Source organism: Marinimicrobium agarilyticum DSM 16975 (assembly GCF_000423345.1).
Lineage (GTDB): Bacteria > Pseudomonadota > Gammaproteobacteria > Pseudomonadales > Cellvibrionaceae > Marinimicrobium > Marinimicrobium agarilyticum.
Genome location: NZ_AUHU01000003.1, coordinates 115,344 through 173,014 on the forward strand (window position 1 = coordinate 115,344; position 57,671 = coordinate 173,014).

Genomic DNA, 57,671 nt, shown 5'->3' on the forward strand with positions numbered 1-57,671 from the left:
TTCTTAAGGTAGACGTGTTTCTCGTTGGGGTTGATATCCACCTGGCCGTGGATGGTTGCGACCAGTGGAATACGCAGTAACAGCGAGAGAATAGAATACGTCAAGGTTGACCCAAGAAGGTGGGCCTGGATCAGCTTTACGTTGTGCTTTCGTAGTAATCGAAACAGGGTCCAATAATAAGGCAGCGATAGAAAGCCGTAGGGCTTCACAATGGTGTAGGGTATCCCCCGTGCCTTTAGCTGGTCTTCGACCCAGCCGGGCCCTTTTATGATGGCGAAGTTGTTAAAACCTTCGACAGTAAGGTGTTGAGCGAGGTCCAGAAAGACCGTTTCAGCACCGCCCGGGCCGGTTGTGTCAATGGCATGTAAAATGGTGGGCGTTTGGTTTATCATCCTGGGTGTCCTGCCAACTTCGCGTCGAGGCTTAATCTACTATAAAAGGTAGTCGGCTACCAGCAACAGGGCGATATTGGCGAGGTTTCGGGTGTCGCCCAAAATACACTGTGTTTTCCAAGGAAAGTGACCAGGTTGTGACAGAATCAGCTCTCGTTTTAGATGCCGCTCAACGAAGCGCTCTGGCGGTAACTCGGTCCTTGGGCCGCGCCGGGCTGCGGGTGACGACGGCTGAGGCCGCCCCTGAGGCCCTGGCCGGTCATTCTCGTTACGCCTCCGCGCATCTTGAAAGCCCTTGCCCCTCAACCGCTCCGAAGGCGTATGTTTCATGGCTGGCGGCGTTGATGTCAGAGCATTCCTTCGACTTTGTGGTGCCGGTCACAGAGGTTACCAGCCAGCTGTTGCTGAACCAACAGGATGCTTTGCCCGGCCTAAGGCTACCGTTTGCCACGTACGATACTGTTATGGCGCTTGCCGATAAAGGTCGGTTGATGGAGCAGGCAGCCAAGCTTGAGATTCCTCACCCCAAAACACGGTGGTTCGCCCATGCAGGCGAGCTGGATTTGGGTACCGTCGAGTACCCCGTGGTATTGAAGCCCTGCCTGTCGAAGATTTTTACCGGCACTGGCTGGATCGCGACCCGGGTTCGGGTGCTCCAGTCTTTTGAGGATTTGAAACAGGAGCTGGACCGGAGTGGCTATCTTCACAGTTACCCGTTTATGCTACAGGCGTTTATCCCCGGTAACGGGGCGGGCATTTTTTGCCTTTATGATCAGGGGCGCTCTGTCACATATTTTGCACACAAGAGGTTGCGGGAGAAGCCGCCAGAGGGCGGCGTCAGCGTACTGAGTGAGAGTGCGCTCCCGGACCCGTCCATGCAGGCTTACGCGACCCGGCTTCTGGATGCCGTCGGTTGGCACGGTGTGGCCATGGTGGAATTTCGGGTGGCACCGGATGGGACCCCCTACCTGATGGAGGTGAACACCCGGTTTTGGGGGTCCCTGCAACTGGCGATAGACGCGGGCGTTGATTTCCCCGGCTTGCTCTGGGAGGTTCATCAAGGGCACGCCCCGAACGGGCCCGATCGGTATCGGGTGGGGCAGCGGCTTCGCTGGCTGTTGGGCGATCTCGATAGCCTCTATCTCTATTTGCGCGGCCCCCGCACAGGGCGAGAGAAGGTGCGGCGGTTGCTGGAGTTTGCGACCCCGCGATTCTCCGGCTTGAAACATGAAGTGAACCGGTGGGGGGATTTGCGCCCCGCCTGGTTCGAGTTGAAGCACTACCTGAAAGACCTGACGGGTCGCTGAGTGAGTATGAGCGCAAAGGCATTGGTAAAGCGAGCTCTCAAACCGCTGTTGATTTCAGTGGCGGGTCGTTTTGGCCCACACCGCAGGGCCGCCTCTGAGCCCCGACTGTGGATTTTGATGTACCACCGAATTCTGCCGGAGTCAGACCCTCGCTACCACCAGGAAGAGCCGGGCATGCGGGTAACGCCCGAGAGTTTCGAGATGCACCTGCGTGAGCTCAAGCGTCATTTTGAGCTGGTTTCGCTGGGTGACTGGGTGAAGGCTCAAGAGTCGGGAGCTGTGCTGCCCCGCCAAGCCTGTGCCGTCACGTTTGATGATGGCTGGCGGGATAACTTTGAGTACGCCTTACCGCTGCTCAAAAAGCACCAGGTTCCGGCCACACTGTTTGCCGTCGCCGAGAAGATTGGTACGGACTTTCAATTCTGGCCCAACGTGGTGGCTGCCCTTATGTTAAGTGGTGCCGGCCCCACGCTGGCGAAGCATCCGGTGCTGGGCGTGGCGGGCATGGTGGCGGTGAAGCCAACGCCGGAGCAAGTGGCTGCCTGCATCAAGCAGCTCAAAGCCTACACGGATCTAGAGCTCTTTCAGGCGCTGGAGGAGCTGAAGTGGCGGGAGCTGCTGTCAGAGCCGATGAAGCCAGCGCTGATGGATTGGCCACAGCTTCGGGAGATGCAGGCCTCCGGCCTGGTTGAGATCGGGTCTCATACCTGTACGCACCAACGCCTGAACAGAGCTCTACCCGAATCTGAACTGGAGCGAGAGATTGTAGAAAGCCGCTCGCGGCTGGAACGGGAACTTGAGCACCCCATCAACTTGTTCTGCTTTCCGAATGGAGACTATAGTGCCGAGGCATTGTCGCTGGTGAAGCGCTACTACAAGGCTGCGGTGACCACCCAAAAGGGTATCAATGATGCCGCTGATTGCTCCCTCCACGAGATGGTCCGCATCGGAATTCACAACGATATTACGAGTACGCCTCAGCGTTTCAACGCTCGCTTGTCGGGGTGGGTGTAGATTATGACGGAGGCGATGAGTCCTTTGTTGCGCAAGGCGATTGAGAGCCGCCGCCTACCTCGTTGGCTCTCATCAGTCGCCGGCCCTTATGCGGCGGTCTTCACGCTTCACCGCCCTCGCCCCGAGGATCGAATGTTCAATGGCGTTTCTGAGGCCTTGCTAAAGCAGTGTCTGGAGTACGCGCGTCAGCGGGGCTATGAGTTCGTTTCTATCGATGAGCTGGTTCGTCGCGCTCTCTCCGGGGTTGAAGCCCGGCATCCAATGCTTTGCCTTACGCTGGATGATGGCTATGCCGATCAGGTTACGCGGTTGGTCCCGATGCTGTTGGAATACGAGGCCAAGCCAACCTTGTTTGTGATTTCAGACTTTGCGGACGACCAGGACTGGCCCTGGGATGCTCAGCTGGCCTATGCCGTCAAAGCCTGCGAGGCGTCATCGGTGACTCTAGCGCTGGGGGAGCGACACCGTGTATTCGACCTGAACGGCAAACCGGACCGCATTTTTTGTCGACGTACCATCGTTCAGTACGCCAAAACGCTCGACTCTGCCCATTTGAGCGACTTTATTCTTCACGTGGCCGCCACTTGCCAGGTAACGATTCCCGAGCGGGCGCCGGAGGGTTATCGGCCTGCTACTTGGTCGATGTTGCGGGAGTGGGAAGATAAGGGCTTGAAGATTGGCTCACACAACCGCTCCCACAACGTGTTGACGGCACTGGACCCCGAACGAGTTGGGGCAGAGCTGAAATACTCCTGGGAGCGTTTGAGCTCTGAGCTGGCGGCACCTTCAAAAACGTTTTGTTACCCCTCTGGAACGGCCAGGGACTTCTCAAAGACCCATGAGTCTCTGGTAAGGTCAGCGGGCTATGAAGCCGGGGTGACTACCCTTTCTCGTATTGCCTACTTTCGGGACATTCGCCGAAACCCGTATCGAATCTCCCGTATTGGGTTCCCTGATACGGTTGCCCAGTTCGCTCGCTACGCCTCCTGGGTTGAGGCACTGCGCAGCAAACTTCCTTTTTAAACCGAGACCCGGCCGAAGGTGAGACCTTGAGTAACCCGAGAATGGACATCAAAGCCTTTCTTAAAGCACCGGAAAAGGAGCTGCTGGCACAGGGGGTGGACCCCGCCAGCGCCGATGCCCTTCCCCTCTTGGAGCTAGCTGCCGAAGTCCAAGCCGCGAGGCGCGAGCTTAAGCAGCAAAAAAACAGCAAAGCCAAAGTCGCCAGGGATTTCAAAGCCGTTGAAAAAGGCTCCAGTGAGCACCAGGCACTGATTGATGAAATGCAGGCCGTCTCCCAGGCGTTCAAGGAGGCTGAGGAGCAACTTAAGAACAGGGAACGAGTGCTGAGGGCTGCGCTAGCGGCGTTGGCCGCGCCCGAGGAGGCCAAAGAGCCACCGCTGTTCCGCATACCCAGCGATCAAGAAACGTCAGAGTCCTTCCAGGTGCGGGAGCTTACGGAGGGCGAGTATCCGGCGTGGTCGGATTACGTGCGTCAGTTACAGAGTGCCCCCAACTACTGCCTGCCGGAATGGGTGGGGATTATTGAGCACGCCTTCTCTCACCCCACCCAGATATGGGCGGCGGTGACCGATGAGGGGAAAATACTAGGGGGCATCCCCCTAACGGTGTTTGATAGCCGCCTGTTCGGTCGCTTCGCGGTTTCCATGCCGTTTTTTAATTACGGTGGTTTGCTGACCGAATATCAGAATGTTGCCAAGGCGCTGATTAAACGCCTCCAGGCGGTACGTGAGCGGGAGGGGTGGCAGCACATCGAAATAAGAACCACCCAAGAGGGCTTGGACCTTCCAGTCACGAGTCGAAAGGTCTCGATGATTCTGCCGTTGCCGAAGAATGAGGTCCAACTGGATGAGCAGCTCGGCGCAAAAGTCCGGGCTCAATGCAAAAAGGCCGAGGCTTTCCGGCCGGCCGTGCGGTTTGGTGGACTGGAATTGTTGGACGACTTCTACCGCGTGTTCGCGATCAATATGCGTGACTTGGGAACGCCGGTTTACAGTAAAACCTGGTTCAAAGCCATTCTCTCCCACCCAAAAGTGGAGGCAAGCCTGGTCGTGGTGTACGTGAACGGCGAGGCCGTTTCCGCAGGGTTCCTGCTGGGGCATAACGGAATGTTGGAGATCCCCTGGGCGTCCACCGTCCGTTCGGCGAATGCGATGGACACCAATATGTGGATGTATCGGCAGATCCTGGATTACGCTGTGCAAGAGGAGTATGAGTTTTTTGACTTTGGCCGCTCAACGGTGGATGCCGGCACGTACCGCTTTAAAAAACAGTGGGGTGCGAAACCCTACCCTCATCACTGGTATTACCTTCTTCCAGAAGGCCAAGAGCTTCCATCTATAAATCCGGACAATCCGAAATACAGAGCAGTGATAGCGGTTTGGAAACGCTTGCCGTTGTGGGTCACACAAATAGTAGGACCGCCTATCGTGAAAAATATCCCTTAAAAAGACACTGGTTTAAGAGCTCCTCAGTCGGTACAAAGCTTTGAGGTGAGGTGACTTGGCTAAAGAAATAGTTTTAAAGAAGCAATGGGCGGTTGCTATTTTTGCTTTGTAATCCGTTGCTTTCCCGCTGCCGGCCATGAAGTCGTAGAAGTCGCTGTCGCGTTCAAAGGCTTGCTCTATCTTGTAGCCAAGGTGCAGTAGTCCAAGAGAAACATCGGAATCAAAAGTGTCATCAAAGCAGGATTGGAGGTTGTAGCATCTTCCGTTGGCTTGAATATCCAGGATAGCCGCCACGGGTTTGTCGTCAACTGATAGTAGCGACATATCAATGCTGCATCCTCGTTCGACTAAGGCCGTTAGAAGCAAGTCGATAAGAACCTTGTTCTTCCCAGCATAGCAGGGCCTTCCCCAGCGTTGTTCGTGTAGGTTGTTGAAGGCGCTATAAAATCGTTCTCTCTCAGGCCAGCAATTTTCTAGGCTCACGGTCCCTTTTTGTTTTAGGCGCTTGCGCCGATTGTAAAGACTAAGTCGGGTCTTTCTCCCCAGTTGAGCCAAATAGTTGTCGAAGGAGCCATTGCGTAAGTCGACGGCGTATGCCGGTTCTCGCTCGGTCAGTCTAAGAGTTAGGTTTTTGCTTTTTGCGAACCCCTGGACTCGTCGCTCGTCCTCCGACGCTTCGAGAATGTCTGGTAATACCAGTTGATCCCACTTTGCTACTAAGGATGCGGATAGCGCATCGTCGGTGAGGCAGGTGTACTCCGCCCGAATGCTTCTTGTGGCTGGAGAGGTAGCGCCGATCAAAGTGGCGGAGCGAACGGGGATTATTCGTTTGAGCCATTGGCGATAGGTGTAGATGCCGGCGTCCGGGTGGAGCTGTATGTTGGGGTGGTCGCCGTAGGCTTTTAGCCAGGCGTCTTGCCAGGCCTCGGAGTAGAAGAGGCTGCGGCGGTGGTGGGGGGGGAAGAATTCTTCTGGGGGGAGGTCGTAGGGCATGGGAGGCATTGTCCAAAAATGTTGGCAGGTGGCGCTTTCGCTTACCTGCCCTACGTATGAAGATGTTTACGGTTGAGGTGCCTGGTTGCCCAGGGGGATGTCGTGCTTTTTGATCAGGTCGTAAAACGTTGGGCGGGTGATGCCCAGCAGTTTGGCGGCGGCTGATATGTTGTTGTCGGTCATGGCGACGGCTCTCAGGATGGCGTGCTTTTCGGCTTCCTGGCGGACCTGGCGCAGGTTCAGGGACAGGTCTTTGCCGTCGGTGACCAGGCCCAGGTCATCCCGGGTGATGTATTTGCCATCGGCCATGATGACGGAGCGTTTGATTTTGTTTTCCATTTCCCGGATGTTGCCGGGCCAGCCGTAACATTCGATGGACTCGACCGCGTCGGGCGTAAAGCCTTTGATTTTCTGGTCGTGCTCTTTGGCGAACTTGAGCATGAAATGGCGGGCGAGCAGGACCTTGTCCCCCTGGCGGCTGCGCAGTGGGGGAATTTCCACGATCATTTCACAGATGCGGTAGTAGAGGTCTTCCCGGAAGGTGCCTTCTTCGACCATTTCCTGCAGGTTTTTGTTGGTCGCGCAGATGACGCGAACATCCACCGGAATTTCCTCTCGCCCACCAACCCGCTCTATGACCCGCTCTTGCAGGAAGCGCAACAGCTTGGATTGCAGGTTGAGCGGCATATCGCCGATCTCGTCCAGGAAGAGGGTGCCGTCGTGGGCGGTTTCTACTTTGCCCAGGGTCTGTTTTCCCGCGCCGGTGAAGGCGCCTTTTTCGTAGCCAAAGAGTTCACTTTCGATCAGATTCTCGGGCACGGCGGCGCAATTGATGGCGATAAAACGTTTGTTGCGGCGCGGGCTCAACTGATGGATGGCTCTCGCCATGATCTCCTTACCGGTGCCACTTTCGCCCAGCAGGGTGCAGGTGACGTTGGTGGGGGAGATTTTCTCCAGCATGCGGCAGATTTTGAGCATCTGCGGGTCATTGGTGACCAGCCCTTCCAGCGGCGTTTGTTGCAGGCGCGCCAGGCGGCGGTTTTCTTCTTCAAGCTCGTAGATGTTGAAGGCGCGCTGGACGATCAAGTCCAGAGTCTGGGGGTCGACGGGCTTTTCGTAGTAGTCGTAGGCACCCATGGCCACGGCGCGAATGGCATTGTCGTGATCGGTCTTACCGGTCATGACAATAATTTTACTGGCGGGCGACATCCGCATGATGTCCTGGATGCATTTGAAGCCTTCGTCCACGCCGTCCTGGTCCGGGGGCAGGCCCAGGTCCTGGATGATGACGGAGGCTTCATGCAGGCGCAGCGCGGCGATGGCGTCCTGGCGGTTTTCCGCGAAGACGGTTTCGAATTCGTCGAAGTGCCAGCGCAGCTGGCTTTGCAGGCCGCGGTCGTCTTCGATAATCAACAGGGTGCGCTTGTTGTTTTTACTCATGGTATCGGTGCCTGACAGTACTTGTCCCGGTATTCATGTCGGATGGCCGCCGGTCATTCGGGGCTGACGGGCATGGTCACCGTCACGGTGGTGCCCTCGCCGACGGCGCTGATCACATTCAATGTGCCGTTCAGTTCGTTAATATACTCGCGTGATAAGTACACGCCAATCCCCATGCCTTTCCCGGACTTGGTGGTTTCAAACGGTTTGAACAGCCGGTTGTGAATAAAGTCCCAGTCCATGCCGCTGCCGTTGTCTTCAATGGTGATGACGGCATCGCGCTGATCACACCGAAGTGTAACATGAACCCGCCCTTCGTCAGGGGTGGCTTCCAGGGCGTTTTTGATGAAGTGGGTGAAGGTCATCACCAGGCGCACTTCATCGGCTTCGATGAAGCGGTGCTCATCACTGACTTCCATGGTCAGCATGGGTTTTTGCCGCCAGCATTCGGCGACGGCTTTTTTTACAACATCGTTGATGGACAATCGGGTGACCAGGTCTTTGCCATCGGTGCGCAGCTTGCGCAAGAGGTTGTTCATACGGTCCACGGAGTTGCTGATGGTTTTAATGGCGTCGTCAATAAACTCCGGGTTGTCTTTGTGTTTTTCCGCGTTGCGCACCACCAGTGCCTGCTGGGCGATCAGGTTGTTGAGGTCATGGATGATGAACGCCACGAGCTTGTTGTAGGTATCGAACTGGCGCCCCTCGGCCAGTTGTTCAGCCTGCTGGTGGCGTTTGAGGTAGCTGGCGAGCTGACGGCCCATGGTTTTGAGCAGGTCCAGGTCCTCCCAGGTCAGGGAGGCGTCGGCCACCGGTTTGGTCAGCGCCATAAAACCCACCAGTTCTTCCCCCACAATAAAAGGAAAGAGCAGCCACAGGTCGGGAATGTTGTGTACCCAAGGCGGCAGGTATTCGTTGTACTGACTCAGGGCCTGGTCATCGCCGCTGTCGGGGAAGAAGACCCATTCGTTTTGCAGGAAGGTCTGGCAGAAGGGGCTGTCCACCGGCTCTTCCTGCAGGTCGATGTAGCTGGGCAGGCCGCTTTGATAGACCGGCTCGTAGTAACCCTGTTTGCGAATCCAGATGGCCCCGCCCGGCGTTTTGGTCACCGAGGCCACCGCAAAAAACGCCCGCTCGTTCGCTTCACTGGTTTCCGCCGGCTGGGCCAGGTAATTGATCAGACGCAGCCATTCGCTGCGATAGTCGTACTTGTGGCGAAAGAGGTGTTTGTTGACCAACACCGACAGGCGCGAGCGGATGGAGGTGGAAATAAACACCGTGGTAATCAGCAATACCGCGCCGATCAGCACCAGGCTGTAAATCACCGTGCCCCAGTTGCCGCCGTACAGGCGCACATAGTAGCCGCCCAGCGCCAGAATGGTGATCAACACCCCGACCGCGATCAGCGAGGTGGTGTAAAAGGCGATGGGCCGGGAGAGGGTGAAGTTCGCCGGGCGGTCGGTGCGCTGGAGCAGCAATAGCCCGCCCATGGCCATAAACAGGCAGGTCGCGATCGAGACGGCGGCACGGGACTGCCACAGCAGCGGGTCGATCTGCTGGAAAATCAGCGCGTGGGTAAACAGGTAGATGTCGAACAGGAACAGCGCCGCCAGGTTCATGCACAGCAGCTTGATCTGCCGGTCGTTGCCCGCCGCGTAGCGGAACAGTTGCTCGACGCTGACCAGGCCGATGACCGCCAGAGACAGCGTGAGCCAGGCCTCGAACGAGAAAATCAGTTCCAGCCCCAGAACGGTGGCAATCAGCGAAAACAGGGTAACGGGCCAGCTGATGATGAACAGGACTTTCAGGCTGCGCGGCAGGCGGTGCTGGGCAGCGCTGGCTTTGAGCGCGAGGTAGACCGACAGGGTCCAGACACTGAAGTGCAGACACTCGAAAAAGAACGCCCATTCGACGGCGAACGTCTGATGGATGGTGGCAACGATAATGAGCAGGTTGAGGGTGTGCACCGCTGCGGCCGGCGCAAAAATGGCGGTCTTCTGCTCTTTGAAAAACTGATAGACGTAGGTCAGCGTGAGTAATCCGGCCACCACGGCCGCGCTGATGTACGCCATCAATGTGACATTGTCGTATTCCATGAACGTTCGGTCCTGCTTGGGGGATCCTGCCTTAGTGTCGTCGCCAGCATAGCATAGCCAGGGCCGTTTTCCGGTGCGGCTCCCCATGACGGATCGGATGATTTAAATGCCATTTTATAGTGGAAGCACACGTCAGATCCAGGGTGGTGCCAGTTTGGTGCGCACCGGCCCAGTGCATGCGCCAAGTTGGTGCGAAGTCGTTAAAGACGACCCTTCTGTAAGCTTCATTTATTCCCTAACTGATTGATAAAAAACAATTTTATGTTGTTGGCCTGCTCTATGCACTGTTGAGGTTCAGGCCGGCAGTTTCAGCTGTTTTTTCAATTCAAATCCATAAAGACGGGGAAAATGCAATGGAAGAAAATATTTTTCATTTGCAGTATGCGATTGATACGTTTTACTTTTTAGTGTGCGGGGCGTTGGTCATGTGGATGGCCGCGGGCTTCTCGATGCTCGAGGCGGGGCTTGTCCGCGCCAAGAACACCACGGAAATCCTGACCAAGAACGTTTCGTTGTTTGCCATTTCCTGCATCATGTATTTGGTGTGTGGTTACGCGATCATGTACGACGGCGGACTGTTCCTGTCCGGTATCCAGAACGTTGATGTGGCTTCCACTCTGGGCGAGTTCGCCGAGCGTGAGGGCGGCTTCGAAGGCGGATCCATCTATTCTGGTGCGTCGGACTTCTTCTTCCAGGTTGTCTTTGTCGCGACGGCCATGTCCATCGTCTCCGGTGCCGTGGCCGAGCGCATGAAGCTGTGGGCCTTCCTGGGCTTTGCGGTGGTCATGACCGGTTTCATCTACCCGATGGAAGGTGCCTGGACCTGGAACGGCGACGACGTTTTCGGCCTGTACAACCTGGGTGAGCTGGGCTTCTCTGACTTTGCCGGTTCCGGCATTGTGCACATGGCCGGCGCGGCCGCCGCTCTGGCGGGTGTGATTCTGCTGGGTGCCCGTAAAGGCAAGTATGGCCCGAACGGTGAAGTTCGCGCGATTCCGGGTGCGAACCTGCCGCTGGCCACCTTGGGCATGTTCATCCTGTGGATGGGTTGGTTCGGCTTCAACGGCGGTTCAGTGCTGAAACTGGGCGATATCGCCAACGCCAACTCCGTTGCCATGGTGTTCCTGAACACCAACGCTGCTGCCGCTGCGGGCCTTGTAGCCGCTCTGATTCTGGGCCGCATTCTGTTCGGCAAGGCTGACCTGACCATGGCGCTTAACGGTGCTCTGGCCGGCCTGGTTGCGATCACAGCTGAGCCTTCCACTCCGAGCGCCCTGGGTGCGAGCATCATCGGCGCCATTGGTGGCATCATCGTGGTGTTCTCCATCGTGGGTCTGGACAAGCTGAAAATCGACGACCCGGTCGGTGCCATCTCCGTTCACGGTGTGGTTGGCCTGTGGGGTCTGTTGGCGGTGCCTTTCACCAACGACGGCGTGAGCTTTGTCGGCCAGATCATTGGCGCGCTGACCATCTTTGTCTGGGTGTTCGTGGCGAGCCTGATCGTGTGGGGCATTCTCAAGGCGGTTATCGGCCTGCGCGTCACCGAGGAAGAGGAATACGAGGGCGTTGATCTGTCCGAATGCGGTATGGAAGCCTATCCGGAATTTGTCGGCGGCAACAAGTAAAGACCGATCGGGGGCCGCGCCCCCGGTATTCAAGCCACTCGCTTGGGAGTGGCGGGAGATGACCAACGCCGCTGTAACGTGTATCTTAGGCCTAACTGTCACTCAATAACCGTCACTCACAAGTTGCGTTAATAAGGAACTCACAATGAAACTGATCACTGCTGTAGTAAAACCATTTAAGTTGGACGACGTGCGCACCGCGCTGTCTGAAGTTGGGGTTCAGGGCATGACGGTCACCGAGGTCAAAGGTTTTGGCCGTCAGAAAGGCCACACTGAACTGTATCGGGGCGCCGAGTATGTCGTGGACTTTCTGCCCAAGGTGAAGGTGGAACTGGCTGTGGACGATTCGCTCGTCGAGCAGGCGGTTGAGGCCATCACCAAGGCGGCCCAGACGGGTAAAATCGGTGACGGTAAGATCTTCATCACGCCGCTGGAGGAGATCATCCGTATCCGTACCGGTGAGACCGGCCCGGACGCTATTTAAGTCCGAACGGCTGTTCAAACCACTCAGAACCGGCGCCCTAGGGCGCCGGTTTTGTTTTGGCCTCCCGAATCAATGCTTCCACCTCCGGGCGCAGTTGCGCCACATACTGCCGGTGACGCCACCAGATAAACAACGGCAGTACCACCACCATAATGACCCCACCGGTCGCCGGGCGTGACAGCCCCAGGGCCGGCCCCGCCACCAGGGCGATAAACAGCGAAATGGCGCAAATCCACACCAGGCTCATCAGATTGCGGCGCCAGTGCTCGAGCTTGCGGTCCGGACTGTAGGCCCGCTCGTGGGCCTGAGCCAGCAGTTCGGCCTGACGCTCCTCCGGCCATGCCTGCAGCTCGGGGAAGTGTCGGCGCAATAGTTGAATGTTCATCGGTATTCCTCTGAAGGTACGGCTGGGGCGGCGGTTGCTGCGCTCCCGGTTGAGAGTACGTGAGTTGGTTCAGCGCAGATCTTTCAGAATGATCTGAGCACAGTATGCGGTAATAACCAAAATTTTACCCGGCTTGGCTGCTAAGGTAAAAATAGCCTAAAAACACCGCAAATTTGTCATGACGACGTCCACGTCTTGCGCTATAAATTAGGCAAAAGCGGGGTATCGGGGAGAGCGTTTTGAAACACTTCGATAGGCCCGGGTGGAACGTGCAACTGGCTTGGTAGAGGTGTCATTATGGCAAGTCAATATCCGCTCAACGGCAACGACGTGGACGAGGATGTGCTTGACGAAGAGGAGCTGAGTGAGGATGAAGCGCTGGGAGATGACGACTCTGATGTCTCCTATTCCAGCCCCAAACCCGACACGCCGGAAGACTTCAGTGTGGCGGCCCGACAACGTCTTCGGGATGAGCTGTCTCGCCAGATAGAAGCGTTTCTGGCCCGAGGGGGGCATATTCACGAGGTGCCGTCCACCCTGAATGATACCAGGCCCAAGAAGCCGGTCTCCGATTATGGCGATCGAATGATGTAGACGGGCTGATAGGCGAATAGGGAAGGGGGCGGAGTCGCCCCCTTCCTGCTGCTAGCTGTTGCGCGACTTGAACACCTTGATGGCGTCGTTAAATTCCGCGGCGAACTCTTCCAGCTTTGATATCTCGTCCCGCTTGGCGCCGCCGCTCATGCGGGCGCACCCCAGATATTCTTCCATGGCTTTTACGTAAGCCTTCACCTCGTTGTTGGCCTTCACCATCTGTGCCGTTTCCGCCGTGGTCGGGTCGGGAATTTCCGGCTTGGCCCCCGGTTCGCTACAGGCCAGTGCTCCAGTTGGCAAGCCTAAAACGACAGTCAAGCTGCAGAGGAGTAGGGTTTTTTTCATGACGGTTGTTCTCTCTGTCTTTTGGTTTTTGAGGTGCCGTCCTTATAGCTTGAAGCGGTTCACCAGGCTGGTGAGTTTTTCCGCCATCTCCGCCAGGCTGCTGGTATTGGAGTTAATGCGGCTGGAACTCTCCGCAGTACTCAAGGCAACCTGAGAAATACTGTCAATGTTTCCGGAAATCTGCTGAGTGGCCGAACTCTGTTCTTCGGAGGCCACCGCCACCTGATTGGTCCGGTCGCGGATTACGCTGACCAGCTCGGTGATGTCTTCCAGAGAGTTGGTGGCTTCGCCCGCTTTCTCCACAGAGGCTTCGGCCTGGGTGGTGCCTTCGGCCATCATTTCCACAGCCTCTTTGGCGCCCACTTGCAGGCGTTCGATCATTTCCTGAATTTCGGTGGTGGAGCTCTGGGTGCGCGAGGCCAGCGTGCGAACCTCATCGGCCACCACGGCAAAGCCGCGGCCCTGTTCCCCGGCGCGGGCGGCTTCGATGGCCGCGTTCAAAGCCAACAGGTTGGTCTGCTCGGCCACGCCACGGATGACATCCAGCACCGAGCCGATGCTGACGGTCTCTTTGTTCAGCCGATCGATCACCTCGGAGGCGCGACGGATTTCCGCTGCCAGGTTCTCGATCTGGCGGGTGGTTTCGTTCACCACGGCTTTGCCGCTGGCCGCTGAGTTGTCGGCCTGGAGGGACTTCTCGGCGGTTTCGCTCACGCTTTCGGTCACGTCCTGAACGACGTTGGCCATCTGCTTGATGGCGACTACCACCTGCTCGATTTCGGTTTGCTGGTTGCGAATCGCACTCTCGTTCTCGTTCGACAGCTGAGACACCATATGGGCGTTTTCGCTGACTTCCTGCGCGGTGTCGGCGACGCTGGCGATGATACTGTGCAGGCGCTCCACGAAGGTGTTGAAGCAGGTCGCCAGTTCGGCGATCTCGTCGCTGCCGCTGACGGGCAGGCGACGGGTCAGGTCCCCTTCGCCCTCGGAAATATCCCGCAGGGCACGAACCACCTGGTTGACCGGCTTGGTGATGCTGCGTTGTACCAGGTAGGCGATACCCGCGGCGATCACGCTGATGACAATGATCAGGATAATGGCGTCGCGCATGGCGTCGGCCACGAGGTGATCAAGCTCGCTCATGTTGACCCGGGTGGAGATGGTGCCGATGCGGCTGCCGCCATCTTCGATGGGGGCGGTAATAATGATGTAGCCTTCTTCCTCGATCAGCCCGGGCTGGCGGGGCTGGCGGGGCAGAGAGCTCGGAAACTGGCTGCCCTCGGCGCCGCGGACAAACCAGGAGAAGGGCTTGCCGTTGCTGTAAATCACGGCGTTCTCGATTCGTTCGCTGGCCGTCAGTGCCTCAAGTGCGGAGGTGACTGTCGCGGTATCGTCGAAACTGATTGCCCCGATGTTCGAGGTGCCCAACACCTGGACCAGTGTCCGCGTATCCTCAATGATTGTCTGTTCGGTCGTGGCAAGGCCGGAGCGAACGGTCACAATGGTGGTGGCAATCACCGCGATGACGCAGGTCACGGTGACACTCAGAAGTATTTTCCATTTCAGCGATAGATTATTCACGATACCCTCGTTCTCTTGTTCTCTGCCGACGTAAGGCCCAGTGCGTCGCAGTGGGAGGCTGTGGCGTATTAGTCAACATTTTGCCACAAGCCCCGGCAACAGGCACGGGATGTGCTAGAAAAAATTGTGATAAAAATTTCGAAGTCCGCTGATTCCGAGTATAGCGGACGGATTCCGACCCGGTGGATTGGGTACTCCGCCCACCCCCTTCATGCATCCTGCCTTATGGTTAGCGGCGGGTTAGCGCAACTCTTGAGGCTGGACTTGTCGTTGAATGAGGGCTTTGCCGGAGGCACCGGATTTTAAAGGAATCCCCGACGGGGGTGGCGAGGTGTCGCTCTGGGCGCTGTTACCAAGTACACCGCCCCGGATGCCGGTGACAAAATCCAAGCCGTCACGGTCTGTGGCGAGCACCTCGATCACTTGTTCGCGCTCAAGGCTGGGGTAGGCGCCGCATTGTTCGCCGGGCTGGCAGATGAATCCGTCGGCATCGATATCCGTGCCGGCGATCAGGGAGTAGCGCCCCGGCGCCACTTCGGGGAAGACGAAACTGGCACGCTCGCCGCCGGTCTCGACCTGGGCGACGGCCTGGTAGCTGTTGTCGCTGTCTTCACCGACCAGCAAGACATAGGTGCGGCGGATGATGCCGGCGCTGGAGGGTTCGCCCACGGACATATAGACATCCACCAGGAGCTCGTCGGTAGTGTCGATGGTGAAAACCACTTGGCCCTGATAGAACCCGTCGCTCAGCCCTTCCCGGTCGATGGCGATCCGGTAGTCTCCCAAACCATTCTCCTCGACGGTTTCGGGAGCCACGGTCAACCAGGTTTCCGTGGTTGTTACGTCAATGGTCTCCGGAGTGACCTCTCCCTCGGGATCGAGGGACACCAGGGCTTCCGAGGTCGTGCCCAGGTTCAGCGTGCTCGGGGTGGCTGTGACTCGGGCGGGCCACTCGAAGCCGTTTCCATTCGCTCGTTCGAAGGCGGCGGCGACAGCTCTTTCAGCATCGATCTGGCCATAGCCGAGCTGGTTGTTTCTATCGGCGGTGCCCGTCAAGGCGCCATTGATCAACAGGTTGGATACCTCCATCGGGCTTAAGTCGGGATAAACGGCTTTCATCAGTGCCAGGACCCCGGCGACATGGGGCGCGGCCATGGAGGTGCCCTGATAGCCCAGGCTGTAACCGGGCGTAATGGTGCCCCCTTCGAGCACCGCACTGGTGCTCAAAATGCCATCCGGTAGGCCGTCGCCGTTGGCGTCCTGGCCCAGGTAACCGCCGGGGGCAACCAGGTCCAATGTCTCCCCATAGTTGGAGTAGGGCGCCCGCCGGCCCAGAGCATCGGTGGCGCCCACCGACAGGACGCTCGGATAGCTCGCCGGGTATAGCGGGGTGGCCGTGTTTTCATTGCCGGAGGAGGCCACAACAATGATGCCGAGCTCGCGAACATCGGCGTAGACGGCGGCCTCTGCCTCGGAACTGCCATTTCCCCCCAGGCTCAGGTTGATGATATCCGCGCGTGTCGCGGGAAGTGTCTGACTGTCATTCGGTAGCCCGGCGGCATAGAGCACGCTCTGGATAATGTCATAGCTGTTGCCGCCGCCGGTACCCAGTGCCCGCATGGGCATGATTCGCGCTCCCCAGGAAACACCGGCCCCGCCAATGCCGTTGTCACTGCTGGCGGCGACGGTGCCCGCTACGTGAGTGCCGTGCCAACTGGGGGGGTTGATCTCATCGCCATCACCGGGGTCGTCGGGGTTGTTATCAATGCCGGGCTCACCGTCCTGGCTGCGTTCGTCGTCGCGGATGAAGTCGTAACCAGGCTCCAACTTGTCTGTAAGATCCGGGTGGGACAACACCACGCCAGTGTCGATCACCGCCACAATCGGCACGCTGCCACTGGCGGGAGTGCCGGTGGTCAGGTCCCAGGCCCGGGGGAGGTTGATGGCCTCATAGTGCCATTGCAGGGCGTAACGCCGGTCATTGGGAATTCGCTGGGCGTAACGTAAGTAGTTGGGCGAGGCCTTGGCGACGGCCGGGTCTCGGCGTTTGGCCTTGAGCGCCTTGAGTGTCATCCACTTCTGGTAGGCCCTGGGGCGGGCCTGTTGCAGTGAGGAGTAGGCTTGGCTTCTTGTCGCCTGCAAAGGGGCTGTTGTCTGCAGCTGTACGCTCGGGACCGGTGTCGCGCTTCGGCGTTGTGGGGTGGCCTGGTTCGCCGCTTTTGGAATCACCACCATCTCTCCGGGGATAAAGTCCCCGGTCTGGGCCTGACTCAGGTCGGTCTGCGTGGGCGCGCCGTCGGGCAGTATTCGCAATATGTACTTGGAGGTGCCGGAGTGGGCGTGAACCTGAATGATATAGTCGCCGGTTTCAGCAATGGGGACTTCCTCGTATTCGCCGGTGCCGTCGGAGCTTGCCAGCCCGCTCTGGTCCGGGGCGTAGAGGAACAGATCCAGATCCCCGGTGTAGCGCTCCGCCTCACTGTCGAAATTGTCGTGATCAACCACCTGTAACTGCACAACTTGGCCGGCCTGGAGACTGACCCGGTAGTAGTCATCCGGATCCGTTGCGTCGGCAAAATGGGCGGGAAAGTCCGGTGCAATATTGGCGGCTACTGCCGTGGCAAAGCCGGCGACCGTGGCCCGGTTGTTGATCGGTTGGGCGTTGTTGAAATCGCTATTTGAGAGAAGCTCGGTCGAGGCGTCGTTCAGCGTGGTGTCAAAATCGTTCAGGGCCGTGGCGTTGAGCGTGCCGCTGACGGCATACACATCGGGTTCAAACGCAATGTCGATGGTGCAGTCGTTCTGCACCCCGGTCACGGTGTAGGTCCGGTTTTCCAGTGTGCCATTGCAGCCACTGACGCTGGCGACCCGATAACCCGCGTCCGGTTGCAGGTTGAAGGTCTGGGTATCCTCAATGGTGACGGTGGCGAAGCGGGGGGAAACGTTGCCGAAATTGGCCACGTCGGTGTCAATGTCATACTCTTCGAGCACAAAGCGCGCGGTGATTGTGCAATCGGCGTTGACCGCCGCCGTGGTATAGCGGGCGCCGGACAGGTCGCCACCGCAACCGCTGATGGTATCGAGCGCGTAGCCGGGCTCGACGGACAGGTTGGCTCCTGCCGTGCCGCCTTCCGGCACGCGCTGGCTGCTCGGGGACAGGGAACCGCCCGCCCCGGCGTTGGTACTGACTGTATAGCTGGGCGGCAGACCGGCACTGCCACCGCCGCCACAGGCGTTGAGCCATAGGGCAGCGACGAGCCACAGCGGCATGAAGGGGGCGTTTTTGTGGTTCAAGCGCATGCCGGCCTCGCACTCCAGTTCCGGGGAACATCAATACAGGAAGCGTAGTATACGTGGCGCGAGAAGGGGAAGTTGTGTGCTGGTTGGCGGTCTGTGGCGCCGGACGACGGAGAGCCGGCCGGCGCGCAGACAGAGACTAACGGTCGATCACTGCTTTTTCAGGCCCTTGCCGGTCGCGGCCCACATCAGCCCCCCGTAGACGTGATCGAGGAACAGGTCGTCGCTGTAGGTGGCCGGAACATGGCCCAGCGCGGTGTAGAAGGCCCGGCCGCCGTCGTATTCGTGGTACCAGGCCATGGGGCGGAAGTCCTGCTCCTGGCTTTCTTTCTCGCCCCACTTGGCGTAAGGCTCAAAGCTGGTTTCGTCCAGGGCGAGAATGTAATTCAGGGTATCGATCCGCTCGCCACCAAATTCGTAGAACTCGTCGGTCCACCAGAAATGGTCCGGCATCTGTTCCATGCCGGGGAATTCGCGGCTCAATACTTCGAGCTCGGCGGTCTGGATGGCGGGGTGAATATGGAAGGTCCGGCCCACCATCTGGGTGTACCAGTCCCAGTCGTACTCGGTGTCCGAGGCGCTGTGGACGCCAACGAACCCTTTACCGGACTGAATGAATTGTTCCATGGCCGCCTGCTGCTGGTCATTGAGAACATTGCCGGTGGTCAGAAGGAAGAAAATGACATCGTACTGCTTCAGGTTCTCTTCGTTGAAGACACTGGCATCCTCGTGCCAGTCCATCGCGAAGTAGTGTTTCTCCGCCATCTCGCGCATGGCGGTGACGCCTTCGTTGATGGCCTTGTGATGAAAACCGTCGGTTTTGGTGAACAGCAGGACTTTGAACTGGCCATGGTCTTGGGCGTGAGCGGTGAGGCTGGCCAATACAAAGCCGAGCAGGGCGATAACGGCGATTAAACACTTTTTATACATTGCCGTGGGTCTCCGGTGTGGGGGTTATAGTTAGCGTGACGCTATTGTGCCTCGGCCCGATGAGTATTGGAAGCGGAGGCGGCTCAGTCTCCCTCACCCTCAAGCACCAATAGCGGCGATTGCAGGGTCTTGGACGCTTTCCCGAGAATGGCCTCCACTTCCGTGCGCAGATCCTCAGTGTCGACTTCGCGCTCTTCCATCAATTCGCGGGTAATGTCATCCAGTGAATAGGCGCCGTCGGTTTCCTCCCGTATTTCACGATCGAGTTGATCAAACAGCACCACGGCCCGAGCCGTGATTTCCCCCGAGGAATGGGCGTGTCGCAGGGTTTTGACGTCTTCCCCCCAGTCTGCCAGGTCCTCCATAATCAGGTCCCGACGCTCGTCGGTAAAGGCGCCGGCACGGTGCATCAACTCCACCGCATAGAACTCCGCCAGGCCTTCCGCAATCCAGTCACTGTGATTGTCGCCATCTATTCGGGTAATCACATGAACCAGTTCGTGAATCAGGGTGCTGGTTCCGTTTTCACTGACAATCGGGCGGTCGCCGTGCAGGAACAGGGAGTTGGGGCCGGAGAGTGCGCCGCGCCACATGGGGTCGCCATGGCCGGCAACCAGAATGTAGGGTGGAGTGTCTCCGAAGGCTTTTTCCATTTCAGGCCAGACGTTGGTGGTAATGGCGATAGCGTCCATGCGGCGCAGACTGCTGTCCACCGGGGCGCTGACCACCAGCCGGGTGTTGCCCAGTTGTTCAAGCCGGGTACCCAGTACGCCCGCGATCATCCAGCCGGTGGGGCGGTCAAACCGGCGTTCCGGGTTGTCGATACCGAAGCGTCTCTCTGCCAGCTTCTCCCAACCGGTGCGCACGCTGGTCCAGTGCTCGGGTAGGGTAAACGTCAACGTCGCATCGGCCCGGGCCCCGCTTTGAGTGCGAACCGTTGCGGCCGGCACGATGTCGTCTCCGCGGAAAATCGCCCAGTCTTCGGTGATGCGCGCATCGTATTCGCCCGGGTCCCGCTCGTGGGTGATGCTTACATGGTAGGACAGTCGAGCATTATTTTCGGGGGGTACCCAGACCGCTCGCTCATCATTGACGGTAAGCTCGCCGTTGGCTTCGAAGTCGGAATAACGGCCCGAGTCGATATCGAAATCCAGCTTTTTAAGCCGTCCGCCGTGGTCCGTCTCTATGACGACTTCGGCGCGGTTTTCAGCCGGGTTCAGGGTAACGTGGTAGTGAATGGGATAGGTGTCGGAGTCGGCCAGCGTCGGGAGCGCCAGGCCGATAAGAAACAATAATGCCAGTAACCGCATAAGGTGTTCGTTCCCGGTTCCGGTAACGGCGCATCCGCCATAACCAACTTATGAATCAATCCCGAGTTCGTCCCACAGCGCGTCGACCCGCTGCTTGACCTCAGGGTCCTGAACGATAGGACTGCCCCATTCGCGATCAGTTTCACCGGGCCATTTATTGGTGGCATCCAGCCCCATCTTTGAACCGAGGCCGGACACGGGCGAGGCGAAGTCGAGATAGTCGATGGGGGTGTTGTCCACCAGCACCGTGTCCCGACTCGGGTCCATGCGGGTGGTAATGGCCCAGATCACATCTTTCCAGTCCCGGGCGTTCACATCGTCGTCCACCACGATCACGAACTTGGTGTACATGAACTGCCGCAGAAAAGACCAGACGCCCATCATTACCCGCTTGGCGTGACCGGGGTACTGCTTTTTCATGGTCACCACCGCCATGCGGTAGGAGCAGCCCTCCGGGGGCAGATAGAAATCGACAATTTCGGGAAACTGCTTACGCAGAATGGGGACGAACACCTCGTTCAGCGCGACGCCGAGCACGGCCGGTTCATCCGGTGGCCGGCCGGTATAGGTGCTGTGATAGATCGGGTTTTGGCGGTGGGTAATGCGCTCCACGGTGAACACGGGGAAACGGTCTACTTCGTTGTAATAACCGGTGTGATCGCCAAAGGGCCCCTCTTCCGCGAGGTCGTCTGGCGCAATGGTTCCCTCCAGAATAAACTCGGCGGAGGCAGGTACTTGCAGGTTGTTGCCTTTGCTTTGCACCACTTCGGTTTTATCGCCCCTTAAAAGCCCGGCAAAGCCGTATTCGGACAGGGTGTCGGGGACTGGCGTTACCGCGCCCAGAATGGTGGCGGGGTCAGCGCCCAGGGCGATAGAGACCGGAAAAGGTTCGCCGGGGTGGGCTTTCTGCCAGTCCCGGAAATCCAGCGCACCGCCGCGATGAGCGAGCCAGCGCATGATCAGCCGATTCTTGCCGATCTTCTGCATGCGGTAGATGCCGAGGTTCTGCCGCTCTTTCTCCGGCCCGCGGGTAATCACCAGGGGCCAGGTGACCAGCGGACCGGCATCGCCGGGCCAACAGGTTTGTATGGGCAGCCGATCCAGGTTGACCTCATCGCCCTCAATGACCACTTCCTGGCAGGGGGCCTTGCGCACCACTTTCGGGCCCATGTTCAGGACCTGTTTGAAAATGGGCAGCTTTTCCCAGGCATCTTTGAAGCCTTTGGGAGGCTCGGGTTCTTTCAGAAACGCGAGCAGCTTGCCGACTTCCTGCAAGGCCTCCACCGACTCCTCGCCCATGCCCAGCGCTACCCGTTCCGGGGTGCCAAACAGGTTACCGAGCAGGGGAATGTCATAGCCTTTGGGATTTTCAAACAGCAGAGCGGGCCCGCCCGCGCGCAGCGTGCGATCGCAGATTTCGGTGATTTCGAGATAGGGATCGACTTCGGTGGTGATGCGCTTGAGCTCGCCGCGTTGTTCGAGGAGGTGGATGAAGTCTCGGAGGTCGCGGTATTTCATAGAGAGGGTTGCTTGCGTTGTATTGTGGCAGGTGGCGGGCTCACGCCCTTACCTGCCCTACATGTTAGGAATTTCTGTAGGGCACGGTAAGCGCGAAGCGCGTCACCTGCCATTGACGGCTACTTCCGCTTCATCGACAGGAAAAACTCGTCATTGGTTTTGAAGTCTTTCAGCTTGTCTACCAGGAATTCGGTCGCGGCGACGTCTTCCATATCGTTCAATAGCCGGCGCAGAATCCATGAACGCTGCATCTCGTCTTCTTTCATCAACAGGTCTTCCCGGCGGGTGCCGGAGCGACGCACGTTGATGGCCGGGTAGATACGCTTCTCGGCAATTTTGCGATCAAGGTGCAGTTCCAGGTTACCGGTGCCTTTGAATTCTTCGTAAATCACTTCGTCCATCTTGGACCCGGTGTCCACCAGCGCGGTGGCGATAATGGTCAGGCTGCCGCCTTCCTCGATGTTCCGCGCGGCCCCGAAGAAGCGCTTGGGGCGTTCCAGGGCGTGAGCGTCCACACCACCGGTCAGTACCTTGCCGGAAGAGGGGATCACGGTGTTGTAGGCGCGGGCGAGACGGGTGATGGAGTCGAGCAGAATGATGACGTCCTTCTTGTGTTCCACCAGGCGCTTGGCCCGCTCAATGACCATGTCGGCCACCTGAACGTGACGGGCCGGCGGTTCATCAAAGGTGGAGGCGACGACTTCGCCGCGAACCGAGCGCTGCATCTCGGTCACTTCTTCCGGACGCTCATCGATCAGCAAAACAATCAGGTGGCACTCGGGGTTGTTGCGGGTAATCGCCTGAGCCATGTTCTGCATCATGAGCGTTTTTCCGGCTTTCGGTGGTGCCACAATCAGCCCCCGTTGGCCTTTCCCGATGGGGGAGATCAGGTCGATGACGCGGGGTGTCAGGTCTTCGGTGGAGCCGTTACCGGCTTCGAGGCGCAAACGTTCATCGGGGAAGAGGGGGGTGAGGTTTTCAAACAGAATTTTGTGTTTGGAGCTTTCGGGCTTGTCGAAGTTGATCTCGTTGACCTTGAGGAGGGCGAAGTAGCGTTCGCCTTCCTTCGGGGGTCGAATCTTCCCCGCAATGGTGTCGCCGGTGCGTAGGTTGAAGCGGCGAATCTGGCTCGGGGAGACGTAGATGTCATCGGGCCCAGCCAGGTATGAGCTGTCGGCCGAGCGCAGAAAGCCAAAGCCATCTTGCAGAATTTCCAGCACGCCGTCGCCGTAGATGTCTTCACCGCTTTTGGCATGGCGCTTGAGGATGTTGAAGATGATGTCCTGTTTGCGCGATCGGGCCATGCTTTCCAGCCCCATTTCCCGCGCAATGCTGATCAGTTCTTCGATGGGTTTGGTTTTCAGATCGGTTAAATTCATACAGTGTGACTTTGTTGTGTAGGGTTAGTTGTAAAGGGTTTAGGGGTGTGTGATTTGGTAATCAGGTTCAAAAGAGTGCTGCCGGATGGCTTTGACGGCCCGTAGGGCTTTATTTAATTTGACCCCGGTGCTGTTATCACTGCTTACACGTTGAGTGCGGGCCATAATGGCAACGCCACAGGGCACCGGAACAGAGAAAACGAGCGGGAATTTATCGGAAACTGACTGGCGTTTCAGTCAACTCCCTGGCGCTGCCCATCGATTTGGCTGGCCCGTTGAACCGGATGGAAAGTTGGCACTGGGTCAAGGCCGGGCAAACATCAGATGGAGGGAGTATAGCGATAAAAACGGGGTTGTGCAAAGTCGGGCAAGGAAGAGGCGCCAGGCCCGGCAACCGCCCGTCTGGCGGGGGCTGCCGAGAAGGGGCTGCGCCGCTTACAGCGCGCCTTCGATAAAGTCGACCAGTTGCTGCTTGGACAGCGCGCCCACTTTGGTGGAGTCCGGCTCGCCGTTCTTGAAGATGATCAGCGTCGGAATGCCACGGATGTTGAACTTGCCGGGGACTTCTTTGTTGGCGTCCACATCCATTTTGGTGATCTTGATCTTGTCGGCGTGGGTGCCGGCCAGCTCGTCCAGGATCGGGGCGATCATTTTGCAGGGGCCGCACCAGGCTGCCCAGAAGTCCACCAGTACCGGCTTGTCGGCCTGAAGCACTTCGGCTTCGAAATTGTCATCAGTGACGTGCACAATAGCGTCGCTACTCATAAAGCAGGATCTCCAATTCGATTCGTGTGTGAGGCGGCGTCGACCGCTGTGAAGCGGGTCGGAACCGCTTTATACGTGTGTCCGCATAATAAGGATTGCTATGCGGGCAGGCAAGGGGCAAAAAACAATGGCTCTTATAAAAGCGCTCAATATAAGCAGGGCCCCCAGTAGTTCCGATAAATGATAAGTGGGGTCTGCCCCGACGATTTCAACCCCGTGGATCAGCTCCCACGGTAGTCCTCCAGGCCCTCGAAGGGGCGGTTGAGCTCCTCCTCCCGTGGGGCCAGCGCGTCCAGGTCTTCCTCTTCGCCGTCCAGGCGGGAGGCGGCGGTGGGCAACTGAACATGGAAACAGACCCCTGCCACATCAAGGGGGGTAAAGATCAGTTTGCCGCCCTTGCGCCGAGGCTGAATTTTCAGGGCCCAGCGAGGAATGGCCGCATGGTCGGGGTCGAGCAGGGTTTCCTTCTCCCCTTTGGGGTCGACTTCCAGCGCCAGAGTGTTCTGGCTGGCGGTGGGGGTGAGCTCCACTCGGGTGATGGGCTCGTCAAAGTCCCACTCCAGGCTGGGTTCGCCCGAGGTGCCTGGCTCACTGTCGGCCCGTCGGCAGTAGGGGTGACCCTGCTCATCCAGCATTACTTCAATGACTTCGGTGGTAAGCCCACCGCTGGCGAGGGCTATGCGAAGGGAGTAGTAAGCGGCGCGGTTTTCCACGTTTTCCACCCAGATACGCCCTTCGTAGCCTTTGACGATTTCCTGCACAAAGAACAGGCCCAGCCCTTTGCCGTGGTGCTCCTTGGCGCGGCGGGTGGAGTAGCCCAGCTGAAAAATCTGCTCCATGGCCTCGGGCTCGATGTGAGGGCCCCGGTTGTAGACCGTCATCTCCACCCGCCCGCGCTGCTGCCCCAGCGTCAGCGCCACCCGGTTATAGCGGGACTTGGCTTTCTTGCGGGCGAAGAACTGGGCGTTTTTCAGCAGGTTCTCCAGTAACAGCACGAAGTGGTTTTCATTGCCCAGGAGGGTGTCGGTGGGGTTCAGGTGGGCGCGAAACTGGGGGTCCTCATCCAGAATGACGGCGCCGTCGTTGCTGCTGTCCAGGGTTTCCAGGCGAGTGGGTGAGTCCTGAAGCAGTGGCGCCAGGGCTCGCAATGTCGCCCGGCGCGGCGGGTAGTCGGGCCGGTGGGGCACGGCTTCGGAGGCCTCTTCACTCAGCAATTGCTGGTAGTAGTGTTCCTCACACTCGCACAGATGATTGCCGATGTGCAGAGCGATGTTGTCCGTGGTGGACAGGTCCAGCAGGTCCCAGAGGTATCGCATGGCGGTGTAGGCGTCCTGATCCCGGGCGCGGGTGTCTTCGTCGCCTCCCTGTTCCAGGTGGGCTTCAAGGGCGGTCTGGACCTTGTCGAAACAGATCACGCCGTTGTGGCGAACCTCGGCGGCGATGCTTTTGAAGTGGAGAAACTTCTCGTCGTATTCGATGTACTCCAGCAGTTTTTCGCTGATGAACAGCTTCAGCTTGTCGGCATGACCGGCGAAGGTGTGCGCTTTGAGCTGCAGCTGTTTTTTGCTTTGCCAGACCTGGTTTACTTCGGTTCGCAGGCGTTCGATATCCCGGTCGAAGGCGCGCAGGCGACGGCTGTGGCGGAATACTTCCCACAGAATGATCAGGCAGTAGAGTAGCAGCGCGGCGACTTTGGTCTCTTGGGTCTGGAGCCAGGGGTGCATCTGGTAACCCGCGGGTATCAGGCCCAGTTCCTTCAGCAGGGCCGGGTCGCCGGCCGCGAGCAGGTAGAGGGCCAGGCCCACGCCCGCCAGGCCGCTCAACCAGGGGAAGGCGACCCGACGCGGGCGGGTGACTTTCAGCGTTTGCTCGGTCATGGTTTTCCTTTCACGGTTTCACCGGACCGGTTTCCAGCAGTAGGCGCCCATATCGCCAAAGGTGACGATGCCCTGATCCTGCTGGCACAGGGCCATAAAATCCACCTCGGGCCGGGCCTGTTGGAAGGCGTGGCGCAGGGTTTTGATGTGTTGGCGATAATTGGCGTAGGAAAACCGTTCCGGGTCGGCTTCCAGGGCGTCCGCCATCTGCAGGGTGGTCAGAGGCCGGGGTGAGGCTTCCACCAGAAAGCGCAGGATTTTCCGTGGCATGGGCCCGAGGGGGCGACGTGGGTTGTTGGGGTTCATCAGCTTCTGCCCGTGCCAGTAAACCTCCCAGGTCACGGTGTCGAGCGTGAGGGGCCCGCTATCCAGTTGTTCCTCCCGGTGGGTGCCCGGTTGGCTTTGACGCAGCGCGGCCTTGATACGCCAGCACAGCACCGCTTCGATATTGCGTTGGTGCTTGGCGATAAAGTCCATTAGGCCGCCTTGCTCGAATGCGCTTTGTTCGATGTCGGTGCCGCTGTATTCGGACAGATACACCTGCGGCACCTGAGGCCACTTTTTTTGCAGGGCGCGGGCCACGGAGAAGCCCGCGGTATCCCGCCCGTTCATCTGGGCATCCAGCAGAGCAATATCGGGTGCGCCTTCCGCGCCGCTTTGCTTGATGTGCTGGCAGGCGGCTTCGGCAAAACGAAATACGCGCACGCGGGTGGGCCGGCCATCGAAATCAGTGGCCTCCAGCACCGGCTGAAACTTTTCAATCCAGTGTGATTGGTCTTCTACCCAGAGAATGTCCGCCATGGACGAAGTGTAGCATTCGCTGCCATTGAGGATGTGATCGCCGTCACTATTCCTTCTTTCCTTAATGCGTGGCGAATAACTCACCGATTTTTCACCAGCGTTCGAGACACTTCGACTCAAGCCAGTGACACCACTGGCACATTCATTTTGATCGGAGGATCTCATCATGTTTAACCAACTCTTGTTGCTCTGGTCAGACTCGCCGGCGTTGTCGCTGGCGATCTGGCTGGTTCTGGCCGTGGTGGTGCTCTATTTGGGCCGCAGCCACGCTCACCAACTGTTCCGCACCAGCGGGCGCGCGGTGCATGGCGCCATGCGTCTGTGGGGACGGGCCATTCGTCAATTGGAAGATCGTTTGGTGGCGCGCAACCGCGATGTGCTGCTCGCCATGGGGCGGCGCTCGGCCGAGGCCGCGATCGAGCGGGACTTCAAACGTGTGCACACCATCATGGAGCGCGACTTGAGTCGCTACCCGAATCTGCACCGGAAAATTGCCGATGCCATTGAAAAAATCGAAGCGGATTATCAGGAGGCGAGCGACGCACCGCCACTGCCCCCGGCCTGGTCGGAAGTGGTGGAAACCGTGTCGGCGCTGCCGGGCAGTAGCGACCCGGCTGTACACAAGGTGCTCGACAATATTCGCGAAGTGATTGAAGACGCTCACAAGGAAACGCTCAAGCTCTATCAAAAAAGCAGCCGCGAACGGCATCGCATTCTGGCCACCATGCAGCCTCAGTGGCGCTCGCTCGATCAGAACCTTGGCAAAGTGAAGCACACCATTGATGGCCTGGAGGAACGGAGCCAGACCATTGATGAGCAGATGCAGGAATACGCCGCGATTCGTGCAGGCGAAGACAAAGCCCTGAATGCGTTGACCGCTTCTTCGCTGACGCAGTTTCTGATTGCCGGGCTGGTGTTGTTTGTGGCCTTGCTCGGTGGCTTGATCAATTTCCATCTGATCGCCATGCCCATGTCGGAAATGGTGGGCGGCACCAGTTATATCGGCAGCATGCGCACCTCCGACATTGCCGCGCTGGTGATCATTCTGATTGAAGTGGCCATGGGGGTATTTCTGCTGGAGTCGCTTCGCGTGACGCACCTGTTCCCGATCATCGGCAGTATGGATGACCGGATGCGTCGTCGCATGATGGTGGCGAGCCTTACCATTCTGACATTGCTGGCCGGCATTGAAGCCTCTCTGGCCTATATGCGGGACCTGTTGGCGCTGGATCGCGAAGCGTTGAATCAGACCCTGGCCGGTGCTGCCGTCGTGGAGGCGCAGTTCCGTTGGATTCCCTCCATCGGCCAGATGTTGTTGGGTTTTATTCTGCCCTTCGCCTTGGCGTTTGTGGCGATTCCGCTGGAGTCTTTCATTCACTCGCTGCGTACCGTGCTCGGCGTTGTGGTGGTGGGTCTGCTTCGGGTGCTGCGTCTGGTGGTCCGGCTCATCGGCGGCCTTGCCAATCACGTAAGCAAGATGCTGGTTCATCTGTACGACATGATGATTGTGGTTCCTTTGGCGGTTGAGCACTGGGTGAGTCAGCGTCGCCCGCGTCAGGACAAGCACGAAGAGTCGGATTGGGCGCAGGAGCCTTTGGTGGAGCCGGATCAAACGATGGAGGTGAAGTCATGAAACGTCTATTGATTCTGGGCGTACTGTTGGTGGTGGTCGGCTGTAGCGACGCCGGTCGGCCGGACCAGCGGGCGGTGTACCTGCTGCTCGATACCTCGGGCACTTACACTGAAGAGCTGGACAAGGCCCGCGGCCTGATGGCCTACCTGCTGGGCGCGCTGGACAGTGGCGATTCCATGGCGGTGGCACTCATCGACGGGGGCAGCTTCACCGAGAAGAATATCGTCGCCAAGGTCACGTTTGATGACCGGCCCAGTGTCGCCAATGGGCAGAAGCGCGCCTTCAAGGAAACCATGGACCAGGTGCTCGGTAATATTGATCGTGGAGCCGCTCATACCGACATTACCGGCGGAGTGATACAGGGCCACGACTATCTGACCGAGACCGGTGCGGGCCAGCGCTATCTGTTCGTTTTCTCAGATCTGGAAGAGGATCTGAAGAAAGGCCAGATTCGGGACTTTCCCCTCGATATGTCGGGCGTTGAGGTGGTCGCCCTGAACGTCACCAAGCTGCGTCAGGACAATATCGACCCTCGGGACTACGCCAAGCGTCTGTCTCACTGGCAGAGTCGGGTGGAGTCAGGTGGTGGCCAATGGCGGGTGGTCAATGACATGGAGCGGCTCGGCGACCTGATCCAGTGGCGGTAAACGCTCGCCGATTTGTGTCGATTTATCTGACAGGCGGGGTCTGAAGAGGCCTCGCCTGTTTTTTAATGCGTTGTTTTTAAACGCTTTTATCGCAAAGGTCTGGTTCTTGCAGCCGTGGTGACTCTGAGTCAAAGAGGCCTCCCGGCCTTCTGGACACCTTCAAGGAATATACAGGATTTACTTCTATGCCCTCCCTATGCGCTCTGTTCAGGCAGTGTCTTCCCGTTGCCCTGTTGGCCGTTTTTTGTGTGGCCACGCCGGTCTCGGCGATGCCGTTGGGTGACTACAATCTGATTCTGTCTGGAGACTATCACTACCAGGGCGGTGAAGTGGAAGGCCGGACGCTGCTCGGGGGTAATCTCAATGCCGCCGGTCAGTCGCCGGTCTTCGGCACGCGTTTGCCCTCTCCCCCCGATACCGACGGCCTGACCGTTGTGGGTGATGTCAATGCCGGTAACCTCAACCTCAATGGCGGCAACATGGTGTACGGCGGTAGCCTGAACCTGAGCGGAAACCTGAACAACAACAGTGGCGGTACCATTACCCAAATGGCCGGGCTGGATTTCAGTGCTGTGTTCAACGCGCTGACGCTGGGTTCCCAGAGCTATTCGTCGATGAGCAACAACGGTACCTTTGTGGGGGATTGGCTGACTTATGCCGGCGCTGGCGGCACTGCCGTTTTCAATGTCTCTGCGGCCGATGTGTTCGCGCAGAACCGCTCCCTGAAGCTCAATGCCGGTAGCGCCGAGACGGTGGTGGTCAACGTGTCGGGCAAGAACATTCTGGCCGGTGGCGGTGCCAACCTCACTAACGGTTTCGACGTGAACGCCGGTGTGGGCAATGTGGGGGCCAGACGTATTCTGTGGAACTTCTTCGAGGCGGAGTCCATCGATTTTGCCAACCTCGCCATGCGCGGTTCGATTCTCGCGGTCAATGCTGACATTACCGGTGGTGCGGTTTTTGATGGTTCAGTGGCCGCCAAGTCTTACACCGGGGCGCGAGAGTTCCATGACTTCCGCTTCCAACCGCCCACCTCGGTGCCCGAACCTGCGTTGATGGGATTGTTCCTGATCGGCCTGGGATGGCTCAGTTATCGCCGCCGGCTGGTTCGCTAGCGGCGTTTCCCGCTCTCTAGGACTGCACCCGAAAATGGGCGATCTGCGTGGAAAGGTGCCGCGACAGGTCGTTGAGGTCTCGGGCTGTGGTGGTTGAGCTCTGGGCGCTGCGGTGGGCGCTCTGTACCAGCTCCACCACCCGGGCAATGTTCTTGTTGATTTCCTCGGCCGCGTAGCTTTGCTCCTCGGCTGCGGTGGCGATCTGGGAGTTCATCTCACTGATACTGGCCACCGCTCGGGTGATATCGTTGATCGCCTCTCCGGCCTCGCTGGCGCTGGCCAGGGTGTTCTGAGCCTGGTCCTGGCTGGCACTCATGGCCGACATGGCTTGTGACGCCCCGTTTTGCACCGCTTCAATAATTTCCGCAATTTCCCGCGTGGAGTCCTGGGTTCGCTGAGCAAGCGTTCGAACCTCATCGGCCACCACGGCAAACCCGCGCCCCTGATCACCCGCTCGTGCCGCCTCAATCGCGGCATTGAGGGCAAGCAGGTTGGTCTGTTCGGCGACGTTCTGAATCACCTCAAGCACGCTGCCGATGCGGTTGGTTTCACCCTCCAGCCGCTGCATGGCGGAGGCCACATTGTTGACCTCATCGGAGAGATGGTTGACTGAATCCAGCGTCGTTTCCATGACCGAGCGGCCCCGGCGTGCGCTGGTATCAGCCTGGTTCGCGGCCTCTGCCGCGCCGGAGGCATTGTTCGCCACCTCCTGCACGGTGGAAGACATTTCGTTGACGGCAGTGGCGACCTGATCGGTGGATTCTTCGGTCTCGCCGGTCATGTGGGTGATTTCATCGGCATTGAGGTTGATCTGCTCGGAAGCGCGGTTGAGCTTTAAGGCGGACTCTTTCATTGAGCCGATGACCCCACCCATCGCGCTTTGCAGCCGGGTCAGGTTGTTGCTGAGCTGGCCCAATTCGTCGGCGCGATCAATACGCACCCGTCCGGTAAAGTCCCCTTCGGCCATCTGGTGGATATGGTCCATCATCAGTCGCAGCGGCTTGAGGAAGGCCGAGCGCAGGGTGACCCACAGCACGACCACCACCAACAGCGCCACTACGGCAATCGCTACCTGGGACCAGAAGCTCACTTGAATGCTGCCAGCCTCCACCTCACGGCTGAGCGCCGCCACCTCTTGGCTGATGGTGTTGGCGGCTTGATCCAACTGGGCGCTGGGCTCCCGATCGATACCGGCCACGGCTTCATCGCCCACGGCGGGGTTGTAGCCGCTGGCGACAAAGGCCTGGTAGCCTTGCTCGTATTGTTCGAGAAGTCGTTGATGAGAATTTAAGAAGGCATTCACTTCAGCGCGCGCTTCACCCGGCGCCATCCGCTCCAACAGTTGCTGGCCAAGGCTCTGTACGGCGTCGTGCTGTTCCTGAAACTGGTTCCAGTATTTGGTTCTCTGGCTGTCGTCGTAGCCGCGCAGCAGGACGTTTTTCCATTCCTGTACCTGGACTTTGAACTCGAAGTTCATCTGGTTGATGGCCCGTTCCTGGGCGATATTGGAATTGATCAGTTCGTTGTAGCGGTCCAGCCGGTCATTGAGCATGCTGATGGCGATGACGGCGGTCAACAGCAGGCCGCCAAGCCCGACACCCACAACGGCCATCAGGCGGGTTTGCATGCTGTTCTTTATCCAGTTCATAGGTGACTCTCGTTGAGTTCTCTGTGTAGTGCTTTCATGATGCTTGAGGGTAGATTTGCGTCCGGAACGGGTGGGGAACACCCTTCCAAGACACGCCGTCAATACATCCCTGTAGGCTCGAATCGCGTGTCCCGCGCTCCACGGTCTTGGAAGGGTGCCCCCCACCCGTTCCTCAGTGCCAACTTGACCTAAGTATGGTGACAACACTGGTGAGTATAGATAGGAGTCGGCTATTTGCGCCTAATCTTTATGGTGGAGTTGAATCTGATTTGAGTACGTTGAGCTTGGGGGTGGCACTGAGGTCCGGAGGGCGGTATGCCTGCCCCGGACCGTGGAGCGCGGGACACGCGATTCGAGCCTACAGGGACGTATTTACGGCGTGTCCGGGACAGGTATACCGCCCTCTGGACCGGGCTCGTTACCCATCCAAACTGCTCAAAAATAATAGCCGTTCACAAGGCCGACGGGCGTCGGCCTTGAGGAAAGGGAATCTCAGTATTTCGGATAGATGGTTTTCACGCCATCTTTGCCACCCAGCAACAACACATCCGCGCCGCGTTGGGCAAACAGACCATTGGTCACCACCCCCGCGATCTGATTGATCTCAGCCTCCAGCTTCTTCGGCTCCATAATCTCCAAGTGATGGACATCCAGAATCACACAACCGTTATCCGTCAGCACCCCCTCGCGGTACACCGGGTCACCGCCCAGCTTCACCAACTCACGGGCCACATAAGAGCGCGCCATCGGAATCACCTCCACCGGCAGCGGGAAGCGACCCAGCACACCCACCCACTTACTCTCATCCGCAATACAGACAAACTCCTTCGACACCGCCGTCACAATCTTCTCGCGCGTGAGCGCCGCGCCACCGCCTTTTATCAGCTCCAGCTGAGCGTTGCTCTCATCGGCGCCGTCCACATACACCTCAAGCTCGCTCACCTCGTTCAGGTCATAAACAGTGATGCCCAGCTTGCGTAGCCGCTCGGCCGAGGCGTCGGAGCTGGCCACCGCCCCGTTGAAGTCGTCCTTCAGGCGAGCCAGAGCATCGATAAAGCAGTTGGCGGTAGAGCCCGTGCCCACGCCGATGATGCTGTCGCGATGGAGTTTGGGGGCAATATAGTCGACGGCCGCCTGGCCGACGGCTTGCTTGAGTTCGTCCTGGGTCATGGTCACCTCGTTGCGTCACACCGGTCTGCTTTGAGGGCGCATTATACGCGATGGATGCCAGCGATCCGCAAATTGTTTACCATGGGCGCCTTACGCGTTTTTCGCGTTCTCTTAAGCACGTTCACATTCGCACAGTCACAGCTCTGGTGAATCGCCTTTATGCCCGACTCCTATATCAAACGTATTCTCAACGCCCGCATCTACGATCTGGCGGTGGAAACCCCGCTTGAGCGGGCGCCTCTGCTCTCCCAGCGCACGGGCAACCAGGTGTTGCTCAAGCGCGAGGATCTGCAGCCGGTGTTCTCATTCAAGATTCGCGGCGCCTACAACAAACTGCTGCAGTTGACCCAGGAGCAGCGGGAGAAAGGGGTGATTGCGGCCTCGGCGGGCAACCACGCTCAGGGCCTGGCGATGGGCGCGCATCACCTGGGCATCAAGGCCACTATCGTGATGCCGCGCACCACGCCGCCGATCAAGGTGGACGCCGTACGCGCTCGCGGGGGCAAGGTCGTGCTGCACGGCGACAGCTACGATGAAGCCTCGGCCCACGCCAAAAAACTGGTGGAAGAGAAGGGCATGACCTACATCCACCCCTTTGATGACCCGGACGTCATTGCCGGCCAGGGGACCGTGGCGATGGAGATCCTGCGCCAGTACCCGGGGCATATCGATGCGATCTTTGTCGCCGTGGGTGGTGGCGGTCTCTGTGCCGGGGTGGCGGCCTATGTGAAATATGTGCGCCCGGACGTGAAAGTCATTGCCGTTGAGTCCGATGAGTCCGCTTCCCTGAAGGCGGCCATGGAGAAGAAGCGGCGGGTGACCCTGCCGCAAGTGGGTATTTTTGCCGACGGCGTGGCCGTGGCCCAGATCGGCAAGGAAACCTTCCGGGTGATCCGGAAAACCATTGATGGGGTGATCACTGTCAATACCGATGAGATCTGCGCCGGCATCAAGGACATTTTTGAAGACACCCGCTCAATTGCCGAGCCCGCCGGGGCCATCAGCGTCGCGGGCATGAAGAAGTATATTGCCGAGAACAAGATCAGCGGCCAGACCTTCGTCGCCATCGACTGTGGGGCGAATATCAATTTCGACCGCCTGCGTTATATCTCCGAGCGCACGGAGATCGGCGAGCAGCGAGAAGCCATCCTGGCGGTGACCATCCCGGAGCGCCCGGGTGCCTACAAAGACTTCTGCAAGGCGTTGGGTCGGCGCAATATCACCGAGTTCAATTACCGCTACGCCGACAGCGCGGAGGCGAAGATCTTTGTCGGCGTGCAGGTGGGTGCCGGTGGTCAGGATCGAGCGGAACTGGTCTCCGGCCTGAAACAGCAGGGCTACCACACGGTGGATATGACCGATAATGAAGTCGCCAAAATGCACATCCGGCATATGGTCGGGGGGCATGCCCCCAATGTGGGTGAAGAGATGGTCTTCCGGTTCGAGTTCCCGGAGCGCCCGGGTGCCCTGTATACCTTTCTGAGCCGGGTAGCCGGGCAGTGGAACATTTCCATGTTCCACTACCGCAACCACGGCGCCGCCTACGGCCGCGTGCTGGTGGGCATGCAAGTGCCTAAAAAGGAGCAGGCCCAGGTCCGCAAATTCCTCGATGAGATCAATTACCCCTACTGGGACGAAACGGACAATGAGGCGTATCAGTATTTCCTGAGCTAGCCGGCCTTTCTCGGTATTGTTTTCTCCAACGCCTGTGGGGCCCTTTTTGGGCCCTTTTCGAATCCCGTTTCCTGCCTGATTGCCGTCGATCGCGACGATTGCGCCTAAAACTACTAAAAAAATGTGAAGTTAGGCACGTTTTCTCGAAAAATTGTCTAATTCCCCGACAAATACCTTGAACTGTCGTGAGTTTCGACTATTCTTAACGCTCGTTGCGATAAAAACGGTACGCCAACAGGGAAATTTAGTTCTGGATGGATTTCATCAAACTGAATACCCGAAGGGTTACTGAACAATGAAAGCCGATATCGTCACACTTGTGATCTTTGTCTTCTGCTTGGGGGTGCTGATCAGCGCACTGGACATTGGCAGTTGGATGGGCAAAGACGAGGGTACTCCGGCCGAAGCGTTGGTATTGCAGCAGTCCTCCGACAACTCCTGACGCTCGCCGCCCTCTAGCGACGTACACCCAACTCCGTTACCACCGCCTGCAAGGGGATATCCCAGGATTCCTTGGGCAGTCGCGGGACTTCCTGGCACCCGTGGGCCAACCCCACCAGCGCCGGCCCTCGGGCCTTGGGCGTTTCATCGGGCGGTGCCTGCTTGAACGCGAAGGTTCGATCGTAAAACCCGCCGCCCATTCCCAGCCGTCCTCCGGCGTGATCAAACCCCACCAGCGGTAACAACACCAGATTCAGGAAGTGGGCGGCCAGCCGGGGCTCCCGGTAGGGGTTGGGCTCGGGAATGCCGAAGCGGTTCTCGCGCAGAGGGGTGTCCGGGAGCCAACGCACGAACCACAACCGGCGGGGCTGGGTGGGGTGCAATACCGGCAGGTAGCAGTGCTTTCCCAGGGCCCATGCGCGCTCGACCAAGGGAGCCGGGTCTATTTCCCCGTCGTTGGGCCAGTAGACGGCAATATGCCGGCTGCGAATAAATTCGGGGGAGTGGCTGAGGTGGCGGGCCACGGCCTGAGCGGCTTCTTCCTGTTCCTGAGGAGACAGTGCCTGTCGGCGCGCTCTGAGTCGCTGGCGCAGTGTCTTTTTGTCGGGATCGGGAAGTTCGGAAATCGTACTCAAGGCTGAGACGTCCGTCTTGTGGTCAAGGGCGTGAGCCCACCATCATCGAAAAGGAGAAGAACCCCAGAGTGCCGCTGTCAATTGGGCCTTGAACCCTAAGGCTCAAGGTGGCGAGGCTCGCGGTCCATCAGGCTTCCCGTTCGCGCGGTAATGCTCAACAGGACCTACAGAGCAACGCCTGTACTGCGGTTATCGGCTCAAGGACGTGTTGACTGGCGAACACCCCAGGGCGTGAAAACAGTATAACGCGGAAGCCGGGGGGCGGCGCAACCAAAATTCACCTTCGTTTATTCCGGTGCCTGATTTAGCGCCTCTGGTGTCTCTGGCCGAGGAAACAGCTTGACAATGGTGTCGTATTGTTCTTGCGCCAGAGCGTTGACGGAGGGTGTATGCCAACGCTCCCCCACCAGGCCTCGAAAGGGGTTTTCCGGAGCATAATCTACGAAAAGGGTTTCAAGAAAGGGCACTGTGATCCGGTCCGCTCTCTCCAAAAAATAATGTCCTGTCGGGTACCCGCGATTTATGGCGAAGATCAGGGTGATTTCGAGGAAATGATCATCCGTCAGCGGGATGGCCAACAGTTGATGTACCGTCCCGTGAGGTCCCGCGACGCCAGTCTCCACCCAGTTTTGGCCGTTGGTTATGTAATCGTTGTGTTTCACAAGAAGCTTGTCGCCCAATAGCGTAAACGCTGAATAGAAGTGAGCGTTGTCCTCGTATTCTTCTAAACCCGCTGCCAAGTTCATATTGCTATATTTTTGGCGGAGGTACTCATCGTACATAAAGACAAATTGAAGTTTGTCACGGATGTTAAAGTCTTCTTTTTGGAGTCGTTGGCTCGTATTGGCAGCCACTTCACGAACGGAAATGTCCAGCATTACCGTGCCAAGCTCTCTGCCGAACCAGCCTGTCTCCTTAATATCCCACCAGCGCTGAATCAAGAGCCCCGCTTCATCATTGGCTTTTAAGTTCAGCTGGCTTAGATTGAGGTCAGTCACCAGATCCCGAGCCGGCATATCCCGACTAAAGTCCTCTACTATTGCAAAAGCGAGGCGGTTTCCCGAAAGGTCCGTGGTCCGGGTGGCGCCCGTTTCTGGAGGTTGTTTTGAAAAAGCCTTGAAGATGGAGGTCAACATAGTCAGAACCAGTATGAATGCAATCCGTTTGGGTATCATGGTAAATAATTATCGATGAATTGAGCCGCTTTTCTGGCGCCAGTGCTCAACTGATGAACCCGCTGTTGTAGTGGGCTCCTTCCTTTTCCGGGGCCCTCTTTCATGTTTTTTTGCCACTCGCTCATTGATTGAACGGTTGTGTGGGGGCTTTGTGCGATCGACCCGTTGGTGACGTGACTCAAATACGTCAGAGAGCCTGCGATTTTTCGAGGGTTGACCGTATTGGCTCCGATCACTTGATGGACGAAGTCGTAATCGTGCGCCCGGACTGCCAGAACCTTGATGCCAGCCCGATCGAATAGGTGGCTGGAGCGCCAGTTATTGTTGGCGTTTCCGTGCAGGGCGACGCTGTGTTTATCCAGCAAAGAGCCTTTTTCTGGATGAAAAACACCATTCAGGCTTAGGCCGTTGAGAGGAAGTGAGCTCCCACTGTTAAGAAGATATCGTACACCCTCAGAAAAAATAATGCCTCCTTGGCTATGGGCGACCCAGGATGTTTCGTTTCCGGTCTGCTGTGTTGCTTCTAGAGTCTTGGCGAACTGTTTGGTCACCGGTGTGGTGAAGCCCAGCTTATCTCGGAATGATTCCCATGTATCCGCAGGCCCACCCTGGCTCGGGTTGTGGAACAAGGTGTACTCGTGAACCTGCTTTCCGAAAGCGACCTCCAAGTGGTTGCCCATAAGCCATGTGGCTTTCGCCAGGTTATTAGATTGGCCATTGACGGCGGCAATGGGGGTGCCTACCGACGTCGTTTTTCCCTGTACGGTCCAGATACCTTCGCGCTTGGAAACTTTATAAAGTGCAACGGTCTCTTGGGCGTCTCTCAAGCGCTGCAGTCGGGTGATCAGTTGAATGTTGAATACTTGTACCTGCCCGCTGGAGATGCGGTAGTCCACCCGGTAATAGTCGTTCTTGATGCTCCAGGTATCCGTGCTGCCTTTTAAAGAGAAAGCCGAAGGTGAGCGTGGAGAGGAGCGAAGGCTGACCAACAGTTTTTCCAGCTCGTTCATCTCGCGAGGGTATGTTCCTTCGTTTTCGAGGATGTAATCGCAGTAGCCTGTTGTGAGAACCTGGTAGCCACTGGAGCCGTTGCCTTCCATTTCAAAAGTGGCCTTGAAGAGGCTGGGGGGTCGTCTGTTGAGAGCAACCACCTGCTGCGGCGATACCTGAATATCACCGTAGGTAAACAATAGTCGGTCGGTTTTGCTTAGTGGGGTAGGCATGCGCCCTCCTTGTCAGTCCGTTGATCATCCTTTCACAGGGAAAACTATAACAGTTGGGGCGGACAGGGGAAGGGGGAGTAAAGTGACGAAGTTCTCAGAACGGGCGCCCTTGTGCGGGTTCGGGCGCCAAGTGCGGGATGACTACTGCTCGAACTTTTCCAGGCTGCGGTCAATTTTCTCGTGCAGTCGTTGCAGTTCGTTTTTGTCGAGGTCCAGCTCGGGTTGCCGAGGTTGGCGTTTGGCTTGCAGCAATTCATGGCTGAGGTTGAGCGCGGCCATGACGGCAATGCGCTCCAGCCCGATCACCGAGCCGCTGCGCTTGATCATGCGCATGCGCTCATCCAGAAGCTCGGCCGACTCCTGCAGGGCGGCGCGCTCCTCGCGCGGGCAGGCGACCTGGTACTCTTTATCCAGGATTTTGACAAATACGGTTTCATTACTCACGAGTCGGACTCCAGGCTCTTCAGGCGGGTAATCATGGCCTCCACCCGGCCGCGGGCCAGCTCGTTTTTCTCGATCAGCCGCACCCGCTCCCTTTGCCAGTCATTGGCTTTGGCCCGCAGTTCCTCGTTTTCTTTCTGCAGGCGCTCACAGACCTGGATCAGACGATCCATTTTCGCTTCCAGGGCTTGTAGCATTTCATCGGACATGATTTCGGGGACCGGGTTCATTCTTTGTGTGCAGCTACTATATTGCGCCGTTGGCAGGGGGTCAATCACTCCCCGCAGGCGGGGATGCAGGCCCCGTGGTCACTGGGGCGCAGGCCTTCGGGGGCAAATTCGTGTTAGCATAACGGCCTTCTTCAAGAGGTGATCATGACAACCGAATCCCAACCTTTGAGCTATGAGCAACTGAGTGAGCTGCTGCAACCGCTTGGTATTCTGATTAACCCCTCCGAGCTGCAGGGGTTGCTGTGTGGCAAATTTTGCGGCGGCGCCCACCCCGATGAGACCGATTGGCTGCTCGAAGCGGTGGAGGAGCTGGACTTTGTTCAGGCCCCGGATGAAACCGTGCGCGCGGCGCTGGTGCAACTGTATCGGGACACTCGCCAGCAGCTGGCGCAACAGGGGTTTTCGCTGCAGCCATTGCTGCCCTCCGATGATCGCGAGATCACGCTCCGGGTAACCTGTTTGGGCCAGTGGTGTCATGGTTTTCTGGTGGGCTTCGGCAGCGCCGGACACGCGGGAGACAGTGACCTGTCGGATGAGGCGAGGGAAGCGCTGGAAGATTTTGCGGCCATTGCCCAGGTGGACCTGGATGAAGAAGAGTCCGCGCGCGCCGCGGAGAATGATTACGCGGAGCTGGTCGAGTATGTGCGCATGGCGGCCCTGTCCCTGTTTATGGAGTTCGGCTCCTCCAAGCTGACCGATGCCGCTCCCAAAGCTGGTGATGAGCCCCCCACATTGCATTGATCCGGCTATGAATTTACCTCTTTTCGTAGATTGCTTCTCGTATAAGGTTTTCGTATGAAGATCACTCGACAGGAATTCGCCCGTCGGCGCAAAGCGCTAATGGCAGTGATGGAGCCCAATAGCATTGCCATTGTGCCGGCCGCGCCGGAGCGCCAGCGCAGTCGGGACACCGAGCATCCCTTTCGTCAGGACAGCGACCTGCATTACTTGAGCGGTTTTCCCGAGCCGGGTGCGGTGTTGGCGTTGATTCCCGGACGGGAGCACGGCGAATTTGTGCTGTTCTGTCGGGACCGGGATCCGGAGCGAGAGATCTGGGACGGCTATCGCGCCGGCCCCGAAGGCGCCTGCTGCGATTACGGCGCGGACGACGCCTTTCCGATTGACGATATCGATGACATTCTCCCCGGCCTCCTTGAAGGGCGGGAGCGGGTTTACTATGCCATGGGCAAGGATCGGGAATTTGACCGGCAGGTCATGGACTGGGTAAACAGTATTCGTGCCAAGGTCCGGTCCGGGGCGAGCCCGCCCGGTGAGTTCATGGACCTGAGCCACTTTCTGCACGATCTGCGGCTGATCAAAAGCGCCGCCGAGCTGCGACTGATGCGCCATGCCGGGGACATTTCCGCCCGTGCCCACAGCCGCGCCATGCGCTACTGCCAACCGGGCGTGATGGAGTATCAACTGGAGGCGGAGCTTCACCACGAGTTTGCCATGGCCGGTGCCCGCTTCCCGGCCTACAGCACCATTGTCGGTGGTGGTAAAAACGGCTGCATTCTGCACTATATTGAAAATAGCGCCACCTTAAAAAGTGGTGACCTGGTGTTGATCGATGCCGGCTGCGAGTACGAGACCTACGCGGCTGATATCACCCGCACCTTCCCGGTGAATGGACGCTTCAGCCCGGAACAACGGGCACTCTACGACTGGGTGCTGAAAGCGCAGCGAGCGGCCATTGCCGAGATCAGGCCGGGCAATCACTGGAACCGGCCTCATGAAGTGTCTGTCCGGGTGCTCACCGAAGGGTTGGTGGAGCTGGGACTGCTTCAGGGAGAGGTGGACGTTCTGATCGAAAATGAGGCCTACCGGGAGTTCTATATGCACCGGGTAGGCCACTGGTTGGGCCTGGATGTGCACGATGTGGGCGACTACAAAATCGACGGTCAGTGGCGCCTGTTGGAGCCGGGAATGGTCATGACCGTGGAGCCGGGCCTGTATGTGGCGCCGGACAACGAGCGGGTGCCGAAAAAGTGGCGCGGAATCGGTATACGCATTGAGGATGACGTGGTGGTCACCAAAGAGGGCTGCGAGATCCTCACCGAGGCGGTACCCAAAGAGCCGGATGAGATCGAGGCGCTGATGGCCCAGTCTCAGCCCGGAGCCTGAGTTCACTCAGGTCCAAGCCCCTGTGGGAGTAGAGACCGACATGAATGACATTATGGCCCAGCCCGCCGTGGATTATGACATCGCCATCATCGGCGGTGGCATGGTGGGGGCTCTGCTCGCGCGACTCTTGGCCTCGGGCGAAGCCGGTTGGCGAGTGGCGGTGATCGATGCTTCCGAACTTTCGGAGGAAGCGAGCGCTCACTATCAGTCCGAGTACGATAATCGCTCGACGGCGCTGTCGGCCGGTACCGTTGAATTGTTCCAGCGTCAGGGGTTGTGGCAGCGTATCGGGCAACATGCAACCGCTATACGCGAGGTGTTGGTTTCCGATCGCGGTCATCTGGGTGGGGCCCGTCTGAGTGCGCAGGAACGTGGACGTTCCGCCCTCGGTTACGTGGTGGAGAACGCCTGGCTGGCCCCCTGCCTGCGGGAGGCGGCACAAGCCGATGTGCACTGGCTGGCGCCGGTGCGGGTCGAAAAAATCGCCCCTGGGCCCCACAGCATGACGTTGAGCCTCGCGGGCGAATCGGCGCCGCCGGCCATCTCGTGTCGCCTGGCGGTGCTTGCCGATGGTGGTCTGTCGGGACTTCATCGGCAACTGGGGATTGAGCAGCAGCGACGGGATTACGATCAACAGGCCATCATCGCCAACGTCAGTTTCGAGCGGCCTCACCAGGGGCACGCGTTCGAGCGCTTTACCCCGCTGGGCCCGCTGGCCCTTCTGCCCTTGGATGAACGCCCCGAGGCTCGACGGGCAGCCCTGGTCTGGACGTTGCCGCCCGAGAGGGCCGAGGCAATGATGGTGGCCCCGGAAGCGGAGGTCCTCGCGCAGCTGCAACGCGCCTTTGGCTGGCGCCTGGGCCGATTGACCCGGGTCGGTCAGCGTCAGAGCTGGCGCCTGGCATTGGTCGAGGCCAGTGAACAGGTCCGCTCCCGCTTGGTGCTGTTGGGTAACAGCGCGCACTATCTGCACCCGGTGGCCGGGCAGGGTTTCAACCTGTCGGTACGCGATACCGCCGCGCTGGCGAGCCTCCTGAACCGGGCCTATCGAGAGGCGCGGGACCCGGGGGAGCTGGTGCTGCTGAACCAATATTGGCGCAAACGCCAATGGGACCAGACACTGACCACTGAGATGAGCGATCGGCTGGTCCGAATGTTTTCGAACCGCCGCCCCGGCTGGATGGCATTGCGCCATCTGGGTTTTCTGGGGCTGGATTGGGTGCCCGGCGCCAAGGCCGGCTTTGCCACACAAACCATGGGGCTGGCATCCGGTCGTTCCGGCGCCGGGCTCATTTCGCTGGAGACCAATGAGTGACTGACACGCGGTATGATCTTGTGATTGTTGGTGCCGGACAGGTGGGGGCCACGTTGGCGCTGCGTCTGGCTCCCGCGTTCGCTCGTGAAGGGCGTCGGATGGCGCTGATTGAAGCCAGCGATGCCGAGCTGCCGGTCTACTGCGATGAGCAGTTCGACCCTCGGGTGGTGGCGTTGACGCCCGCTTCCCGGCGATTGTACGAACAACTTGGGCTTTGGCGCGAGATCGAGGCCGAGCGTGCCTGCCCCTACCGGGATATGCGGGTGTGGGATGGCGAGGCCAGTGGTCAGATCGGCTTTCACGCCGACGAGCTCGATAGCGATCAGCTTGGCCACATTGTGGAAAACAGTGTGCTGGTCCGCCACCTTCGCCAGGCGCTGACTTATCAGTCCGTGGTGGACTGGTATCGCCCTGCGGCGGTGGCCGAGATCCACCCGCCGCAGGGTGAGGGCCCGACTCGATTGACGTTGGACGATGGCCGCGAGCTATCGGCTGCCTTACTGGTAGCCGCCGACGGGGCACATTCCTCAGTGAGGGAGTTGGCCGGCTTTGGGGTGCGCGAGTGGCCCTATGACCAGAAAGCCATCGTGACCACCGTGCGCACCGAGCGGCCCCACGGGCAGACCGCCCGGCAACGCTTCATGCGCACCGGGCCGCTGGCATTTCTGCCCCTGCGCTGTCGGTTCGGAAAAGTCTGGGACGAGCACTACTGCTCCATTGTCTGGTCGGCGGATTCCGCACTGGCCGATGAACTGATGGCGTTGAATGACAGGGCTTTTCGCGAGCGCCTGGGGCGCGAGTTCGAGTTCGCCCTGGGCGCCGTGACCCAGGTCGAGCAGCGTCACGCGATCGCGCTTTACCAGCGCCACGCCCGTGAGTATGTCCGCCCGGGGATCGCCCTGGTGGGCGATGCGGCCCACAGCATTCATCCGCTCGCCGGTCAGGGCGTCAACCTGGGGCTCAAGGATGTACAGGCCCTGGCCACGGAAGTGGAGCGTGCGCTCACGCGTTCGTTACCACTGAACGAATTTTCCATATTGCGCCGCTATCAGCGTCAACGCCTGGGAGACAACCTGGGAATGATGGCCACCATGGAGGGTTTCAAACGTCTGTTCGGCAGTCGCTCGCCCGCCTGGATGGTCCTTCGTAATATGGGCCTACAGCAGGTGGATGCGCTGCCTTTGGTGAAAAACACGCTTGCCCGAAAAGCTATGGGAGTATGACCTGCTATGAATATCAACCCCCATCTTGAACTGTCCAATCTGCTCAAGGATCTGGGCGTCAAACCCGGCGACACCCTGATGGTGCACGCCTCACTTCGCTCGCTGGGCGAAGCCATGCCCGCCGACATCGTGATTGCGGGGCTGCGCCGTGCCCTCGGCACCGGTGGCACCCTGGCGATGCCGACGCTGAGCTACGAGGCGGTGGATGCCGACAACCCGATGTTCGACACCGAAGATACGCCCTCCTGCGTGGGGAGCCTGAGCGAGGTGTTCCGTCGGCAACAGGGGGTGGTGCGAAGCCTGCACCCCACTCACTCCGCCGCCGCCATCGGTCCTAAGACCTCAGAACTGCTGGTGGGGCATGAAAACGACCATACCCCTTGTGGTGAACATTCCCCCTTCGCGCGCCTGCCGTCACTCGGCGGTCGAATCCTGTTCCTGGGTTGCGACATGAGCGTCAACACCTCCATGCACGCGCTGGAAGAGCAGGTGATGCCGCCGTACCTGCTGCAAGACGAGCCGGTGGACTTCATCCTGACGGATGGGCGCGGCCGGCAGGTGACCAGCTCGGTGCGTTGTCATAACTTTGAGGGGTACCGCCAGCGCTATGACCGACTGGAGTCATTGTTGCCCCCTGAAGCGATCAAACGCGGGCAGCTTCTGGCCGCCGATTGTATGCTGGTGGATGCCCAGGCTGCGTGGGATGCGGGGCTAAGCGCGCTCAAACAGGATCCCCTGTATTTTGTCGACAAGGTCTGATGGCGCCGCTATGTCAAAACCGTCGCTGTTGAGCAAACCCCGCGTCGATCGCGGTCTCAATGTGTTTCTGATGTTGAGTCTGTTGGCCGCGGGCGCTGCCTTTGCGTTTCATACCAGTGGTTATGGCCTGCTATTGGCGCCGGTCGCTGCGGTGATTGCCTTCGGCGTGCTGGTGCGCTATCGCTGGGCTTATTTCGCCAGCGGTGCCTGGTGCCTCGCCTGCTACCAGCTTGCTAAAGAAGGGTTGGAGTTTGAACTGTTGAAGCGGGGCGTAATGATTGCGAGTATCCCGCTGGTGGCGCTGTCCATTTATTTGCATGAAGCGTTTGTGCCTCGCGCCTCTTCAGAGCGCACACCCAAGTAGGTGTGCACTGAGGCCGGGCAATGACGCACGAATAGCGGAATCTGTGCAAAGTTTCATCAAATTGTACTTGAACTGCCCAATATGAAGTGCTTTAATTTTTCTCGCTAGAGATTGAGAACGGCCAAAGACCAGGCTCCCGCGAGGCACCCTTCGTTGACTTTGTTCGACCCTTCCCATAGCACTCGGCCCGTTTCGGGTCTTCGTTTGAATGCAATTCGATTGTGTTCGTTTAACTATTGACGTCGGTTCTTTCGAGCACCGGCATGAGTACGCAAGACGAGGAAAATATGTCAGATCAATTGGTATCTGGTGTTGTAAAGTGGTTCAACGATGACAAAGGTTATGGCTTCATTGAGCGCGAAGGTGGCTCTGATGTTTTTGTTCATTTCCGCGCCATTAACGGTTCCGGTCGTCGCACCTTGAAAGAAGGTCAGAGTGTCACGTTTGAAGTGACTCAGGGTCAGAAAGGCCCCCAGGCGGAAAACGTCACTCCGCTGTAATTGGCCTGAAAAAATACCGCGCGGCAGCCTTCTCTGCCCGCGGGTGCCGGGGCCAGGCCTCGGCACCGTCCCTGCTGCTTAACGGTCTCGTTAAGCCATCAACCCCCTTTGATTCATTGCCGGTGATTGGCTCCGGGGTAGTTCGCCGGGAACGCACAAGGTATGCTTGGCGTTTTCATCAATCCGGTTGAATCCATGCTCGACTTAAACGCACTTTTCTGGCTGTTGGTACTGGGGCTGTTTATCTATTACAGCTGGCGTGCCTTTCAGGCGAAAGACCTGGCGTTCGCCGCCGCCCGTCGTCACTGCCAGGAAATGGAGGTCCAGATGCTGGATCAGGCCGTGTACCTGCGCCGCCTCTGGATCAAACGGGACGCCCGAGGGCGACCCGGTTTGTGGCGCGCCTTTCACTTTGAGTTCACGGTGACCGGTGGCGATCGCTATTTCGGCCGTGTGTTGATGTTGGGTCGTCACATTCAGCGGGTTGAGCTGGAGCCTCACCGACTGCATTAACCGTCGCTCGTTCAATTCTTTCTACGACCACACAACCTCTGGTGACCACTGTGACCGATACTATTGGCGGATGGCAGCGCAAGTCCTCGCGTTGTGTCTACGAAAACCCCTGGATCAAAGTCTCTCACGAGGAAGTGATAACGCCTGCTGGTAGCGACGGCATTTACGGTGTCGTCCATTTCAAAAATACCGCCGTTGGGGTGATACCGATCGATGGCGAAGGCAATACCTGGTTGGTGCGCCAGACCCGTTACACCATGGGCGAATATACCTGGGAAATTCCCGAAGGGGGCTGCCCGAAACACGAAGAGACACTGGTCGCGGCCAAGCGTGAACTTCAGGAGGAGGTGGGCCTTGAGGCGCAACACTGGGAAGTGCTGCAGCGGTTACAGTTGTCCAATTCCGTCACCGATGAGACGGCGGTGATCTATCTGGCCAGAGACCTGTCGGTGGTTGACCAGGCCCTGGAAGATAGTGAGGATATTGAAGTGATGAAGTTGCCCCTGACAGAGGCTATCGCGATGGTCGACCGGGGCGAAATCACCGATGCGATTTCCGTCGCGGCTTTGTTGCGGCTGGCCCGCAATGGGTGAGAACACTGGGTAGATGACGCGTCTCCGTTCCCCTTACGCCAATCTATAGCGGCGTAGGGTAGGTCAGCGAAGCGCCACCTACCACAATGACTCTATGTCACCCCTCCATTTCTTCCAATTCTTTCCCTTTCGTTTCCCGTACCGCCATCAACACAAACACCACGGACAGCGCCGCGAAGAAAGTGTAAATGCCGTAGGCTGCGGAGAGGCCAATACCGGCCAGCAGAATCGGGAAGCTCCAGGTCACCAGGAAGTTCGCCAGCCACTGGGCGAGCCCGGCCACGGCAAGGCCGGAACCGCGAATCTGGTTGGGGAACATCTCGCCGAGCATGATCCACATCACCGGGCCCCAGGAGAGATTGAACAGGAACACATAAGCGTTCGCCGCAATCAGTGCCAACAGCCCCGCATTATCGGAAAGGTTCAGATTGCCTGTTTCTACGTTAACCGGTGCTCCGGCGAATGCGAAGGCCACCAGGCCCAGGCTGAGGGCCATACCGGCGGAGCCGAACCAGAGCAGCGGCTTGCGTCCGATCTTGTCCACGAAGAAAAAGGTGATCAGGCAGGCCGCGATGCTGATACTGCCGGAAATCACATTGATGGCGAGGGCATCGCTCTCGGAGAAACCGGCCGCCTGCCACAGAACCGCGCCGTAATAAAACACCACGTTGATACCGACAAACTGTTGTAAAACCGCGAGGCCCACACCGACCCATACGATCGGCCGAACCATGCCGGTCTGCTTATTCAACAGGTCGCGGAAACGTGGGCGATGGTGGTCGCTTGCCAATGAGTCGCCAATTTCCTTCGCTTTGGTTTCGGCGGTGGCGCGTCCATAAAGCCGCGACAGTACGGTGAGGGCGGTGTCGGTTTTTCCGCAAGCGACCAGGAAACGCGGGCTTTCGGGAATGCCCAACAGAGCCAGGAAGAAAATTGAGGCTGGAATCAGTTCCATCCAGAACATCCAGCGCCAGGTGTCGTAACCCAGCCAGAATTCCTGGGTGGAGCCGCCGGCGAACTTGGCCAGAAGATAGTTGCTGAAAAACGCCGCCGTCAGCCCGGAGATGATTGCGATCTGCTGCACCGAGGTGAGCATGCCACGATAACGAGCCGGTGCGACTTCACTAATGTAAGCCGGCGCCATCACACTGGCGGCGCCCACCGCGAGGCCACCGATAATCCGGTAAATGACGAACTCCAGGGTACCACCGGCGACGCCGGAGCCCCAGGCGGACACGATAAAGAAAACAGAAGCGGCAATCAGCAGTGCTCGACGGCCAAAGCGGTCGGCCATGCGCCCGGCAAACAGCGCACCAAAGGCGCAGCCGAGAAGCATCGAAGAGACACTGAAACCGGTGCCGGCGCTGTCGGAGTTAAATGCCTGCTGCAGACCGTCTACCGTGCCGTTGATAACGCCGCTGTCAAAACCGAACAGAAAGCCGCCAATGGTGGCGATACAGCTGATCAGAACGACAAACGCGGTACTCCCCTGCTCGGGGTGAGTTTGAGTTGTCATGGAGCATACCTATTTTTGTTGGATCGAAGGCAGTGTTATATAAGCCGTTATCGGCCTGTTATCGTTGAACCGGTTGCTATCCCCATGTCGGACTTTTGCCCGCGGCCTTCTCCCCTTGGAAGGAGTCAGGCGGCCACCGACAAAAAGGCGCCTGCCGCTATTATGGGTGGCGGCTGGGCACCGAGGTTGCCAGCTTATCAGGGCAGCGCGCGATACTCCAGATCACCGTAGTCCCTTTATAAAAAAACAAGGCCGTGTTCGATCAAACACGGCCTTGTTCGGGCTTACCAAATAGAGCAAACGCTCGCTCTTTGGATTATCAACGTACGTAACGGTTGATAATGTTCTCGTACAGCTCCTGCTGGCCACTGATCTGCTTCGGCTCGCCGCCCTTATTGCCGATCTCGGCCAACTGCTCCAGAGACAGCTTGCCCTGCTCGAACTCGGCGCCTTTGCCGTTATCGAACGAGGAATAACGCTCAGCGCGCATTTTTTCCAGGGGAGACTTCTGAATCAGGTCGTCCGCAATCAACAGCGAGCGGGCGAACACATCCATACCACCGATGTGGCCGTGGAAGGTGTCATTCATATCGGTGGAGTTGCGACGACGTTTCGCATCGAAGTTCACACCGCCGCCCTGGAAACCGCCGTGGCGCAACAGAACCAGCAACATTTCAACGGTTTCGTTGATGTTGTAGGGGAACTGGTCGGTGTCCCAGGAGTTCTGGTAGTCGCCGCGGTTGGCGTCAATGGAACCCAGCATGCCGGCGTTGGCCGCTACCTGCATCTCGTGGTCCATAGTGTGCTGGGCCAGAGTGGCGTGGTTGGTTTCGATGTTCAGTTTGAAATCTTTGTCCAGGCCGTGGTGACGCAGGAAGCCGATGACGGTTTCACTGTCGAAATCGTACTGGTGCTTGGTCGGCTCCATCGGCTTGGGTTCAATCAGAAAGTTACCTTTGAAGCCCTGAGCGCGGCCGTAGTCGCGAGCCATGGTCAGGAAGCGGGCCAGGTGTTCCTGTTCGCGCTTGATGTCGCTGTTCAGCAGGCTCATGTAGCCTTCGCGGCCGCCCCAGAACACGTAGTTTTCACCGCCCAGGGCAATGGTGGCATCCATCGCGTCTTTCAATTGTGCGCCGGCAAAGGCGACCACGTCGAAATCCGGGTTGGTGGAAGCGCCGTTCATAAAGCGCGGGTTGCTGAACAGGTTAGAGGTGCCCCACAGCAGTTTTACACCGGATTCTTTCTGCTTCTCTTTGGCCAGGTCGACCCAGTTGAACAGACGCTTTTGGGTTTCCGCGCGGGAGTCGCCCTCTTCGATTACGTCCACATCGTGGAAGCAGTAGTAAGGGGTACCCAGCTTGGTGAAGAATTCAAACGCGGCATCCAGCTTCATGCGGGTGCGGGTTTCGTGATCCTTGCCTTCGTTCCAGGGGAACTGGAAGGGGCCGGGGCCGAAAGGATCGTGACCGGCGCCGCAGAAGGTGTGCCAGTAGCAGACCGCAAACTTGAAGTGCTCCTTCATGGTTTTGCCGGCAACGACTTTGTTCTCGTCGTACCATTTGAACGCGAAGGGATTGTCGGATTCAGGGCCTTCGTACTGGATCTTGTCGACCCCGGGGAAGTACTCTTTGTCACCTAGTGTAATGCTCATGGTAAAGACCTTTTTGCTTTGCGTGGATATTGGATCGGGCCATTGCCGAACAGGGAGGCCCGGGTTTCTGGTTTAACGATCAAGCCTCGGATAGACGCCGTTCAACGGCCTCGCGCCACTGCCCGTAGAGTTCCTGATACTGGGCCTGCAGTTTGGCCTCCGGCTCCAACACCGCTTTGCAGGTCAGGGTCCGGAAGACGTCTTCGCGGCTGGTGTAGAAGTCACAACCCCAGGCCGCCGCCCGGGCAACGCCGTCGGCGCTGTCGGTCTGGTAGAGCTCCAGCGGTGCGCCGGTCAGGTTGACGAAGGCGCTGCTGAAAATCGGGCTCAAGAACATATTGCTGTGTCCGGCGCGAACCACTCGGGTCTCGGCGCCCAGACCTTTGATGAGGTCAAAGCCGAGGTTCATCGCGTAGGCCACGCCTTCCTGGGTGGCGCGGGCCACGTGGTTGACGCTGTGGCGGTTCAGGTCCAGGCCATCCATCTGGGCCGAGAGCAACTTGTTTCGCATGATCCGCTCGGCGCCGTTGCCAAACGGATAGACTTTCAGGCCATCACTGCCCGGTGCGACCGATTCGCCCAGCTCGTTCAGTTTCGGGTAAGACACCTCGCCACCGGCGCTCAACACGCCGCGCAGCCAGCTGTTCATCCGCCCGGCGCCGTTGATGCAGGCCAGCAGGCCACGATGGACGTCGGCCTCACCCTTGTTCACATGCAGGAAGGTGTTGATGCGCTGGTCCGGGTCGGCAATGTTCTTGTCGGTGACCGCATAGACCACGCCCGAGGTGCCAGCGGTGGTAGCGACGTCGCCCGGCTCGAGCACATTCAGGCTCATGGCGTTGGCGACCTGGTCCCCGGCTCGGAACGCCAACTTGGCGCCGGCATTGATGCCCAGTTCGCGCGCGGCCTGTTCATTCACTTCGCCCTGGACGCCCAGGTTGGGCACCTGACGGGCCAGCAAGCTGGGGTCGATGTGCCAGTGTTTGAGTAACTTGTCGGACGCTTTGTTTTCGGAAAAGTCCCAGAAGACACCCTCTGACAGGCCGGAGGCGGTGGTGGTGCACTCGCCGGTGAGCTTGTAGGCGATGTAGTCGCCCGGCAGCAGTATCTTGTCGATCCGGGCATAAAGCTCGGGCTCGTTTTCCTGAACCCAGCGCAGCTTGGCGGCGGTGAAGTTGCCCGGGGAGTTCAGCAGGTGCTCCATGCACCAGTCCTGGCCCAGCTCGGCGAAGGCTTTTTCACCGTTGGCCACGGCGCGGCTGTCGCACCAGATGATGGACGGTCGCAGCACTTCGCCGTCTTTATCCAGTGCGACCAGGCCATGCATCTGGTAGGAGATGCCGATGGCGCCGATCTTGTCTTTGGCCTCGGGTTTGGCCTGCCACATCTGCTCGCAGCCTTTTTTAACCGCCTCCCACCAGTCTCCGGGGGCCTGTTCCGCCCAGCCGGACTGGGGCGCGCTGATGGTCATTTCCTGGGGCGGGTAGGTGGCATTGGCCACGCGCTCGCCGCTGTCGCCGTCAATGACGGACAATTTGACCGAGGAACTGCCGATATCTAAGCCTAGAAAGTACATAGTGCGTCTCAACTCATCTGCTTGTTATCTGTCGGTTTGTGCTCTGTTGCCTTTTGGCGCCGGGAGCTGCTTATAGTTCAGGTGACCAGCTATTGGTATAGCAGTCCGCGCTTATGCGGGCAATTCCCGGCGGTCATCCCGGGTGGTGTCCTGTGCTCGGGGCGCGGCCGTGGACTCGCGCACGATCAGCCGGTGTTCCACGATTTCCGGGGCCTCGCCGATATCCCGCCCTTCAATGGCGTTGAGCAAACGGCGCATGGTGCGCTCGCCGATTTCCTCGGTGGGCTGCACGACCGTGGTCAGCGGTGGATCCATAATGGCGGCGTAGCGGATGTCGTCGAAGCCGAGCACGGATACGTCGTCGGGCACACTCAGGCCGCTGCGCTTGATCTCGTAAATGCTGGCCATGGCCATTTCGTCATTGGCGCAAAAAATGGCGGTAGGGCGGTCCGCGAGGCTGAGCAGCTTGCGCGTGGCGCGTCGGGCGCCTTCAATCGTCTGGTCGCCGTTGACCACCCACTCGCGCTGTTGGCCACGGGGGCTGGCTTTCATCGCGTCCCAGTAACCCCGCTCCCGGTCCCGGGTCAGCAGTGAGCCGCGAGAGCCGGCAATAAAGCCGATGCGTTCATGCCCCAGTTGGATCAGGTACTGGGTCGCTTCGTTGGCCGCACGCCGGTTGTCCACCCGCACGCTGGGAATGTGGGCCAGCTCATCGGTCACGTTTTCGCAGCCCAGCACAATAGGCGTGCGTCGGTCTTGGGTCGAGTAGGCGTTGGTGCTGGAAAAGGGTGAAGGACTGGCCAGAATAATGACGCCGTCGGCCTCCTTGGAGACCACCATTTTCAGGTAGTCATCGAGTTCCGGTTGGCTGCTGGCGGTTTCCCGGATCAAGATGGAGTAGCCTTCTTCCCGCGCCACGCCATTGATGCCGCGCATGACACCTTCCCAGAAGGGCAGGCCCACGGACTGCAGCACCACCATCACCAGTCCGGTCTTGCCACGGCGGAAATTGCGCGCGAGCGCATTGGGGGCGTAGCCGGTCTGCTCAATGGCGGACTGGACGGCGGCCAGGGTTTTCCCTTTCACGTTCTCGGGGCTGTTCAGGCAGCGCGAGACGGTCGAGATAGAGACCCCGGCGATTTTGGCGACGTCTTTAATGGACATTTTTAATGGGCATCCGAGGCATGCGGATGCAAGTCCTCACAAAATCGAAACGTTTTCATTTGTAGGCGTAACTTACTCGCCTCACACATGAATTTAGTATGCCGCGGCCTTTGGGGGCGATGCAAGTAATTTCTTCGCGCTGCCAAGAGTAACCACCTGACAGACTCGCCGACCGGTTGCCGATCAGCCTCTCAAAAAACATATAACTATTTGATCTTAAAGGATTTTAATAAAAAGTTGTTCGGTGACGTCGACATGGTTTCTCATTGTTATAAGGGTTGGTTGTCTATCTTTCAGGCGGTTATTAAAAAATGAAAGCCGGTGATAAGTAGATTGGAAACGTTTCCTTTTGGGCTTGGTATTCACTGTCGTGATGACAACAGGAGTCCAGGGGCGCGATGATTTTGGCGACGTTCGGAGGTGCGCGCCCGTTCCGGTTTCCGTGGTATGCTCAAACCGACGTGTTACAACAATATGCCCAATGCCCGGGCATTGAGAGCAGGATGAATGGATGCGGGCATCGGGATGAGTCGAGACTGAGTGAACGGATGGGCACAGGATGAGCAGGAAACAACGAGCGGGAAAGTCGACCAAGGTCACCATGAGGGATGTGGCCGAACGTGCCGGCGTCTCCCTCATGACCGTTTCAAGGGTTTTGAACAGCGAACGGGTAGCCGCCGACACGCGGGACAGGGTGATGGAGGCGGTCGACGCGCTCAATTATCGTCTCAACATCTCTGCCCGCAGCCTCTCCGGTACCCAGTCCTATGTCATGGGCTTCTTCTACGACAATGCGCTCGGGGGCTACATCAGCCAATATCTGATTGGCGTTCTGAAGCGTTGTAACGAGCTGGGTTATCACCTGGTTCTGGAATCCTGTGACTACGGCGAGCCGGACGTAGAGTCGATTGTGGCGGACCTGACCGAACGCTATCGGCTTGACGGCATGATCATCCCTCCACCACTGTGCGAGTATCTGCCCCTGCTGAATGCGCTGGACGAAGCGGGTATTCGCTATGTCCGCCTCGGTCCGGGGCTGGAACTGTGCCGCTCCCCCTATGTCTCGATCAATGACTCCCGAGCCACCTACGAAATCACCGAACACCTGATTGCCTGCGGCCATCGCCACATTGGTTTTATCAAAGGCGACACCCGTCAGGGAGTTGCTCTGATGCGTTTTGAGGGGTTTCGCAAAGCCATGGCCAACCACGGCCTTGAGGTCAACCCGGCTCTGGTCGCCGAGGGGCGATTCGAGTTTGACGACGGGATGGCCGCTTGCGAGAGAATCCTGGATTCGGCAGAGCCGGTCAGTGCGATTCTTGCCAGTAATGACGACATGGCGAGCGCAGTAATTGCGGTGGTGCACCGGCGCGGCCTGCGCGTGCCGGAAGACATCGCCGTGGGCGGTTTTGATGACACCAGTATTGCCACCTCCGTCTGGCCGCCGCTGACCACCATTCGCCAACCCATCGATGCGCTCTCTTGCCAGTCAGTGGATCTGTTGATTGAGGCGGTGAAGGCGGATGGCCCGCTGGGCAGCGGCTTTCAAAAGTGCAATATCCTTGATCACACGCTGGTCGTGCGGGGCTCTACTGTTGGAGTGGTATAGATAGGGGCAGCTGTCTCCGGACCTGAAGCAGGCCCGGAGCAGGGTTGGGGAAGTCGGCTCAGTTGTCGGTGCCGACCTCCACGCCGGTCGGGCCCACTCGTTGCAATTGTTCGGGCTCCTCGACGCCGCCGTTGTCAATGGTGTCGAGTTCGGCCACAAACACCAGGGTATCGTTCTCGGCGTCAAAGGTCAGGGTTTCTTCGACCTCCTCACCATTGGGGCCGCAGCCGGTTTCCCCGGCGGCCAGGTTCGGACAGGGGTGAGAGAAGCCGCTGTCACCGTTGGTGTCGGTGACCACGGTCCAGGTGACGGCGTCGGTCTCGTCGTCAATGCTGTAGGTGCCGCGCTCGATGCCGGCTGACGGGGTTTCCGGGTCGGTATCCTCTTCCAGGTAAGCGAACATGCCATCGGCCAGCAGGTGAAGCAGAATGAATTCGTCGGCGTCTTCCAGCTTCCAGGTGCCCACGAGGCCGTCGGTATCGCTGTACAGGCGCTGGAATTCAATCACTTCGGCTCCATCACCCTCTGTGTCGCAGCCTTCGCCCACGTTGGTATCGGAACCGAGTAGCAGAGTATCCTCGCCCACCGAGGCGCCCTTGGCGATATCGATGGTGTACAGACTGTCTTCCTCGGACGCGCAGCTACTGCCGGCCAGACCGATGTCGTCGTTGTAATCCCTGACGTCCGTCACCGTGAAACGGCCCGTGTTGATGTTCCAGTCATAGTGCCCCACTTCAAAACCATCGGTCTCTGGCTCGTTTTCGTCGTTGAACAGGGCGACGCGACCGTCGGCCATGACGGTCAGAACGATCACAAACTGATCCTCGACGTTCTCAGTGGAAGTGTCCACGTAATACCAACTGCCCAGAATCGAGGTGCGCGCTTGATCCAGTGATTCCGCCAGGTGTGTCCGGGCTGCCTCGGCGGTGACCAGGGTCGTTGTAGTGCTGCCCGAGTTGGCGACCAGGGTGGCGACCTGCTCATCGAAATCGTCTGCGGCGAAATCAACATCGGTAGCGGCCTCAGCGGCACCGCCGGCAACCTGAATGCCGTTGTCGGGGTCTCCATCAAAGTCCAGGGTTTGCAGCAGACGTGCGATATTGGTCGCCACTGTGTCTTCCGGGTCGTCCGTTCCGGCGAGGGTCAGCGGCGTCACCAGGCCCCGTGCGGTCGTCGGCGGCAGACTCAGGTCACCAATCGAGAAGGTAACCGTGTCGCCGGGCTCGAAGCCAAAACGGCCCTGGGGGTCGGTGAGGCCGGTGATACCGCTGGGCTCGTTGGTAAAGGTCACGCCGGCGACGGCGCTGTCGATGAAAGTACCGGTGCGGCTTCCCTCAGTAGGCTCGCCATCGTTGCCATCGCCATTGTCGTCGTCGGTGCTATCGCCGCCATCGTCATCGTTGGTATTCCCCCCGTCGTTGTCGGTCGGTGGGGGTGAGCTATCGTCTTCGCTACCACCGCCACAGGCGGCCAGTGTCATCAGGGCGAGGGTTACCAGCAGAGTTTGAAAGAGTGCACGCATGATCTGGCTCCAGTATGGTCAGGGGAGGGCGGTACGGAGTTCCTGTCCGAACGGGTCGCCGTCGGCGCTGGGGAGCGGCTCCAGGCAGAGTGTCGCTAAAATCCTTATTTGACTCTAATCCATCCCTGGCCCTGGGGCATCCCCCATATGGGTTAGGTCGCAAGTCGGTTGGGCCTGCCCGGTGGTAAAAATCCCTTGCACTCCCGGCGCTAACACTGAACAATTCCGGTTTCAGCGGAGGCTGGCGCCCCACTTTTCTCCGCACGCCCCTCCGTCTAAAGACGTTGAGTGACGAACGCAAGGTGATCAATGACAGAGCTCTACATTCTGCGCAATCAGCAAGGCTATTTTCTGGGTAAACAAAAGGACTGGCTGGATGGGCGAGACCGCGGCGCCCTCTACAAAACGCCCCACAAGGACGAAGCGATTAACCTCAAGGTGGAGGTGAGTGCCAAGGATTTCGAGCAGCGGATTCGCATTCTGCCCTGTCAGGCTGACGAGCGCGGCCTGCCGGTCCTGGCGGTGGATGATATGCCGACTCCGCGAGCGAAAGTGAAGCCCGTCCCGGCTGAAGAAGCCGACCCGGCGTCGGAGACATCGCCCGAGCCATCCGAGTCCGCCTCATCGGCGGAAGATTAAGCGTTTTCAGTACCGACCGGGCGGTGCTGTAGAGGAGTCAATCTTGTCCCATACCGAACACTTCCGTCATCTCCTGACGCACTTTGCGTCGGCGGCCAACCAGACGCTGGGCGGTATTCGCCGCGGCGTGGAAAAGGAAAGCCTGAGGGTCACCTCCGGCGGCGACCTGGCTCAGGACGAGCACCCGCACGGCCTGGGCTCGGCCCTTACGCATCCTCATATCACGACCGACTACAGTGAAGCGCTGCTGGAGTTCATCACCGAGCCCTTTACCAGCGTCTCGGCGCTGTTGGGGCAGTTGGATGACATCCACCGCTACACCTACAGCGTGCTCAAGGACAATGTGCTGTGGCCCACCAGCATGCCCTGCGCGCTCAAAGGGGAAGAGGGGATTCCCGTAGCCCGTTACGGCAGCTCCAACAGCGGCAAGATGAAAACCGTCTACCGCTGGGGGCTTGCCTACCGTTACGGTAAAGTCATGCAGACCATTGCGGGGGTCCACTACAATTTCTCCCTGCCCGATGCGTTCTGGCGTGAACTGCAATCGCAGGAGGGGGATGGCCAAAGTCTGCAGGATTTCAAAACCCAGCGTTACTTTGATCTGATCCGCAACTTCCGCCGTTACTCCTGGCTGCTCATATATCTCTTTGGCGCGGCGCCGGCAGTGTGTCGGTCCTTCGTACGTGGGCGTAAGCACAAACTGCAGCCGTTCGAGGGCGATGAGCACACACTGCACGCGCCTTATGCCACCTCCCTGCGGATGGGCGATCTGGGTTATCAGAGCGATGCCCAGCAGCGGATGATTGTCTGCTACAACGATCTGTCTACTTACCTGAAAACGCTCTGTGGCGCCATTACCCAGCCCCACGCTGATTACCAGGCAATCGGCCTCACGGACGCGGAGGGGCACTACCAACAGCTCAATACCAGCCTGCTGCAGATCGAAAACGAGTTCTACAGCAGTGTGCGCCCCAAGCGCACCACCCGCCGCGGCGAAACCGCTCTGCAGGCGCTCCGGTTGCGAGGTGTCGAATACGTCGAAGTGCGCTGTGTCGACCTCAACCCCTACGAGCCGCTGGGCATCAGCGCCGAGCAGATCCACTTCCTGGACGCGTTTCTGCTTTACTGCCTGTTGGCCCCCAGCCCGCAGACCCATAACCTGGAGTACCGCAACATTCAGGAGAACCAGGCGCGTATCGTCTACCGCGGGCGCGAACCTGGCCTGACTCTGTGTCGTGGGGAAGAAGAGGTCAGTATGGTCGAGTGGGCCGAGGTGTTGTTGTCGGACATGCGCGATTGCGCGGCACCGCTGGATCAGGCCGATGGTGATGGTCATTTCCGGCGCGCCGTTGACGCCCAGCGGGCCAAACTGACCGATCCCGGTTTGACGCCCTCGGCGCGGGTGCTTGAGGAGATGCGACGAGACGGGCTGACTTTTTTCCGCCACGGCATGTCGATTGCCGAGCGTCATCGGGAGCAGTTCCTGAAGCGCCCCCTGGACCCGGAGACGCAGGAGCGCTTTGCGCAGATGGCGCAGCGGTCACTGGAGGACCAGAGAGCGATCGAAGCCGCCGATACCGGCAGTTTCGAAGATTATCTGGCAGCCTACTATGCCCAATATGAGGATTGCGGCTGCATGGGGACGACCACCGAATCGGCTCGCTAGCTTCGCGTTGAGAGAGCTGGCGCTGAACCCTGTGGTTTATGGTTGAACCATAAACGCTAGCGTTGGACCACAAAGTTGCGAAAGACCAGGTCGGTGGCAATTCCTTCACGCCCCTCTTCCTGAGTGAGCGCCTCATTGGTCTCGGTGAGCGCCATCTGGCGAAGTTGCTCACGCCCGGCCTGAGTGTTCACCGTCTCCTCGCCCTGGCGGCTGAACAACATCACCATCTTGTGACGAATCAGTGGCATATGGTGGCGGATGACGCCGGCATCGGAGCTGTCCTGCACCCGAATGGAAATTTCCG

52 protein-coding genes and 1 other RNA gene (2 of these 53 cut by a window edge) are annotated in these 57,671 nt (G+C 58.7%); 24 read left to right on the top strand and 29 right to left on the bottom strand.

Features of this window, described 5'->3' with window-relative positions:
- Positions 1-392: the beginning of a glycosyltransferase gene (locus G547_RS0100535; RefSeq protein WP_027328178.1), read on the bottom strand. The gene continues 751 nt to the left of window position 1, outside the view; only the first 392 of its 1,143 coding nucleotides appear in the window; it begins with the start codon at positions 390-392; its stop codon lies off the left edge, out of view.
- Positions 393-736: 344 nt separating this feature from the next.
- On the opposite strand from G547_RS0100535, the gene G547_RS0100540 reads away from it, so the two are divergent.
- The 4 genes from G547_RS0100540 (at position 737) to G547_RS0100555 (ending at position 5,181) form a co-directional block, all read left to right on the top strand.
- A complete protein-coding gene (locus G547_RS0100540; protein WP_211224464.1) occupies positions 737-1,699 on the top strand; it encodes a carboxylate--amine ligase in 963 nt (320 codons plus the stop codon).
- Positions 1,700-1,816: 117 nt separating this feature from the next.
- Positions 1,817-2,713, top strand: a complete 897-nt coding sequence (locus G547_RS0100545; RefSeq protein WP_084645599.1) for a polysaccharide deacetylase family protein — start codon at positions 1,817-1,819, stop codon at positions 2,711-2,713.
- 3 nt (positions 2,714-2,716) lie between these two features.
- Complete coding sequence (locus G547_RS0100550) at positions 2,717-3,736, top strand: polysaccharide deacetylase family protein (RefSeq protein WP_084645496.1); 1,020 nt, start codon at positions 2,717-2,719, stop codon at positions 3,734-3,736.
- A gap of 95 nt (positions 3,737-3,831) precedes the next feature.
- The gene (locus G547_RS0100555; RefSeq protein WP_169449413.1) at positions 3,832-5,181 is read left to right on the top strand and encodes a FemAB family XrtA/PEP-CTERM system-associated protein; all 1,350 of its coding nucleotides are present in this window, start codon (positions 3,832-3,834) and stop codon (positions 5,179-5,181) included.
- A 12-nt stretch (positions 5,182-5,193) separates the two neighbouring features.
- On the opposite strand, the gene G547_RS0100560 is transcribed toward G547_RS0100555, so the two are convergent.
- From G547_RS0100560 to prsK, 3 genes are all read right to left on the bottom strand, one after another.
- Positions 5,194-6,174 carry a GNAT family N-acetyltransferase gene (locus G547_RS0100560; RefSeq protein ID WP_027328183.1) on the bottom strand — a complete coding sequence of 327 codons (981 nt, stop codon included), beginning with the start codon at positions 6,172-6,174 and terminating at the stop codon, positions 5,194-5,196.
- 66 nt (positions 6,175-6,240) lie between these two features.
- The gene (prsR, locus tag G547_RS0100565; RefSeq protein WP_027328184.1) at positions 6,241-7,614 is read right to left on the bottom strand and encodes a PEP-CTERM-box response regulator transcription factor; all 1,374 of its coding nucleotides are present in this window, start codon (positions 7,612-7,614) and stop codon (positions 6,241-6,243) included.
- A 53-nt stretch (positions 7,615-7,667) separates the two neighbouring features.
- Entirely contained in the window at positions 7,668-9,710 is a 2,043-nt protein-coding gene (gene prsK, locus G547_RS0100570) for an XrtA/PEP-CTERM system histidine kinase PrsK (RefSeq protein ID WP_027328185.1), read from the bottom strand.
- 353 nt (positions 9,711-10,063) lie between these two features.
- Here prsK and G547_RS0100575 point away from each other — a divergent pair, with 353 nt between their 5' ends.
- The gene (locus tag G547_RS0100575; RefSeq protein ID WP_027328186.1) at positions 10,064-11,335 is read left to right on the top strand and encodes an ammonium transporter; all 1,272 of its coding nucleotides are present in this window, start codon (positions 10,064-10,066) and stop codon (positions 11,333-11,335) included.
- Between the two features lie 145 nt (positions 11,336-11,480).
- On the top strand, positions 11,481-11,819 hold the full coding sequence (locus G547_RS0100580; protein WP_024461944.1) for a P-II family nitrogen regulator: 339 nt from the start codon (positions 11,481-11,483) through the stop codon (positions 11,817-11,819).
- A gap of 37 nt (positions 11,820-11,856) precedes the next feature.
- On the opposite strand, the gene G547_RS0100585 is transcribed toward G547_RS0100580, so the two are convergent.
- Positions 11,857-12,204, bottom strand: coding sequence for a hypothetical protein (locus tag G547_RS0100585; protein WP_027328187.1), 348 nt, complete (start codon positions 12,202-12,204; stop codon positions 11,857-11,859).
- 297 nt (positions 12,205-12,501) lie between these two features.
- On the opposite strand from G547_RS0100585, the gene G547_RS0100590 reads away from it, so the two are divergent.
- Positions 12,502-12,798: a hypothetical protein gene (locus G547_RS0100590; protein WP_027328188.1), complete on the top strand. Its 297-nt coding sequence runs from the start codon at positions 12,502-12,504 to the stop codon at positions 12,796-12,798.
- Positions 12,799-12,849: 51 nt separating this feature from the next.
- Here the strand turns inward: G547_RS0100590 and G547_RS0100595 are convergent, their stop codons facing one another.
- The 10 genes from G547_RS0100595 to G547_RS0100640 all read right to left on the bottom strand — a co-directional run bounded on the left by G547_RS0100595 (position 12,850) and on the right by G547_RS0100640 (position 26,769).
- Positions 12,850-13,143, bottom strand: coding sequence for a hypothetical protein (locus G547_RS0100595; protein ID WP_027328189.1), 294 nt, complete (start codon positions 13,141-13,143; stop codon positions 12,850-12,852).
- Positions 13,144-13,185: 42 nt separating this feature from the next.
- Complete coding sequence (locus G547_RS0100600) at positions 13,186-14,724, bottom strand: methyl-accepting chemotaxis protein (RefSeq protein WP_027328190.1); 1,539 nt, start codon at positions 14,722-14,724, stop codon at positions 13,186-13,188.
- A 240-nt stretch (positions 14,725-14,964) separates the two neighbouring features.
- On the bottom strand, positions 14,965-18,024 hold the full coding sequence (locus G547_RS19390; RefSeq protein ID WP_051234510.1) for a S8 family serine peptidase: 3,060 nt from the start codon (positions 18,022-18,024) through the stop codon (positions 14,965-14,967).
- Between the two features lie 147 nt (positions 18,025-18,171).
- Positions 18,172-18,951, bottom strand: a complete 780-nt coding sequence (locus tag G547_RS0100610; RefSeq protein WP_027328191.1) for a ThuA domain-containing protein — start codon at positions 18,949-18,951, stop codon at positions 18,172-18,174.
- Between the two features lie 83 nt (positions 18,952-19,034).
- Positions 19,035-20,261, bottom strand: coding sequence for a hypothetical protein (locus G547_RS0100615; protein ID WP_027328192.1), 1,227 nt, complete (start codon positions 20,259-20,261; stop codon positions 19,035-19,037).
- Between the two features lie 48 nt (positions 20,262-20,309).
- Positions 20,310-21,779, bottom strand: coding sequence for a 4-hydroxy-3-polyprenylbenzoate decarboxylase (gene ubiD, locus G547_RS0100620; RefSeq protein WP_027328193.1), 1,470 nt, complete (start codon positions 21,777-21,779; stop codon positions 20,310-20,312).
- 119 nt (positions 21,780-21,898) lie between these two features.
- On the bottom strand, positions 21,899-23,158 hold the full coding sequence (rho, locus tag G547_RS0100625) for a transcription termination factor Rho (protein WP_027328194.1): 1,260 nt from the start codon (positions 23,156-23,158) through the stop codon (positions 21,899-21,901).
- 435 nt (positions 23,159-23,593) lie between these two features.
- The gene (gene trxA, locus G547_RS0100630; RefSeq protein WP_027328195.1) at positions 23,594-23,923 is read right to left on the bottom strand and encodes a thioredoxin TrxA; all 330 of its coding nucleotides are present in this window, start codon (positions 23,921-23,923) and stop codon (positions 23,594-23,596) included.
- Between the two features lie 221 nt (positions 23,924-24,144).
- A complete protein-coding gene (locus tag G547_RS19395) occupies positions 24,145-25,800 on the bottom strand; it encodes an ATP-binding protein (protein ID WP_051234511.1) in 1,656 nt (551 codons plus the stop codon).
- 18 nt (positions 25,801-25,818) lie between these two features.
- The gene (locus G547_RS0100640) at positions 25,819-26,769 is read right to left on the bottom strand and encodes a response regulator transcription factor (RefSeq protein ID WP_245573288.1); all 951 of its coding nucleotides are present in this window, start codon (positions 26,767-26,769) and stop codon (positions 25,819-25,821) included.
- On the opposite strand from G547_RS0100640, the gene G547_RS19400 reads away from it, so the two are divergent.
- From G547_RS19400 to G547_RS0100655, 3 genes are all read left to right on the top strand, one after another.
- Positions 26,768-28,234, top strand: coding sequence for a hypothetical protein (locus tag G547_RS19400; protein ID WP_036186350.1), 1,467 nt, complete (start codon positions 26,768-26,770; stop codon positions 28,232-28,234). The genes G547_RS0100640 and G547_RS19400 overlap by 2 nt on opposite strands.
- Positions 28,231-28,881: a histidine kinase gene (locus G547_RS0100650; protein WP_027328197.1), complete on the top strand. Its 651-nt coding sequence runs from the start codon at positions 28,231-28,233 to the stop codon at positions 28,879-28,881. The genes G547_RS19400 and G547_RS0100650 overlap by 4 nt, the downstream gene beginning before the upstream one ends.
- A 185-nt stretch (positions 28,882-29,066) precedes the next feature.
- Entirely contained in the window at positions 29,067-29,996 is a 930-nt protein-coding gene (locus G547_RS0100655) for a choice-of-anchor A family protein (protein ID WP_027328198.1), read from the top strand.
- 16 nt (positions 29,997-30,012) lie between these two features.
- Here the strand turns inward: G547_RS0100655 and G547_RS0100660 are convergent, their stop codons facing one another.
- Both G547_RS0100660 and rpiA read right to left on the bottom strand, forming a co-directional pair.
- Positions 30,013-31,644 carry a methyl-accepting chemotaxis protein gene (locus G547_RS0100660; protein WP_027328199.1) on the bottom strand — a complete coding sequence of 544 codons (1,632 nt, stop codon included), beginning with the start codon at positions 31,642-31,644 and terminating at the stop codon, positions 30,013-30,015.
- A 492-nt stretch (positions 31,645-32,136) separates the two neighbouring features.
- Positions 32,137-32,814, bottom strand: a complete 678-nt coding sequence (rpiA, locus tag G547_RS0100665) for a ribose-5-phosphate isomerase RpiA (protein ID WP_027328200.1) — start codon at positions 32,812-32,814, stop codon at positions 32,137-32,139.
- A gap of 159 nt (positions 32,815-32,973) precedes the next feature.
- On the opposite strand from rpiA, the gene ilvA reads away from it, so the two are divergent.
- Both ilvA and G547_RS23265 read left to right on the top strand, forming a co-directional pair.
- Positions 32,974-34,488 carry a threonine ammonia-lyase, biosynthetic gene (gene ilvA, locus G547_RS0100670; protein ID WP_027328201.1) on the top strand — a complete coding sequence of 505 codons (1,515 nt, stop codon included), beginning with the start codon at positions 32,974-32,976 and terminating at the stop codon, positions 34,486-34,488.
- Between the two features lie 295 nt (positions 34,489-34,783).
- The gene (locus G547_RS23265; RefSeq protein ID WP_157209735.1) at positions 34,784-34,930 is read left to right on the top strand and encodes a hypothetical protein; all 147 of its coding nucleotides are present in this window, start codon (positions 34,784-34,786) and stop codon (positions 34,928-34,930) included.
- Positions 34,931-34,943: 13 nt separating this feature from the next.
- Here the strand turns inward: G547_RS23265 and G547_RS0100680 are convergent, their stop codons facing one another.
- From G547_RS0100680 to G547_RS0100700, 6 genes are all read right to left on the bottom strand, one after another.
- Positions 34,944-35,564 (bottom strand): 5-formyltetrahydrofolate cyclo-ligase, encoded by a 621-nt coding sequence (locus G547_RS0100680; RefSeq protein WP_211224465.1) that lies wholly within the window; start codon positions 35,562-35,564, stop codon positions 34,944-34,946.
- Positions 35,565-35,620: 56 nt separating this feature from the next.
- A non-coding RNA gene (ssrS, locus tag G547_RS22905) (6S RNA) lies at positions 35,621-35,798 on the bottom strand.
- A gap of 53 nt (positions 35,799-35,851) precedes the next feature.
- Positions 35,852-36,700 carry a hypothetical protein gene (locus G547_RS0100685; protein ID WP_157209736.1) on the bottom strand — a complete coding sequence of 283 codons (849 nt, stop codon included), beginning with the start codon at positions 36,698-36,700 and terminating at the stop codon, positions 35,852-35,854.
- Positions 36,701-36,735: 35 nt separating this feature from the next.
- Entirely contained in the window at positions 36,736-37,962 is a 1,227-nt protein-coding gene (locus tag G547_RS0100690; RefSeq protein ID WP_027328204.1) for a hypothetical protein, read from the bottom strand.
- Positions 37,963-38,103: 141 nt separating this feature from the next.
- Entirely contained in the window at positions 38,104-38,406 is a 303-nt protein-coding gene (locus G547_RS0100695; protein ID WP_027328205.1) for a cell division protein ZapA, read from the bottom strand.
- Complete coding sequence (locus G547_RS0100700) at positions 38,403-38,633, bottom strand: TIGR02449 family protein (RefSeq protein WP_425411478.1); 231 nt, start codon at positions 38,631-38,633, stop codon at positions 38,403-38,405. Before G547_RS0100700 ends, G547_RS0100695 begins: the two co-directional genes overlap by 4 nt.
- Before the next feature lie 144 nt (positions 38,634-38,777).
- Between G547_RS0100700 and G547_RS0100705 the strand changes: the two genes are divergently transcribed.
- The 9 genes from G547_RS0100705 to G547_RS0100745 all read left to right on the top strand — a co-directional run bounded on the left by G547_RS0100705 (position 38,778) and on the right by G547_RS0100745 (position 46,024).
- Positions 38,778-39,374 (top strand): UPF0149 family protein, encoded by a 597-nt coding sequence (locus G547_RS0100705; protein WP_027328207.1) that lies wholly within the window; start codon positions 38,778-38,780, stop codon positions 39,372-39,374.
- Positions 39,375-39,428: 54 nt separating this feature from the next.
- Positions 39,429-40,757, top strand: coding sequence for a Xaa-Pro aminopeptidase (gene pepP, locus G547_RS0100710; RefSeq protein WP_027328208.1), 1,329 nt, complete (start codon positions 39,429-39,431; stop codon positions 40,755-40,757).
- Between the two features lie 40 nt (positions 40,758-40,797).
- Positions 40,798-42,072 (top strand): 2-octaprenyl-6-methoxyphenyl hydroxylase, encoded by a 1,275-nt coding sequence (gene ubiH / locus G547_RS19405; RefSeq protein WP_051234512.1) that lies wholly within the window; start codon positions 40,798-40,800, stop codon positions 42,070-42,072.
- Entirely contained in the window at positions 42,069-43,295 is a 1,227-nt protein-coding gene (locus G547_RS0100720; protein WP_027328209.1) for a UbiH/UbiF/VisC/COQ6 family ubiquinone biosynthesis hydroxylase, read from the top strand. The genes ubiH and G547_RS0100720 overlap by 4 nt, the downstream gene beginning before the upstream one ends.
- 6 nt (positions 43,296-43,301) lie before the next feature.
- Positions 43,302-44,054, top strand: a complete 753-nt coding sequence (locus G547_RS0100725; protein WP_051234513.1) for an AAC(3) family N-acetyltransferase — start codon at positions 43,302-43,304, stop codon at positions 44,052-44,054.
- 10 nt (positions 44,055-44,064) lie between these two features.
- Positions 44,065-44,418, top strand: coding sequence for a hypothetical protein (locus tag G547_RS0100730; RefSeq protein WP_027328211.1), 354 nt, complete (start codon positions 44,065-44,067; stop codon positions 44,416-44,418).
- Between the two features lie 287 nt (positions 44,419-44,705).
- Positions 44,706-44,918: a cold-shock protein gene (locus tag G547_RS0100735; protein WP_027328212.1), complete on the top strand. Its 213-nt coding sequence runs from the start codon at positions 44,706-44,708 to the stop codon at positions 44,916-44,918.
- A gap of 162 nt (positions 44,919-45,080) precedes the next feature.
- The gene (locus G547_RS0100740; protein ID WP_245573290.1) at positions 45,081-45,431 is read left to right on the top strand and encodes a DUF3301 domain-containing protein; all 351 of its coding nucleotides are present in this window, start codon (positions 45,081-45,083) and stop codon (positions 45,429-45,431) included.
- 50 nt (positions 45,432-45,481) lie between these two features.
- On the top strand, positions 45,482-46,024 hold the full coding sequence (locus G547_RS0100745) for an NUDIX domain-containing protein (protein WP_027328214.1): 543 nt from the start codon (positions 45,482-45,484) through the stop codon (positions 46,022-46,024).
- A 97-nt stretch (positions 46,025-46,121) separates the two neighbouring features.
- On the opposite strand, the gene G547_RS0100750 is transcribed toward G547_RS0100745, so the two are convergent.
- From G547_RS0100750 to G547_RS19410, 4 genes are all read right to left on the bottom strand, one after another.
- Positions 46,122-47,540: a sugar porter family MFS transporter gene (locus G547_RS0100750; RefSeq protein WP_027328215.1), complete on the bottom strand. Its 1,419-nt coding sequence runs from the start codon at positions 47,538-47,540 to the stop codon at positions 46,122-46,124.
- A gap of 319 nt (positions 47,541-47,859) precedes the next feature.
- On the bottom strand, positions 47,860-49,191 hold the full coding sequence (gene xylA / locus G547_RS0100755) for a xylose isomerase (RefSeq protein ID WP_027328216.1): 1,332 nt from the start codon (positions 49,189-49,191) through the stop codon (positions 47,860-47,862).
- 79 nt (positions 49,192-49,270) lie between these two features.
- Complete coding sequence (locus G547_RS0100760) at positions 49,271-50,767, bottom strand: xylulokinase (protein ID WP_027328217.1); 1,497 nt, start codon at positions 50,765-50,767, stop codon at positions 49,271-49,273.
- A gap of 111 nt (positions 50,768-50,878) precedes the next feature.
- Positions 50,879-51,931: a LacI family DNA-binding transcriptional regulator gene (locus G547_RS19410; protein ID WP_051234514.1), complete on the bottom strand. Its 1,053-nt coding sequence runs from the start codon at positions 51,929-51,931 to the stop codon at positions 50,879-50,881.
- A 559-nt stretch (positions 51,932-52,490) separates the two neighbouring features.
- Between G547_RS19410 and G547_RS0100770 the strand changes: the two genes are divergently transcribed.
- Positions 52,491-53,540 carry a LacI family DNA-binding transcriptional regulator gene (locus G547_RS0100770; protein ID WP_027328218.1) on the top strand — a complete coding sequence of 350 codons (1,050 nt, stop codon included), beginning with the start codon at positions 52,491-52,493 and terminating at the stop codon, positions 53,538-53,540.
- A 58-nt stretch (positions 53,541-53,598) separates the two neighbouring features.
- Here the strand turns inward: G547_RS0100770 and G547_RS0100775 are convergent, their stop codons facing one another.
- Positions 53,599-55,062 carry a hypothetical protein gene (locus G547_RS0100775; protein ID WP_027328219.1) on the bottom strand — a complete coding sequence of 488 codons (1,464 nt, stop codon included), beginning with the start codon at positions 55,060-55,062 and terminating at the stop codon, positions 53,599-53,601.
- 309 nt (positions 55,063-55,371) lie between these two features.
- Here G547_RS0100775 and G547_RS0100780 point away from each other — a divergent pair, with 309 nt between their 5' ends.
- Positions 55,372-55,701 (top strand): hypothetical protein, encoded by a 330-nt coding sequence (locus tag G547_RS0100780; RefSeq protein ID WP_027328220.1) that lies wholly within the window; start codon positions 55,372-55,374, stop codon positions 55,699-55,701.
- A 43-nt stretch (positions 55,702-55,744) separates the two neighbouring features.
- Entirely contained in the window at positions 55,745-57,367 is a 1,623-nt protein-coding gene (gene gshA / locus G547_RS19415; RefSeq protein WP_084645499.1) for a glutamate--cysteine ligase, read from the top strand.
- Between the two features lie 56 nt (positions 57,368-57,423).
- Here the strand turns inward: gshA and G547_RS0100790 are convergent, their stop codons facing one another.
- On the bottom strand, positions 57,424-57,671 hold the 3' portion of the coding sequence (locus G547_RS0100790; protein WP_051234688.1) for a flagellar basal body-associated FliL family protein. 142 nt of this gene lie beyond the right edge of the window; only the last 248 of its 390 coding nucleotides appear in the window; its start codon lies off the right edge, out of view; the stop codon is at positions 57,424-57,426.

Coding starts and splice junctions, on each gene's coding strand:
- G547_RS0100540 (WP_211224464.1), top strand. CDS start 737: ATGTCAGAGCATTCCTTCGACTTTGTGGTGCCGGTCACAGAGGTTACC.
- G547_RS0100545 (WP_084645599.1), top strand. CDS start 1,817: ATGTACCACCGAATTCTGCCGGAGTCAGACCCTCGCTACCACCAGGAA.
- G547_RS0100550 (WP_084645496.1), top strand. CDS start 2,717: ATGACGGAGGCGATGAGTCCTTTGTTGCGCAAGGCGATTGAGAGCCGC.
- G547_RS0100560 (WP_027328183.1), bottom strand. CDS start 6,174: ATGCCCTACGACCTCCCCCCAGAAGAATTCTTCCCCCCCCACCACCGC.
- prsR (WP_027328184.1), bottom strand. CDS start 7,614: ATGAGTAAAAACAACAAGCGCACCCTGTTGATTATCGAAGACGACCGC.
- prsK (WP_027328185.1), bottom strand. CDS start 9,710: ATGGAATACGACAATGTCACATTGATGGCGTACATCAGCGCGGCCGTG.
- G547_RS0100575 (WP_027328186.1), top strand. CDS start 10,064: ATGGAAGAAAATATTTTTCATTTGCAGTATGCGATTGATACGTTTTAC.
- G547_RS0100580 (WP_024461944.1), top strand. CDS start 11,481: ATGAAACTGATCACTGCTGTAGTAAAACCATTTAAGTTGGACGACGTG.
- G547_RS0100585 (WP_027328187.1), bottom strand. CDS start 12,204: ATGAACATTCAACTATTGCGCCGACACTTCCCCGAGCTGCAGGCATGG.
- G547_RS0100590 (WP_027328188.1), top strand. CDS start 12,502: ATGGCAAGTCAATATCCGCTCAACGGCAACGACGTGGACGAGGATGTG.
- G547_RS0100595 (WP_027328189.1), bottom strand. CDS start 13,143: ATGAAAAAAACCCTACTCCTCTGCAGCTTGACTGTCGTTTTAGGCTTG.
- G547_RS19390 (WP_051234510.1), bottom strand. CDS start 18,024: ATGCGCTTGAACCACAAAAACGCCCCCTTCATGCCGCTGTGGCTCGTC.
- G547_RS0100610 (WP_027328191.1), bottom strand. CDS start 18,951: ATGTATAAAAAGTGTTTAATCGCCGTTATCGCCCTGCTCGGCTTTGTA.
- G547_RS0100615 (WP_027328192.1), bottom strand. CDS start 20,261: ATGCGGTTACTGGCATTATTGTTTCTTATCGGCCTGGCGCTCCCGACG.
- ubiD (WP_027328193.1), bottom strand. CDS start 21,779: ATGAAATACCGCGACCTCCGAGACTTCATCCACCTCCTCGAACAACGC.
- rho (WP_027328194.1), bottom strand. CDS start 23,158: ATGAATTTAACCGATCTGAAAACCAAACCCATCGAAGAACTGATCAGC.
- trxA (WP_027328195.1), bottom strand. CDS start 23,923: ATGAGTAGCGACGCTATTGTGCACGTCACTGATGACAATTTCGAAGCC.
- G547_RS19395 (WP_051234511.1), bottom strand. CDS start 25,800: ATGACCGAGCAAACGCTGAAAGTCACCCGCCCGCGTCGGGTCGCCTTC.
- G547_RS19400 (WP_036186350.1), top strand. CDS start 26,768: ATGTTTAACCAACTCTTGTTGCTCTGGTCAGACTCGCCGGCGTTGTCG.
- G547_RS0100640 (WP_245573288.1), bottom strand. CDS start 26,769: ATGATGAGATCCTCCGATCAAAATGAATGTGCCAGTGGTGTCACTGGC.
- G547_RS0100650 (WP_027328197.1), top strand. CDS start 28,231: ATGAAACGTCTATTGATTCTGGGCGTACTGTTGGTGGTGGTCGGCTGT.
- G547_RS0100655 (WP_027328198.1), top strand. CDS start 29,067: ATGCCCTCCCTATGCGCTCTGTTCAGGCAGTGTCTTCCCGTTGCCCTG.
- G547_RS0100660 (WP_027328199.1), bottom strand. CDS start 31,644: ATGAACTGGATAAAGAACAGCATGCAAACCCGCCTGATGGCCGTTGTG.
- rpiA (WP_027328200.1), bottom strand. CDS start 32,814: ATGACCCAGGACGAACTCAAGCAAGCCGTCGGCCAGGCGGCCGTCGAC.
- ilvA (WP_027328201.1), top strand. CDS start 32,974: ATGCCCGACTCCTATATCAAACGTATTCTCAACGCCCGCATCTACGAT.
- G547_RS23265 (WP_157209735.1), top strand. CDS start 34,784: ATGAAAGCCGATATCGTCACACTTGTGATCTTTGTCTTCTGCTTGGGG.
- G547_RS0100685 (WP_157209736.1), bottom strand. CDS start 36,700: ATGTTGACCTCCATCTTCAAGGCTTTTTCAAAACAACCTCCAGAAACG.
- G547_RS0100690 (WP_027328204.1), bottom strand. CDS start 37,962: ATGCCTACCCCACTAAGCAAAACCGACCGACTATTGTTTACCTACGGT.
- G547_RS0100700 (WP_425411478.1), bottom strand. CDS start 38,633: ATGAACCCGGTCCCCGAAATCATGTCCGATGAAATGCTACAAGCCCTG.
- G547_RS0100705 (WP_027328207.1), top strand. CDS start 38,778: ATGACAACCGAATCCCAACCTTTGAGCTATGAGCAACTGAGTGAGCTG.
- pepP (WP_027328208.1), top strand. CDS start 39,429: ATGAAGATCACTCGACAGGAATTCGCCCGTCGGCGCAAAGCGCTAATG.
- ubiH (WP_051234512.1), top strand. CDS start 40,798: ATGAATGACATTATGGCCCAGCCCGCCGTGGATTATGACATCGCCATC.
- G547_RS0100725 (WP_051234513.1), top strand. CDS start 43,302: ATGAATATCAACCCCCATCTTGAACTGTCCAATCTGCTCAAGGATCTG.
- G547_RS0100730 (WP_027328211.1), top strand. CDS start 44,065: ATGTCAAAACCGTCGCTGTTGAGCAAACCCCGCGTCGATCGCGGTCTC.
- G547_RS0100735 (WP_027328212.1), top strand. CDS start 44,706: ATGTCAGATCAATTGGTATCTGGTGTTGTAAAGTGGTTCAACGATGAC.
- G547_RS0100740 (WP_245573290.1), top strand. CDS start 45,081: ATGCTTGGCGTTTTCATCAATCCGGTTGAATCCATGCTCGACTTAAAC.
- G547_RS0100750 (WP_027328215.1), bottom strand. CDS start 47,540: ATGACAACTCAAACTCACCCCGAGCAGGGGAGTACCGCGTTTGTCGTT.
- xylA (WP_027328216.1), bottom strand. CDS start 49,191: ATGAGCATTACACTAGGTGACAAAGAGTACTTCCCCGGGGTCGACAAG.
- G547_RS0100760 (WP_027328217.1), bottom strand. CDS start 50,767: ATGTACTTTCTAGGCTTAGATATCGGCAGTTCCTCGGTCAAATTGTCC.
- G547_RS19410 (WP_051234514.1), bottom strand. CDS start 51,931: ATGTCCATTAAAGACGTCGCCAAAATCGCCGGGGTCTCTATCTCGACC.
- G547_RS0100770 (WP_027328218.1), top strand. CDS start 52,491: ATGAGCAGGAAACAACGAGCGGGAAAGTCGACCAAGGTCACCATGAGG.
- G547_RS0100775 (WP_027328219.1), bottom strand. CDS start 55,062: ATGCGTGCACTCTTTCAAACTCTGCTGGTAACCCTCGCCCTGATGACA.
- G547_RS0100780 (WP_027328220.1), top strand. CDS start 55,372: ATGACAGAGCTCTACATTCTGCGCAATCAGCAAGGCTATTTTCTGGGT.